48 protein-coding genes and 2 tRNA genes are annotated in these 57,565 nt (G+C 60.9%); 30 read left to right on the top strand and 20 right to left on the bottom strand.

Translation table 11 applies throughout. The annotated features are described in order from the left end of the window. Positions 1 to 497: HAD family hydrolase (locus PLJ71_05085; protein ID HQM48038.1), on the bottom strand; the 497-nt coding region annotated here is incomplete at its 3' end. A gap of 188 nt (positions 498 to 685) precedes the next feature. On the opposite strand from PLJ71_05085, the gene PLJ71_05080 reads away from it, so the two are divergent. Continuing rightward, positions 686 to 1,768 (top strand): uroporphyrinogen decarboxylase family protein, encoded by a 1,083-nt coding sequence (locus PLJ71_05080; GenBank protein ID HQM48037.1) that lies wholly within the window; start codon positions 686 to 688, stop codon positions 1,766 to 1,768. Positions 1,769 to 1,919: 151 nt separating this feature from the next. Here the strand turns inward: PLJ71_05080 and PLJ71_05075 are convergent, their stop codons facing one another. The 3 genes from PLJ71_05075 to PLJ71_05065 all read right to left on the bottom strand — a co-directional run bounded on the left by PLJ71_05075 (position 1,920) and on the right by PLJ71_05065 (position 8,615). Then, positions 1,920 to 4,355, bottom strand: a complete 2,436-nt coding sequence (locus PLJ71_05075; protein ID HQM48036.1) for a mechanosensitive ion channel — start codon at positions 4,353 to 4,355, stop codon at positions 1,920 to 1,922. Between the two features lie 71 nt (positions 4,356 to 4,426). Beyond that, the gene (gene dgoD, locus PLJ71_05070) at positions 4,427 to 5,536 is read right to left on the bottom strand and encodes a galactonate dehydratase (protein ID HQM48035.1); all 1,110 of its coding nucleotides are present in this window, start codon (positions 5,534 to 5,536) and stop codon (positions 4,427 to 4,429) included. 196 nt (positions 5,537 to 5,732) lie between these two features. Beyond that, positions 5,733 to 8,615, bottom strand: a complete 2,883-nt coding sequence (locus PLJ71_05065) for a pyruvate formate lyase family protein (GenBank protein ID HQM48034.1) — start codon at positions 8,613 to 8,615, stop codon at positions 5,733 to 5,735. A 186-nt stretch (positions 8,616 to 8,801) separates the two neighbouring features. Between PLJ71_05065 and PLJ71_05060 the strand changes: the two genes are divergently transcribed. Beyond that, positions 8,802 to 9,161 (top strand): DUF2089 domain-containing protein, encoded by a 360-nt coding sequence (locus PLJ71_05060; GenBank protein ID HQM48033.1) that lies wholly within the window; start codon positions 8,802 to 8,804, stop codon positions 9,159 to 9,161. Further along, positions 9,158 to 10,369 (top strand): hypothetical protein, encoded by a 1,212-nt coding sequence (locus tag PLJ71_05055; GenBank protein ID HQM48032.1) that lies wholly within the window; start codon positions 9,158 to 9,160, stop codon positions 10,367 to 10,369. The genes PLJ71_05060 and PLJ71_05055 overlap by 4 nt, the downstream gene beginning before the upstream one ends. A 45-nt stretch (positions 10,370 to 10,414) precedes the next feature. Here the strand turns inward: PLJ71_05055 and PLJ71_05050 are convergent, their stop codons facing one another. From PLJ71_05050 to PLJ71_05030, 5 genes are all read right to left on the bottom strand, one after another. After that, positions 10,415 to 11,296, bottom strand: a complete 882-nt coding sequence (locus PLJ71_05050) for a hypothetical protein (protein HQM48031.1) — start codon at positions 11,294 to 11,296, stop codon at positions 10,415 to 10,417. A gap of 89 nt (positions 11,297 to 11,385) precedes the next feature. Then, positions 11,386 to 13,443, bottom strand: coding sequence for an alpha-L-arabinofuranosidase C-terminal domain-containing protein (locus PLJ71_05045; GenBank protein HQM48030.1), 2,058 nt, complete (start codon positions 13,441 to 13,443; stop codon positions 11,386 to 11,388). Positions 13,444 to 13,633: 190 nt separating this feature from the next. Beyond that, positions 13,634 to 14,437 (bottom strand): DUF1080 domain-containing protein, encoded by an 804-nt coding sequence (locus PLJ71_05040; GenBank protein HQM48029.1) that lies wholly within the window; start codon positions 14,435 to 14,437, stop codon positions 13,634 to 13,636. Between the two features lie 206 nt (positions 14,438 to 14,643). Next, positions 14,644 to 15,447, bottom strand: a complete 804-nt coding sequence (thiD, locus tag PLJ71_05035) for a bifunctional hydroxymethylpyrimidine kinase/phosphomethylpyrimidine kinase (GenBank protein HQM48028.1) — start codon at positions 15,445 to 15,447, stop codon at positions 14,644 to 14,646. Further along, entirely contained in the window at positions 15,440 to 16,639 is a 1,200-nt protein-coding gene (locus PLJ71_05030; GenBank protein ID HQM48027.1) for a nucleoside transporter C-terminal domain-containing protein, read from the bottom strand. Before PLJ71_05030 ends, thiD begins: the two co-directional genes overlap by 8 nt. 257 nt (positions 16,640 to 16,896) lie before the next feature. Between PLJ71_05030 and PLJ71_05025 the strand changes: the two genes are divergently transcribed. Then, positions 16,897 to 18,171 (top strand): DegT/DnrJ/EryC1/StrS family aminotransferase, encoded by a 1,275-nt coding sequence (locus PLJ71_05025; GenBank protein HQM48026.1) that lies wholly within the window; start codon positions 16,897 to 16,899, stop codon positions 18,169 to 18,171. Positions 18,172 to 18,359: 188 nt separating this feature from the next. Here the strand turns inward: PLJ71_05025 and PLJ71_05020 are convergent, their stop codons facing one another. The 3 genes from PLJ71_05020 to PLJ71_05010 form a co-directional block, all read right to left on the bottom strand. Further along, the gene (locus PLJ71_05020; GenBank protein ID HQM48025.1) at positions 18,360 to 19,331 is read right to left on the bottom strand and encodes a GDP-mannose 4,6-dehydratase; all 972 of its coding nucleotides are present in this window, start codon (positions 19,329 to 19,331) and stop codon (positions 18,360 to 18,362) included. A 117-nt stretch (positions 19,332 to 19,448) separates the two neighbouring features. Next, a complete protein-coding gene (locus PLJ71_05015; GenBank protein HQM48024.1) occupies positions 19,449 to 21,461 on the bottom strand; it encodes a beta-galactosidase in 2,013 nt (670 codons plus the stop codon). Positions 21,462 to 21,651: 190 nt separating this feature from the next. After that, positions 21,652 to 22,572: a DUF1559 domain-containing protein gene (locus tag PLJ71_05010; protein ID HQM48023.1), complete on the bottom strand. Its 921-nt coding sequence runs from the start codon at positions 22,570 to 22,572 to the stop codon at positions 21,652 to 21,654. A 622-nt stretch (positions 22,573 to 23,194) separates the two neighbouring features. On the opposite strand from PLJ71_05010, the gene PLJ71_05005 reads away from it, so the two are divergent. The 9 genes from PLJ71_05005 (at position 23,195) to PLJ71_04965 (ending at position 30,389) form a co-directional block, all read left to right on the top strand. Further along, positions 23,195 to 23,269 (top strand) — tRNA-Gln (locus PLJ71_05005). Between the two features lie 156 nt (positions 23,270 to 23,425). Continuing rightward, positions 23,426 to 24,376: a ribose-phosphate pyrophosphokinase gene (locus PLJ71_05000; GenBank protein ID HQM48022.1), complete on the top strand. Its 951-nt coding sequence runs from the start codon at positions 23,426 to 23,428 to the stop codon at positions 24,374 to 24,376. Positions 24,377 to 24,400: 24 nt separating this feature from the next. Next, positions 24,401 to 25,108, top strand: coding sequence for a 50S ribosomal protein L25 (locus PLJ71_04995; protein HQM48021.1), 708 nt, complete (start codon positions 24,401 to 24,403; stop codon positions 25,106 to 25,108). A 96-nt stretch (positions 25,109 to 25,204) separates the two neighbouring features. Continuing rightward, the gene (pth, locus tag PLJ71_04990; GenBank protein HQM48020.1) at positions 25,205 to 25,762 is read left to right on the top strand and encodes an aminoacyl-tRNA hydrolase; all 558 of its coding nucleotides are present in this window, start codon (positions 25,205 to 25,207) and stop codon (positions 25,760 to 25,762) included. A 34-nt stretch (positions 25,763 to 25,796) separates the two neighbouring features. Next, positions 25,797 to 26,294 carry an acetolactate synthase small subunit gene (gene ilvN / locus PLJ71_04985; GenBank protein ID HQM48019.1) on the top strand — a complete coding sequence of 166 codons (498 nt, stop codon included), beginning with the start codon at positions 25,797 to 25,799 and terminating at the stop codon, positions 26,292 to 26,294. A gap of 3 nt (positions 26,295 to 26,297) precedes the next feature. After that, positions 26,298 to 27,293: a ketol-acid reductoisomerase gene (ilvC, locus tag PLJ71_04980; protein HQM48018.1), complete on the top strand. Its 996-nt coding sequence runs from the start codon at positions 26,298 to 26,300 to the stop codon at positions 27,291 to 27,293. Between the two features lie 117 nt (positions 27,294 to 27,410). Next, on the top strand, positions 27,411 to 28,142 hold the full coding sequence (locus PLJ71_04975) for a C4-type zinc ribbon domain-containing protein (GenBank protein ID HQM48017.1): 732 nt from the start codon (positions 27,411 to 27,413) through the stop codon (positions 28,140 to 28,142). 130 nt (positions 28,143 to 28,272) lie between these two features. Continuing rightward, the gene (gene accD / locus PLJ71_04970) at positions 28,273 to 29,124 is read left to right on the top strand and encodes an acetyl-CoA carboxylase, carboxyltransferase subunit beta (protein ID HQM48016.1); all 852 of its coding nucleotides are present in this window, start codon (positions 28,273 to 28,275) and stop codon (positions 29,122 to 29,124) included. Then, positions 29,121 to 30,389 (top strand): folylpolyglutamate synthase/dihydrofolate synthase family protein, encoded by a 1,269-nt coding sequence (locus tag PLJ71_04965; protein ID HQM48015.1) that lies wholly within the window; start codon positions 29,121 to 29,123, stop codon positions 30,387 to 30,389. The genes accD and PLJ71_04965 overlap by 4 nt, the downstream gene beginning before the upstream one ends. Before the next feature lie 166 nt (positions 30,390 to 30,555). On the opposite strand, the gene PLJ71_04960 is transcribed toward PLJ71_04965, so the two are convergent. Next, positions 30,556 to 31,662 (bottom strand): anaerobic sulfatase maturase, encoded by a 1,107-nt coding sequence (locus PLJ71_04960; protein ID HQM48014.1) that lies wholly within the window; start codon positions 31,660 to 31,662, stop codon positions 30,556 to 30,558. A gap of 130 nt (positions 31,663 to 31,792) precedes the next feature. After that, entirely contained in the window at positions 31,793 to 32,644 is an 852-nt protein-coding gene (locus PLJ71_04955) for a glycoside hydrolase family 25 protein (GenBank protein ID HQM48013.1), read from the bottom strand. A 303-nt stretch (positions 32,645 to 32,947) separates the two neighbouring features. Between PLJ71_04955 and PLJ71_04950 the strand changes: the two genes are divergently transcribed. The 4 genes from PLJ71_04950 to PLJ71_04935 all read left to right on the top strand — a co-directional run bounded on the left by PLJ71_04950 (position 32,948) and on the right by PLJ71_04935 (position 37,670). Then, the gene (locus tag PLJ71_04950; protein HQM48012.1) at positions 32,948 to 34,324 is read left to right on the top strand and encodes an FAD-dependent oxidoreductase; all 1,377 of its coding nucleotides are present in this window, start codon (positions 32,948 to 32,950) and stop codon (positions 34,322 to 34,324) included. A 134-nt stretch (positions 34,325 to 34,458) separates the two neighbouring features. Further along, complete coding sequence (locus PLJ71_04945) at positions 34,459 to 35,784, top strand: hypothetical protein (protein HQM48011.1); 1,326 nt, start codon at positions 34,459 to 34,461, stop codon at positions 35,782 to 35,784. A 67-nt stretch (positions 35,785 to 35,851) separates the two neighbouring features. Beyond that, positions 35,852 to 36,574: a hypothetical protein gene (locus tag PLJ71_04940; GenBank protein ID HQM48010.1), complete on the top strand. Its 723-nt coding sequence runs from the start codon at positions 35,852 to 35,854 to the stop codon at positions 36,572 to 36,574. Positions 36,575 to 36,614: 40 nt separating this feature from the next. After that, positions 36,615 to 37,670, top strand: a complete 1,056-nt coding sequence (locus PLJ71_04935; protein HQM48009.1) for a uroporphyrinogen decarboxylase family protein — start codon at positions 36,615 to 36,617, stop codon at positions 37,668 to 37,670. A gap of 151 nt (positions 37,671 to 37,821) precedes the next feature. Here the strand turns inward: PLJ71_04935 and PLJ71_04930 are convergent, their stop codons facing one another. Both PLJ71_04930 and thyX read right to left on the bottom strand, forming a co-directional pair. Further along, positions 37,822 to 39,888 (bottom strand): fused protease/ribonucleoside-triphosphate reductase, encoded by a 2,067-nt coding sequence (locus PLJ71_04930; protein HQM48008.1) that lies wholly within the window; start codon positions 39,886 to 39,888, stop codon positions 37,822 to 37,824. A gap of 22 nt (positions 39,889 to 39,910) precedes the next feature. Further along, positions 39,911 to 40,693 carry an FAD-dependent thymidylate synthase gene (gene thyX, locus PLJ71_04925; protein ID HQM48007.1) on the bottom strand — a complete coding sequence of 261 codons (783 nt, stop codon included), beginning with the start codon at positions 40,691 to 40,693 and terminating at the stop codon, positions 39,911 to 39,913. A gap of 574 nt (positions 40,694 to 41,267) precedes the next feature. Between thyX and PLJ71_04920 the strand changes: the two genes are divergently transcribed. The 11 genes from PLJ71_04920 to PLJ71_04870 all read left to right on the top strand — a co-directional run bounded on the left by PLJ71_04920 (position 41,268) and on the right by PLJ71_04870 (position 52,236). Beyond that, entirely contained in the window at positions 41,268 to 43,037 is a 1,770-nt protein-coding gene (locus tag PLJ71_04920; GenBank protein ID HQM48006.1) for a hypothetical protein, read from the top strand. Between the two features lie 212 nt (positions 43,038 to 43,249). Next, a complete protein-coding gene (locus PLJ71_04915; GenBank protein HQM48005.1) occupies positions 43,250 to 43,600 on the top strand; it encodes a V-type ATPase subunit subunit G family protein in 351 nt (116 codons plus the stop codon). After that, positions 43,597 to 45,525 carry a hypothetical protein gene (locus PLJ71_04910; protein HQM48004.1) on the top strand — a complete coding sequence of 643 codons (1,929 nt, stop codon included), beginning with the start codon at positions 43,597 to 43,599 and terminating at the stop codon, positions 45,523 to 45,525. Before PLJ71_04915 ends, PLJ71_04910 begins: the two co-directional genes overlap by 4 nt. Continuing rightward, entirely contained in the window at positions 45,519 to 45,875 is a 357-nt protein-coding gene (locus tag PLJ71_04905; GenBank protein ID HQM48003.1) for a F0F1 ATP synthase subunit C, read from the top strand. The genes PLJ71_04910 and PLJ71_04905 overlap by 7 nt, the downstream gene beginning before the upstream one ends. Beyond that, a complete protein-coding gene (locus PLJ71_04900) occupies positions 45,875 to 46,489 on the top strand; it encodes a V-type ATP synthase subunit E (GenBank protein HQM48002.1) in 615 nt (204 codons plus the stop codon). The genes PLJ71_04905 and PLJ71_04900 overlap by 1 nt, the downstream gene beginning before the upstream one ends. Further along, complete coding sequence (locus tag PLJ71_04895) at positions 46,486 to 47,547, top strand: V-type ATPase subunit (protein ID HQM48001.1); 1,062 nt, start codon at positions 46,486 to 46,488, stop codon at positions 47,545 to 47,547. The genes PLJ71_04900 and PLJ71_04895 overlap by 4 nt, the downstream gene beginning before the upstream one ends. Further along, the gene (locus PLJ71_04890; protein HQM48000.1) at positions 47,540 to 47,860 is read left to right on the top strand and encodes a hypothetical protein; all 321 of its coding nucleotides are present in this window, start codon (positions 47,540 to 47,542) and stop codon (positions 47,858 to 47,860) included. The genes PLJ71_04895 and PLJ71_04890 overlap by 8 nt, the downstream gene beginning before the upstream one ends. A 6-nt stretch (positions 47,861 to 47,866) precedes the next feature. Next, on the top strand, positions 47,867 to 49,645 hold the full coding sequence (locus PLJ71_04885) for a V-type ATP synthase subunit A (GenBank protein HQM47999.1): 1,779 nt from the start codon (positions 47,867 to 47,869) through the stop codon (positions 49,643 to 49,645). Positions 49,646 to 49,650: 5 nt separating this feature from the next. Beyond that, a complete protein-coding gene (locus PLJ71_04880) occupies positions 49,651 to 51,096 on the top strand; it encodes a V-type ATP synthase subunit B (protein ID HQM47998.1) in 1,446 nt (481 codons plus the stop codon). Positions 51,097 to 51,099: 3 nt separating this feature from the next. After that, positions 51,100 to 51,756, top strand: coding sequence for a V-type ATP synthase subunit D (locus PLJ71_04875; protein HQM47997.1), 657 nt, complete (start codon positions 51,100 to 51,102; stop codon positions 51,754 to 51,756). Between the two features lie 3 nt (positions 51,757 to 51,759). Further along, positions 51,760 to 52,236: a PTS sugar transporter subunit IIA gene (locus tag PLJ71_04870; GenBank protein ID HQM47996.1), complete on the top strand. Its 477-nt coding sequence runs from the start codon at positions 51,760 to 51,762 to the stop codon at positions 52,234 to 52,236. Positions 52,237 to 52,255: 19 nt separating this feature from the next. Here the strand turns inward: PLJ71_04870 and PLJ71_04865 are convergent, their stop codons facing one another. Further along, entirely contained in the window at positions 52,256 to 52,480 is a 225-nt protein-coding gene (locus PLJ71_04865; protein ID HQM47995.1) for a GxxExxY protein, read from the bottom strand. Positions 52,481 to 52,698: 218 nt separating this feature from the next. Between PLJ71_04865 and PLJ71_04860 the strand changes: the two genes are divergently transcribed. Both PLJ71_04860 and PLJ71_04855 read left to right on the top strand, forming a co-directional pair. Then, the gene (locus PLJ71_04860; protein HQM47994.1) at positions 52,699 to 54,141 is read left to right on the top strand and encodes an MBOAT family O-acyltransferase; all 1,443 of its coding nucleotides are present in this window, start codon (positions 52,699 to 52,701) and stop codon (positions 54,139 to 54,141) included. Positions 54,142 to 54,149: 8 nt separating this feature from the next. Next, positions 54,150 to 55,121 carry a hypothetical protein gene (locus PLJ71_04855; GenBank protein HQM47993.1) on the top strand — a complete coding sequence of 324 codons (972 nt, stop codon included), beginning with the start codon at positions 54,150 to 54,152 and terminating at the stop codon, positions 55,119 to 55,121. 66 nt (positions 55,122 to 55,187) lie between these two features. On the opposite strand, the gene PLJ71_04850 is transcribed toward PLJ71_04855, so the two are convergent. The 3 genes from PLJ71_04850 to menC form a co-directional block, all read right to left on the bottom strand. Further along, positions 55,188 to 55,264 (bottom strand) — tRNA-His (locus PLJ71_04850). Positions 55,265 to 55,359: 95 nt separating this feature from the next. Continuing rightward, positions 55,360 to 56,817, bottom strand: a complete 1,458-nt coding sequence (menE, locus tag PLJ71_04845) for an o-succinylbenzoate--CoA ligase (GenBank protein HQM47992.1) — start codon at positions 56,815 to 56,817, stop codon at positions 55,360 to 55,362. Then, the coding region (menC, locus tag PLJ71_04840) for an o-succinylbenzoate synthase (protein ID HQM47991.1) at positions 56,814 to 57,565 on the bottom strand (752 nt) is incomplete at its 5' end. The genes menC and menE, both read right to left, overlap by 4 nt.

The following is a 57,565-nucleotide window of genomic DNA, read 5'->3' as shown; positions in this document are numbered from 1 at the left end:
CGCCGGTCTCCCACGACAACCGCCGGACGCACCATGATGGTCTTCATGATGTGATGGACCATGGCCGACTTGTGAGCAAATCCATGGCCTATGCACGCGTTGACCTGGAAAAACTTGCGGAGACCGTGTCCATCCAGGACCCGGGCCAGGTACGGAACGGAAGCATTGGTGCATGTCGCAAGAGCGTGACCGGCTCGTTTGAGAATTTCGAGCGCATCAAGAACGCCCGGGTACAAAGCATCCGTTGTTGAAATGAGTTCCTGTTCTCTCTCATTGATGGCGTCGACAATTTGCGCGGCGCGTTTGGGCGGACACAACCGTGCGAGCCAAGCCTCGTACTCCTTGACAGGGGCGCCGAACGTCGCCCGAATCGCGTCCTCACTGGGCGGAGTCAGACCGTAAGCAGTCAGTACTTCACGGATGGCCGGCACGGTCACAAGCTGCGATTGAAGTAGCGTGCCGTCTATATCAAAAATGATTAGCGCTGGATGTGGCAAAACACCCTCCCACTAAGCGATTGCCAATCTGAAAACCACTGGGTTGACCCGTCTGAAAACACCCAATTCTATCATTCCGGGTCTGGGAATCGGAAATCCGCTGCCCGGGCGGGAGTGGGGCCGTTGAACCGGACGCGGGCGGCAAGGCATGATGAATGCAGAGGCAGTGGCTTCGTGGGAGATTCGCCATGGCGCCGCGAAAAGAACGCGTAATGAAAGCATTGGCTCGAAGGGGGCCGGATCGCGTGCCTGTTTTCATGTGGTTTCATCCATCAACCGCGAGGCGCCTTGGCAAGCTGCTCGAAATCCCGGCGGGGGCCGTGGCGGAGGCCTTTGGAGACGACGTCAGACAAACGTGGGTCAACAACAACTACGCGATGGAAGGCGTGGTGCACGAGCATCAGAACGAGTCGCACACCGACGACTGGGGCATCACGTGGACGCGTCAGGGCGAGTTCAACCAGATCACCCGTTTCCCGCTGGCCGCAGAAACGCCGGAAGATGTGCTCAAATATGTGTTTCCGGAAGAATCCATCGAGTCGCTGCTCGCATTCATGCGGCCGGTAGCTGCGCAGGCGGACGATTTTTTCATCGGCTGCGACGTCTCGCCCTGTGTATTCGAGATGTACTGGAGGCTTCGCGGCATGGAACAGACCATGGTGGACCTCGTGGCCAACACCGATGTTGCCGAGACGATGCTGGGGCGCTGCGCGGATTTTGCCGTAAGACTCTCCGAGGAAGCGTGTGCGCGATTTCCGCTGGACTGGCTGTGGACGGGCGACGACGTGGCCGGCCAGCACGGCATGCTGATGAGCCCGGAACTCTGGCGCGCCATGATAAAACCGCACCTCGGGCGCGTGGTCCGCGTAGGCATACGGCACGGCCTTCCCGTCGCCTACCACTCGTGCGGCGCCGTGCGCGACATTATCCCCGACCTCATCGAGATCGGCATTGACGTCCTGAATCCCGTTCAGTGTAACTGCCCGGGAATGACGCCGTCGGACCTGAAACGCGAGTTTGGCGAAGACCTTGCTTTCATGGGCGGAGTCGACACGCAACGGCTGCTCCCCGCGGCTCAAGCCGATGAAGTCTATGCCGCGACCGCGAGCCTTATTGAAACCATGTCCGACGGCGACGGGGGATACATTCTTGCCGCATCGCACACAGTCCCGCCGGAAACCCCGGACGACAATATCTTCGCCATGTACAGGGCGGCGGGAATCTCGCGCGAGGAGATCTTCGATCGCGCCGCGGCGATTCGGGCATCGTGAATTCCTGATGTGTTACGCCTGTGCCGCGCGTTGAATGAGACCTGCACGTCTCCCGGGTCCTGCATAGCGTGCATCACACGTTATCGGCCGGCATTTTCCCGGGCCGCGGCAAAAGATGCATGGTCCCCGCACCGGGTGAAGCAGGCCGCCGTCACTCTCTCCGGGGTTTGCCGTCGGGCAAATGGGGCCTGTCAGGCCTTTCGTGTCCCTCCGATTCCGGCTCGACCAAAGAGACTCGGAGCGGACTCAGCGTGTCAAGGTGTACATCACGCTGGGGGTAAGCGATCGCGATGCCGGCTTCGCGGAACAACCGGTCAATCCGGAAACGAATATCGCTGCAGACAGTCCGATAATCCATCGGCCCGCCTACCTCGAGCCAGAAATACACCGTAAACAGCAACGTGCTTTCACCGAAATCTTCAAACAAGACAACTGGTTCGGGATTCTTGAGAATTCTGCCGTGTTCTTCCACCGCCTTTTCGAGCAGTTGCGCCACCTCGCGGGTGGGCGAGCCGTAGGCAACGCCCACTCTGACGGAGAACCGCAGCGTGGTATCGGAAAGGGTCCAGTTCACAACTTTCTGTTCGAGGAACAGGCTGTTAGGCACGAGGATATCAATCCCGTCGAACAGCTTCACTTGGCAGCACCGGCTGCCGATGTTGACAACACGGCCGCGAACGCCCTCGACATCGACGATGTCCCCCTCTTTGATGGGGCGTTCGATGAGCAGAATGATGCCGCTGATGAAATTGTTGATAAGGGTCTGAGCGCCAAAACCGACGCCAATGGCCAAGGCCCCGCCGAAAAACGCGAAGACCGTAAGAGGAATCTCCACCGTACTGAGAACGAGAAGCAGAACGATCACAACGAGGCAGTAATAGATGCCCTTTCCAAGCGATGCGGCGAATCCTTCGTCGGCACGAAAACGGGTGAGCACGACGGACCGGCTCCGCCGCGCTATCTTCTTGCTGAGGTACAGGCCAAGCAGCAATATCACCATGGCCATCATGATCTTGTTGATCGTGATGGACGATTCCTGAACCGTGAAGAGCGGATAGGTCCATACGCTCCGCAAGCGTTTGAGGAAAACCCTGGCCATACTGACGGCCGCGTCCCACCTCGATGTTTCCTGCTGGTGCACCTCGATCTCGCTCTGCCAGTGCCGCAGCAACCGGACCATGTCGTTGATTTGCGCCACGCCTCGCCGAAACATCTCTTCGCGCCGCTCGAGGGAGGCCAGCTCTTCGCGCGCCAGGGCTTCGTCGCCAAATTCCGGCCGCCACGCCGCCAGCCGGCTCTCGAGATTACCCACGAGCGCTTCGGTCTTGCGCAGGTTCGAATCGAAGAATTTCTTCCAGCTTTCGATGCCCTGAATTCGCTCCGTGATCACGCGGCGCACGCCATCAAGCTCGGCATAATCCTCGGTGTGCGCGAATTCGTAGCGCTGCCGCCACAGCGAGGACTCCGTGCTTCGTATGCTCGTCATCATTTGGAGGGCATCGACCTCGGCCGTGGCAGTCTCGGCCTGCGCCTGACGCACCTCGAGAAGGCGTTCGAGCCGGGCCAGGTCCGCCTGGCGTTTCTGCTCCTCCTGCTCGTTTGCGGCAGGAACCGCGTCGCGGGCTGCCCGAAGCTCCTCACGCGCCTTGGCCAGCACATCGTCGGCGGCCGTCTTTCTCTCCTTGGCCTTTTCCAGCTCCTGATCGGTCTTTCCCTGGGCCAGTTCGAAATCCTCGAGCTTTTTGTCGAGTTCCTCCCGCAGGAATGGGGCGTTCTGGATCGCGACGCCAAGTTTCTTTTGCGCGAACGCCCGGACCGCCTGATGGTGCTCGATGGATTCCCGCAACCCGCGGGCCTCGTCGTCGAACGCATCCAGGCCTGCCTGTGCGACAAGCTTGGCGATGCGGGTCTTGTCGGCCTGCCACTGGATTCCTCGGAGATCGCCAGAGCCGGAGGCGTTTTCAAGGGCTTCCGTTGCTTGCCTGTACTCCCGGTCCGCTGTCTCCAACCGGTCACGCAGTTTGCCAAGATACTCCTCGATCATGATCCCCTGATCGCGCGCAGCTTGAATCACCACGTCCTCTTGAAACACCTGGTCGCGCAGCTCGTCTACGAAATCGACTTTGTAGGGGGGCGGATTCTTGAACCCCTGCCACGCCGCAACCTGTGCGTCAAGGTCGGCGCGGGACTCGCGTGTCTCGACCAGCTTCTCGAGCACGGAGATGTTGCGCTGATAGGCCTGACAGAGGGCACGGAGCAGCGTCGTGCGTTCCTCGATCTCCTTCGCGTCCACCCCGAATTGCTGTGTAGCCTGTGCCTCCGTGACGGCCTCGGCGCTTTCATAATGGCTGCGGGCAATATCGAGCTTCTTACGCAACGCGTCGATTTGCTCGCTCAGGGGCGGCTCAGGCTGCTCCTGGGGCGTTTCAGATCGGGTACCGTTCGCGTTGGACAGCAACTCTTGAAGTTCTTGCGTCATCTGACCAGACGCAGGAAGCGCCCCTCCCCCAACCAGGAATGCTGCGAGGACGCCGCCAAGAAACACCACGGACGACGGTGAAAGGTACCAGCGCGTCCGCGTCTTCATGCCAATCATGCTTGAGTTCACCTGCTGTTGCTCCGCCAGAACGATACCAGGAATGCGCGGGCTCCCGCCAATTACCAGTCAGCCACCGAGCCGTCTTCGTGAAACAGCCGGGGGGTATCCCAATCCTTCCAGGGCATGGCCCGGACGGCTCTCTCGTCGACCTCAATGCTCAGACCCGGCGCGTCAGGCAGGAACACATGGCCGTTCTTTACCGTCAACGGCGCCTTCAAATACCCCTCGCCAAGCGAACCGTGTTCCTGAATAAGGAAATTCGGCGTACTGAGTGCGAAATGAACGCAGGCCGCCAGGGCGACGGGCCCCAAAGGACAATGCGGCGCAATGGCCATATAGTGCGCATCCGCCATGGCGGCGATCTTCTTCACTTCGGTGAGGCCGCCCGCATGAGCCAGGTCGGGCTGAAGAATGGCCGCGGCCCGCTTTTCAATCACCTCGCGAAAGCCATGCCGCCCATAGAGCCGCTCGCCGGTTGCTATCGGGATTGAGGTCGAGCGCTTCACATCGAGAAGCGCGTCGACGTTTTCGCATTGTACCGGCTCCTCGATGAAGAACGGTCTCAGAGGCGTAAGCACATCGGCGAGAGCAATGGCCACAGGCGGCGCGATCCGGCCGTGGAAATCAAGACCAATATCGGCGTCGCCCGCTCCTTCGCGCGCCGCCGCCACGCGCGCCTCGGCCTTTTTCAACACATCCAGCCCGTCCACGGTCTCGGTGGCATCCACGGGACAGAACTTCATGGCAGTGAAACCGCGCTCGACGCAGGCACGGGCGGATTCGCGGATTTCGGCGGGATCATTTCCGCCGCAGCCCCCGTAAACGCGGACTTTGGTCCGGCAAGCGCCGCCGAGGAGCTTGTATGCTGGCAGCCCCTGCATCTTGCCGAAGATGTCCCACAAGGCCATATCGACGCCGCTGAGGGCGCTCATGAGAACGGGGCCGCCCCGGTAGAATCCGGCCCGGTACATGCTTTGCCACAGAAACTCGATGCGTGCCGGGTCTTCGCCGACCAGGATACGGGCTAGTTCGCTTACGGCAGCCACCTGGGTAGCGGCATGACCCTCCAGCGTGCACTCGCCCCATCCCGCAATGCCTTCGTCGGTGTCGACCTTGCAGAACACCCATCGAGGCGGCACGGGAAACGCTTCCACCTTCGTAATCTTCATGCTTCGGCTCCTGGCCCTCGTTCGCTGCCGCCGAAGATTGTGAGCAAGTCGCACGGGAAGTTCAACACAATCACTCCCCCTTCATGGAAATTGCCCAGAACAGGAACCGCGTTGAACGCTACTGTAACGAGCTTTGGAACGTTTCCTGGGGTAGCCCCGAGCAAGCTCGGCACACAGCCCGCGGAAGAATGCCGCTCTAAACAATCTGCTGGGTGCGGTTAATGACCATGTCCTGCCAGTCTTTGGTCAGGGTGGCGAAACGGGCGGACCAGCCGGCGATGCGCACGGACAGGTTGGGGTATTTCTCCGGATGGCGCTGGGCGTCGAGGAGCATGGCCGAGTCCACCACGTCGGTGTGCATGAACCAGCCGCCCAGGCTCACAAACGTCCGCATGAGGGCAACCATGGCGTCGACGCCTTTCTCGCCCTTCACGCTTTCGGGATGGATCTTGAGTTCCACCGTGGCGCCGTTGGGACTGCGCGTGAAATCCAGTTTGCAGTAGGACCTGAGTACGGCCGTGGGGCCTTGCTTGTCCGTACCGGGTGACGGCGAGCAGTTCGTGGCCAGCAGTTCGCCGCAGCGGTGCCCGTCGGGCGAAGAGCCTGTATTGCGCCACTCGATCTCGCGGCCGAACGTGCTGATCCCCGCCGGGCGCAGCACGCCGTTGCGCTCCCGGACGCGCGCCACAAGGTCCGTGTAGTCGTTGAACACGCGGACCGCCATCGCGTCGGCTTCGTCATCGTCATTGCCGTAGAAGGTGGAGCGGTTCAGCACCAGCTGGCGAAGGTTCTCCTGACCCTCCCAATCGTTGCGCACGACATCCAGAAACTCCGGCAACGTGAGATAGTTGTCTTCATAAACCAGCTTCTTGATTACAAGCAGGCTGTTGGCGACGTTGGCCAGGCGGCCGATGTGCGCCGCAAACACGGTGTACGTGGCGCCGCGGTCGTGGTACGAGCGGCCTTTCTCGACGCACCCGTCGACGAACATCGACACGAGCGGCGTGGGCATGCCGTTCAGGGCCCAGCCGTCGGCCGCGCGGTGGTGTTCGTCGATGGCCCGCGCCAACCGCTCGAGGCAGGCGGCATACAGGGCCTCGAAATCCGGATAATCCACGGGCTCGCGGCCGCGCAGGGCGAGCGCATCCTGCAGGATGGACAGCCCGTCAAAAGGACGGTAGATGAAGCACGTCTTCCCGGGGATGATGGTCTCCCAGCAGCCGTCGTTGGCGAATGCGCGGGCCTCTTCGAGCGGGTAGCCGAATTTGACCAGCCCTTCGATGGCGACCTCTTCGTTGTAGGCCGCCACGATGCCGCCCCCGTGCCGCTGGACCTCCGCCATGCGGCGCAACAACTGCTCGGGCGAGGTGCTGTTGAGCCGGACGGCGATCGGGAAATCGCTGATATGCAGTTCCTCGACCACGTCGAGCACAAGGTAGGTGACGGCGTTAGTGACGTCCTTTCCGTCGGGACCGATGCCGCTCAACACGATATTCTGGTAATGCTGGGCGTCGCCGGACCCGCGGGTGTCAAACGCGCCAATCCACTCGCAGCCCTTGATCCAGAAATGGGCCAGCAACTCGCGCGCTTCATCGAGCGCGATGCGCCCCTCAGCGAGGTCGCGTTCCAAATAGGGTCCCAGCATGGCGTCAATGCGCCCAATTCCCGACCACGTGCCCATAAGCCGCTGGAACGCGTACATGAACCACAGCGACTGGACGGCTTCGCGGAAGGTCTGGGGCGGGTTCTCAGGGACGCGGCGCAGGGTTTCGCGCACTTCGAGATAGTTTTGCCGCTCTTCGCCCGTCGAGGTCTCGGCAAGACGGGTCAACTCGTCCATGTACCGCTGATGCCATGCCGACGCCGCGTCGAGGCACATCAGCATCGACGTGAGCAGGTCTTCGCTGGTGCGCGGGCCCGGGCTGAAACTGGCGGTGTTGTTAAAGCGCGACGCGTCGGCGAGAGCGGGCTTGCCGTCCGCTTCGCCCACACGCCACAGGCCGGCGGTATGCGGCTCGGCCTCCAAGGGCGCGCCGCCCGGGGCGATGTCGCGAATGGCGTTCGAGATGCGCACTTCCGCGATGGCCCCGTCGCATCCGATGCTATGGGGAGGGTAGGCGCCAAAGTACAACGCGCCCTCACCAGCGTCCGGCGCTTCTTTCGCCTGAACCGCTTCCGACGCGACTTGTTCTCCGTCGACAAACAGCGCGACGCGTACACCGTCGAACGTCATGGCGAGATGATGCCATTGGCCGTCGGCGATGAACCGGCCGGATTTCACCTCGGCGGGGGCATAGCCCGGCAAGTAAGCGCTGAAACAGCCCGTGCCAGCATACGAATAAATCTCCCAGTGCCGGCTGCTGTCCTTGTTGCGATTCAACACGAGCACGTTGAAACCGTCTTTGGAATTGATCCTGGCGCGGCACTCGACCGTGAGGGGCGGTGTGTCGTATTCGGCGCGGGGCGCCGCCGAGGCCCAGTGAGCGGCGTTGCCGCTGGTGCGAAATACCTTGCCGGGAGAATCCTCGGCGAGATACGCGGGCGCCGCATATTGGTTTTCGAAACCGCCCCGGGCCAGACGCTCTTCAATGCGTTTCCGGAGTCCCCCGTAGCCTTCTTGCAACACGCGGTCGAATCCCAGCGTGGTATGGCTGATGCTCGAGATGCCCGCCGCAGGGGTTTGATGAGCGGCTGCCTCGATCAATGTCGCTGAGCCCACTACTTTCTCGCCGGGAAGGATGCGAAGAGGAGCCCGTTCGGCGACCAGTTGACAAGCCTTGGCATAGCGAAGGTCCGGCGACAACGCGGCCACGGCGCTTTCGTCGAGGGCGAAATCCGTCTTGACCATCGAGCGGCCATGTTCACCGCCGAGCGCCCGTGCGGCCAGCTCGTGCGTCAGGTCAGACAGACGCTTGGGCGGCTCGGGCCGCCACGCCGCACTCCATTTTTGAAGCGCAACTTCGGCTTGCGTATGTGCCGCCGCATCGCCCATCAAATACAGGCCCCCGCCGAGCGCAGCCATCCGCGACACGGTACCTACGAAGTCTCTACGACTCATGTCTTTGCGCTGTCCCGGCATACGGGTCCTCCTGGACGGTTGCAAACGCACGATCCAAACCGCCCCGATTATACACGATGTCCGGGCGCGGTTTTCACCAAGAAAGCCCATCGCAGCCATGGCAAGAGCAAACCTATGTTAAAAATTTCAATTGACATATTAAAATCTTTGATCTATAAGTAAATTATTAGGAGCTTGGAGAACATAATGCCTAAAAGAATCGTCTCACAGTGTCCGGTTTGCGATAGTGCGATGGGAATCGCCCGGTTGCGCTGCTCGGAGTGCGGCACGACCATTGACACGCAACTGGGGATCCCCCCCTTCTTCGCGCTGCCGGAAGACCTTCAGCACTTCGTGCAGGTGTTTCTGCGGTGCAGGGGCAACATTCGCGAAGCGGAGAAGGCTTTAGGGATCTCCTATCCGACGGTCTGCAAGCGGTTGGAGCTGGTGAATGAGATACTCGCCAGCGTCCTGGAGCCCCTTGACCGGAATCAGGTGCTGGAGCGGTTGGAGCGCGGGGAGATCACGGCAAAAGAGGCGGTGCGGCTTTTGCGAGGGAGGTCATGATGGAACAGGTGGTCCGTGTGAGCGAGGTATTCTACCTGGGGCTTGCTGCTGTGGTGACGGCGTGGTCCGGCCTGCTGGGCATTCTGAATTTCTTCACGAACTGGCGGCGTTGGAAGCTCCGCCTCCACCATACGGCGTTGCTCACTCTGGCGATTACCCTGGCCGCAGGCGCTACGGCATTCTGGCGGGGTGTAGAGCTGGCCATGCCATTGGACGCCATTGTTCATGGTCTGCCACGCACTCTGACGGACTCTCCTGAAGCGACGATGCAGGCGCTTCGCAGCTTGTTGGCCGTGCCCTGCACCGTGCTCTTCGCCTTCGTGGCCCTGCCCTTTCTCATCCATCTCTATCTTAAATGGACCGGCCGCCTGTTGACCGGCCCGGAACGGGCGGGCGGCGTCGAGGGGATACGCGCGTGGCTCAGTCCGCGCCACGTGTCCTGGGTAATCTTGATGGCCCTGTTTGGGTGGCTGGGCCTCGCGTATTCGTTCTGGCTGCTACTGCTGGGCGGATTCGGCGCGCTGCTGCTCTTTCCAGCTATTACCCTTGGCGGGCCGATGTCCCCCCAGCCGCTCAGGGCGGGTGCGCGGGATGCACAACTGGGTGAAGAGCGCCGGCGCGTGCTGACCATGCTGCAGGAAGGCAAAATAAGTGTCGAGGAAAGCGCGGAACTGCTCTATGCCCTTGGCGAACCGGCGCCGTCGCGTTCGGGCCTCTCACCCGGCGCGGCGCGTTCGCGTACCATGCTCGCCGTCGGGGCGTTCATCGTGCTCGTCGGCTTCTTTCTGCCCTGGTTTTCGTTCGAGTTGAACGCCATCTTGCCGGACACGTTGCCCGTGCCCCTGCGCCAGACCTGGGAACAGTTCCAGGGAAACATGCTGGAAAACACGAACCATACGTTCACTTACTCTGGCCCGGACATCCGGAACGGGCTCGGCTGGACAATTCTCCTCCTGGCGGCGGGAGCGGCTGCGCTGCCATTTCTATCCATTCCCGCGGACGCCAAAGCGCGCCGCGGGACCATGTTGGCGCTGCTGGCCGCGGGTGTCGCACTCATGGCGTTCCTGGTGTACGACAGCATCCGCTACGCGAGTTATGGGCTCCTTATCGTCGTGCTCGGCTATGTTTTCACGTATATCGGCACGGTCTGGGAGTTCCGGCAGAACGGAAAGCGGGAGGCCGATGTCTTGGCCTCTTCGACATCGTGATGTTCTCTTGCGCAGTTAGAGCGAGACTTTCGGGCCGCGAGAGCGCTACGGCTTCCGCTTCTCCAGACACGACCTCACCCATGCGCGCAGGGCGTCACGGGCGGGGCTGGGCCGGAGAATCCAGGCGTCGTTGTGATTGCGGAAGCCGGTCGGAGTGAAGGTGAAGGGGGCTTCCACTCCAAAAGAGTCTATCATCTCCTGAATTGCCCCGAGACTGATGGACGCCCTGTTGTCCGGAAGGATTTCCTGACAGATGAACTGAGGCCGCCCGTTGAGGCGTTTGAGGCGCTCCCGGGCGGAGGCGCGGCCGCAATCGGGATACGGCCATGAGGTGTACAGGCCGTCGTAGTTGGCGTAAGGAATGAAGGCACGCCACAACCGCGCAATTTCGTCGTCGTGCAATCCGATGTAGTTGCAGGCGATCGAGCCGCGCGAGAAACCTGCCAGGATAACCGCGTCCGCGTCTCCCCCGTACTCTTGGCAGATGAAACGGACGGCCGTCTTGCAGTAGTCAATCGTCGGCCGGACCTGGTACTCCCCTTCGTCCCCCCACCACGTGGAAACGTTCGCGGTCCCGCTGCCGTTCAGGTAAGGCATGCAGACCCAGATGAACCCCTTGCCGCCCGAGATGCCGTACCCGAGTTTGCTGTCCTCGACCCGGCCCGTACAAATGTCGCCGTGCCCGTCGGGCCCGTACTTGTTTCCGGCGTACTCGACAATTACCGGATACCGCGCATCGGGTTTCCAATCGATTGGCAGGAACAGCGCGTGATACACCTGCGTGTTTTCGTAGCCCGGCGCCGTCTGTTTGACCCGGGACCCCGGTGCCGCAGCTCCTTCGGTCATCTCGGGAACCGTCAAATCGGGTTCCACGCTTCGGATATCGGGTATGGGCTCCGCGCAGGCCGCCTGACTGAGAACAAGCATAGCGAACAGGGCCCTCCATAAGACTTTCCAGAAAATGCGCCTCGGGGCCGCCGAATGCGGCGCCCGATCCCCTGTCTGGGCGGCGTCCCTCATCCTATCACCGCCATCACTACGCTGTTTGGAGGCAGAGTGAAGGACATGGTGTGTCCTGCAAGCTTGGCCTTCTTCTCGCTCTTTTCAACGGCGTCGGGGTTCTCGAGGGTATTGAACGATGCGGCGGAAGGCGCGGAAAGCACCGTGACGGTCGCCCCGGCAGCGTCGATGGGCAGTTGAGACAGGTCCCAGCGAATCTCGGTTTTTTCGCGCCGGTAGTTGAGCGCGATGAGGATTAACCGCTCGCGCGGGGCGTCCCACGCGGCCTGCGTCACGACGCCGGAATCCGCGACGCCGCTTTCGAGCCGGAGAGGCCACGCGGCGGGACACGCCGAGAACAATTCGAATACCCTTCCCGTCGCGGACAGGTAACAGCCTTCTTTCGGGCATTCGATCACGTTCTGCCCCCAGGTATTCGCAAGATTGTTGAAGTTGGCGAAGACGAACTCCCCGCCCAGGCGTTGAAACACGAGAAGCTGCTTCGCGGCGTTCATGGCGTACCGCCAGCGGATTTGCCGGTTCTGGAGCGTGGCTTTCAAGCCGCCGGAAGCCTGTTCAGCGGTGTCCAGGACAACCGGCACGTCTTCGCTCGGGGCCAGCCATTCGGTGTTGCACAACCGGATGTTGCGTCCGGATTTGGCGTTGTAGGCGCGCAGGGTTTCGAGAACGCCGCGCAGATAGCCCTCGTCGAGTTCGCGGTCGGTTACGAAGTCGATATGGGGCCCGGCGATCTCGAGCATTTCGGGCAGAAACGCATGAAACCGCCAATATCCGACCATGACGAGTTTGATGCCGGGGCCGGCGGCCTTCATGGCCTGGGCGAATTCGGCGCAGCGCTGGGCATACTCGAGCGCGCCGTATTCTCGATAGGTCTCGTTGTCGAGTTCCCAATAGGTGACGCCGAACGGTTCGGGGTAGCCCTGTTGTGCGCGCAGCGCGCCCATGGGATGTTCGGCGGAAGCGTTGCAATAGGCGACCCATTCCGCGGCTTCGGCAGGACTGCCTGTCATGACGTTGGCGCAGATGAACGGCTCGGCGCCGATCTCGCGGCAGAGGGATACGAATTCGGCGGTGCCGACATCGTTGTTTTCCAGTCCGCCCCAGTAGGTGCTTTCGCGGGGACGGCGCTCGTGCGCGGGGCCAATACCGTCACGCCAGTGGTAGAACGAGGCAAAACAGCCGCCGGGCCAGCGCAGGATGCGCGGGCGCACCTGCTTGAGCGCCCCGGCCACGTCCCGGCGCCAGCCGTGCACGTGGTCCAGCGGCATCAACGAGAGTCCATCCAGAGAGACGTTCGCGCCGGGCGGGACCGTAATCCCCAACGTGGCCCTGCCCTCGAAACCGCCGTTGGCCAACTCGCATTCATAACGCTGCCACGGGCCTGCGACGCCGCGAAGGGTCCCGCTGACAAGCGAGTCGCCGGTCTGCGCCTCTTTGTACAAGCCCACGGTGACGTCTATGGGCGGCACGTCCCGGTCCGCAATCTCGCCATGCCGCAGGTAGCCGCTGAAACGGTAGGTAATGCCCGGGCGCAGGCAGAGGCCGTCCTGCGCGAGCGTCGCCTTGGAGGTATTGTTGCGGTTGTTGAGACTGGCGGCGCGCAAACCGTGATGGAAGTCCCAGTACTCCGAGTAGTTCAAATGGGCCTCGGGATTGCCGGGAGCGACGTACCATTGGGGCTCCTCGTAACCCGAGTGCCACCAGTCCTCGGCGGCGAGGTCGTCTTCGGGCTTGCGGTTCAGCCATCCCCAAACAGACTCCTTGAGAGGCGTAACCTCCTCGAAGCTGCGATTGAACAACATCTCCGACCACATGCCGTCCACCTGGCGGCCGAATCCGCTCTCGATGAAATTGCCGTAGATCATCGGGTTGATGGGCTCGGAAACGAGTTCCTCGGGCGTCACGGTGACGCGCACCGGCTGTTCCGCTGCCTCGAGGCCGTCGGAATTGCCGAGCGGCGCGTTGCCGGGGGAAGCTCCGAGAACCGGGCTGGCTGTTGCCCAGGTGAACAGCAGCATGAAGACTGCCTTTGGCAGGTAACGGTTAGTACGCATTTCGCTCCATTCCCGACAGTTCTTGAGGAACGCAACCGCATCGTTCAGCACGACGCTTCGAAAGCCTGTTGCAGACGCTCATCGTGCCGTTTCGGCGCGCGCCCGTTCCCTATCTCCAAGCCTTAGGACGCAGTCACGCCGGGGAATGCCGGTGGTTCGCGGTCGTCCGGAAGCCGTTCCGCCAAGAGCCTCATTTGTCGAGTTTAAGGATTTCCACCTTGCGGAATTCGATGGGATGGCTTTCGGACTGCAATGAGATCGTGCCGCCCGTGAGCATCTTGTTCTGTCCCGCATCGAGGAGCTTCCTGGCGTCCGCATCGCCGTCATCCAATTGCGGGTCGGTGTACGTGAGGACCGTTTCGCCGTTGATGATGTGCTTTATGGTGTTGCCGCGCACCTCGACCTCGGCGGTCACCCACTGATCGCCGTCGTAGGTCTTGGACGTTGAGTTGATGCAGTGTTTCTTCTCGAGCTTGCCGTCAATCACGACGTGCGTGCCGGGCGTGCACAGATTGCCGGTGGTCCGCTCGCCCGAGCCCCTGCCACCGAGCAGCTGCACTTCGATCGAGACCGGGAAACTCTGGTCCTTGGCCATGCTTTGGGGCGTTTGGCCGTGGATCATGATGCCGCTGTTGCGCCAAGCCCAGTCGGCCCCACCCGGAGCCTGTTCGCCCACAAACCGGTACTCTACCCGCAACCGGTAGCTCGAGAATGGGTCTTTATAGAACAAATGGCCGAACTGCCCGTCGAACTGCCCGTATCCGTCGTAGCCTACCTTGAGGACGCCGTCTTCCACCCGGAACGTGTTGGCAAAGTTGTCGCCGCACTCGTGCTTGGCGATTTTCGGAGTCCATCCGTCAAGGTTCTTGCCGTTGAAAAGGCTGACCCATTTTTCTTCGGCCTTTTCTTCTTCCGCGGCAACAGCCGCCGTAGCGGCGGCCACCAGACAAATCCCCCACACGACGGCATGGAGAAACAGCCCGTGAATCTTCATGACAAGTCCCTCTTTCTCGTTGCCCATTTTCGCCTGCCCGGCAAGTGTAGCGCGCCGTTCGAACCGGAGCAACTCCCCGCACGGGCGCACCCGAGATGCCGGGAGCTTCTGCTGTCTGAGGAAACGGCCGGAACAGACCAGGCGGCCTTGCCTCGCGAGACGTTCGCTCTGTCCCGAGCCCTGTCTCCGGGTCGCGAGCGGAAACTCTATCCGTTCGCCTGCCAGAAATGATTGAGCGGGCCATGGCCCGACCCGAGCGGAAAGCTGTGTTTTATCGCCCCGGAAAGGTAGTCTTTTGCCAGCCGCACCGCCTCGGTGACCGGGCGTCCTTTGGCGAGATACGCCGCGATGGCTGCCGAGTAGGTGCATCCCGTACCGTGGGTGTTCTTCGTGGGGATACGCCGCGCCGAGAAGGTCGTGACGGTCTCTCCATCGAAAAGATAGTCAACGGCTTCGCTGCCCGCCATGTGGCCGCCTTTGACCAGCACGAACCGGGCGCCCAGACCGTGAATCCTCCTTGCCGCTTCTTCGACGGCCTCCGGGCTGGCTATCGGCGCCCCGGCCAGCACTTCCGCTTCGGGCACATTGGGCGTTACAACGTAGGCCAGCGGCAGGATCCGTTCGCGCACGGCCTGCTGTGCCGATTCCCGCAACAGAGGGTCCCCGCTCTTGGCTACCATCACGGGATCGACCACCAGTTTGGCGATCTTGTTCCGGGCCACGCTGTCCGCCACGGCTTCGGCAATCGCGGCGCTGGACAACATGCCCGTCTTGGCCGCATCGACGCCGATGTCCTGGGCGACGTCGTCAATTTGCTCCGCGACAAACTCGGGCGGCAGATCGTGCACCCCGGTCACGCCGAGGGTGTTCTGGGCCGTGACCGACGTAATGGCCGCCATCCCGAATACCCGCAGGGCGGTAAACGTCTTGAGATCGGCTTCGATCCCCGCGCCCCCCCCGCTGTCGCTCCCGGCAATGGTCAGTACTCGTGGAATCACGCTCTCAGTCATAGAGGAGCACTCCGGCCACGCATGCGGTGATGAAACAGGCCAACGTGCCGCCGGCAAACGCCCGAAATCCCAGTTCAACGATGTCTTTCCGGCGTTCCGGGGCGAGACTGGTCATTCCCGCTATCAAAATACCTAAACTGCCCGGATTCGCGAAACCGCAGAGGGCGTAGGTGGCAATCATTCGCCCCCGTTCGCTCAAACCCTCCGCGCTCTCGAGTTGCATATATGCGATAAACTCGTTGAGAACCGTCTTTGTTCCCAGCAATTGACCGAGCGTTTTCGCATCGGACAGCGGCGCCCCCATCACCACCGCGAAAGGCTGAAATAGCCAGCCCACGACCTCCTTGAAGCTGACGCCCGCGACCGCGCCAAGCAGCAGATCCGCCAGATAGACCAATCCCAGGAACGCAATCAGCATCGCCCCCACATTCAATGCGAGGGACAGGCCCAGCGACGTCCCCTGGGCCGCCGCGTCCACGAAATTGTGGGTTTCGACGGGCATTTGCACGCGCACATAGCCTGCGGTCGCCGGCTGTTCGGTCTCGGGAACCATGAGCTTCGAGACCACGATGGCGGCTGGCGCGCTCATCAGGGAAGCCGTCAACAGGTGGCCCGGCTCCGCGCCGAATCCGGCATACACCACCATGACGCTCCCCGCAATGGTCGCCATAAACGCGGTCATGACGGTGCACAGCTCGGACCGCGTCATATCCTTTATGTACTGGCGGATGGTTGCCATGGCCTCGATGCCCATCAGGACCAGCAAGGCCGTGCCAAGGGTTTCCGCGCCGGACGTCTTCAGTGTGCGGCGCATAAGCCATGTCGCGATCCGCACCGCCCCCTGGATGATGTGGAAGTGGTACAGAACGCCCGAGAGCGCCGACACGAAAATGATGACGGGCAACGCCTGAAACGCGAGCAGCGCGTTGTAAGAGGGGTCCTTGGCCAGCTCGCCGAACACGAATCCCGCCCCTTCGAGCGACGCCGCGGCCAGCACGTCGGTCACCTTCCCGGCCCAGGCGAACGCAACGCCCTTCGCCCCCGCAGGCAGCATCACCGCCCCGATGACGAACTGCAGCCCGGTGCCCCACAACACAAGACGCCAGGGCGCCTCCCGCCGCCGTTCGGACAACGCCCACGCCAGCAACAGCATCACGAAAAGGCCCAAAAGGCTCACAAACCTGAGAATCATGTCTTTCTTCCGCTACCCGTCTGGTCCGGCGCCGCGCCTCAAACGCGAAACGCGGACAGCACGCTGGCTTCCTTCCGCGTCTATTCTAAGACTCTCGCCGGCAAGTATCGAGTCCGCCTTCACTGCGAGCACGGATGTATCGCGGAACCTGTGGCAAGAAGCTTCATGCTTACGTCCGCGCTCGGTGTCTCCTTGCCCGCCACATCTGGTATGATGTTGCATTCTGCCGCTGTGAGCAATGAGCAAGGAGCTGTCCCATGCCCGACGCATCATCGAACTACGATCCGTTCAAGGCGCGCGCGTTTGTCCAGACGGCAGGGGCAGCCCTGCCCAAACTCGATACGTGGACCCAGATCGGCGGCGACGAGGTACGGATGGTTGCCGAGATGACCCGGCGAAACGAATTGTCGGGAGGCACGCCCGTCGTGCGCGAGTTCGAAGAAGCGTGGCGGAAACACATCGGCAGCCGCTTCTGCGTATCGGTCATGAACGGCACTTCCGCGCTGTACTCGGCGTATTTCGGCGTGGGGGTGGGTCCCGGCGACGAAGTCATCTGTCCCGTCAACACGTGGATCTGCACCATTGCGCCGGCCCTGCTGCTGGGCGCAAAACCCGTCTTCTGCGATATCGATCCGGAAACGCTCATGCTCGATCCCGAAGACGTCAAACGGAAGATCACGGACAAGACCCGCTGCATCTGCGCCGTGCATCTATGGGGAAACGTGTGCGACATGGACGCCCTCCTCGCCATTGGCAAACAACACGGGATCCCCGTCCTCGAGGACTGCTCGCATGCTCATGGCGCCGTTTATAGGGGGAAAATGTGCGGGGCTGTCGGCGTCGCGGGATGCTGGAGCCTCCAGGGCTCGAAAGCCGTGAGCGCGGGCGAAGGCGGCGTCATCACCACCGACGACGTGGACCTGTTCGAGCGCGCCTGTCTTGTCGGGCAGGTAAACCGCATCCAGGGCATCGACCTGGTCACCGAGAGGTATACCGAACACCAGCCGCTGGGCCTGGGCATGAAATTCCGCGCCCATCCGCTCGGCATCGGGATCGCCCTGGTGCAGATGAAAAAGCTGGACGCCCTGAATGCCCGCCGCAAGGCGTATATCGAGGCCGTCGAGCAGGGATTGAAGGACATACCGTGTTTGCGGCCAATAACCGTGTACGAGGGGGTCCAGCGCGGCGGCTATTACGGATTTCCCATTATCTACGATGCGGAAAAACTGGGTGGCAGGCCAGCGGGCGCGCTTCTGCAAGCCGTCAACGCTCAGGGCCTCACCGCGACCATGACGCCCTACCCCAATCTGCACGAACTGCCGCTTTTCGCGAAGGGCTTCGACATCTTCACGCGCAACCGCGGCCCGCTTTGCGCGAGCGAAGGCTACAAAGGCTACAAGCCCGGCGACTTTCCCAACGCGGAACTGGCCGCCCAACGCACCTTGTTTCTGCCGCGGCTGAGTCAACCCGTCGACAACGCGGCGGAGATTGTCCTCGACGCTCTCAAACGCGCCATCGCGCAGTGTCAGTGACAAGAGCTCACAGGAGCGGGGTTGCGGATTCTCCGCGCAAAGCCGCAAAAAGCGGCGAGGAAAGCTGAAGGGAACTCTCCCACCACAGCAGGCGCTTGTCCTGGCGACTGACGTCGGACCAGTTCCGTGTTCCCTGCGCCGTTCCGGACCTTTGCTCCCCTTTCGTGCCTCTTGTCACGGGGCGTCCCTCACACGCCCTGGCGTGTAGGCATCTTCCGCTCGCGATACCACGCGACAAACCGGCGGATGCCTTCGTCCATGCCGGTTTGCGGGTTGTAGCCGAGCATGCGGCGGGCTTTATCGATGTTGGCGCAGGTGATGGTCACGTCGCCGGGCTGCATGGGCTGCGCATCGATGACCGGCGCCTTGCCTACGTGTTTCGCGATCAGCTCGATCAGCTCCTGCAAACGCGTAGTGCGGTTTTCGCCCAGATTGAAAATCTCGTAGCGGAAGGGCGTATCGATCGCCTTGATCACGCCGTCGATACAATCATCGATATAGGTGTAATCACGCCGAGTGGACCCGTCACCAAAGCGGGGGACCGGCTTGCCTTCGTCGATAAGCCGGGTGAACTTGTGGATGGCCATGTCCGGCCGCTGGCGCGGACCATAGACCGTGAAGAACCGCAACATAGTGACGTTCAGTCCGTAGGTGTGGCTGTACACGTGGCCCATGAGCTCGTTCATGCGTTTGGTGGCGGCATAGGGGCTGATCGGCCGCGAAACAGGGTTCTCTTCGTCGAACGGCACTTCCGTGCACCCCCCATAGACCGACGAACTCGACGCAAATACCAGATGCGACGGCTTGAACTCGCGGCACGCATCCAGGACATGCTGCGATCCGATGACGTTCACGCGGTGATAGAGGTTGGGGTTCTGCAACGACGGGCGCACCCCCGCCCGCGCCGCCAGGTGTACGATGACGTCCGGGCGCTCACCATCCACCAGCGCCATGAAAGGCGTCTCGTCGCAAACGTCGAGCTCGTGCAGGAAGAACTCCTTGCGTTTCAGCGCCTTCTCGAGGTTTGACCGTTTGATGGCGGGGTCGTAATAGTCGTTGAAATTGTCCAGCCCCACGACCGTATCCCCCCGCGCCAACAGGCGGTCAACCAGCGTGGAACCAATGAACCCCGCAGCCCCCGTGATCAGCAATTTCGCCATGTGATGCGTCCTTGTTGTAATTTCGGGGACACAATACTCAATTCCGGCTCTGAATGCACAAGACACCTATGGCAAGTAGCGCGCGCGGCGTGTGAATTGAGTATTGTGTCCCCGAAATTACCGAGATTTGCGCAACGCGTATGCATCTGCGAAGACGTCTCGGGCCGCTTCGACCATCTCGGGGTAGGGATAGTCGGTTTCCTGGACGAATCCCACGTTGAAGGATTCGAGGTCGCCCGCCCGGCCCGTGAGGGGCTGGTCCACGTACTGGAACCAGTGGCACCCGACGAACGCCGGGCACTGGACAACGCCGCGGACATATTCCTTGAAGCCCTCCGCGCGAGCCTGCTGGTCCGGGGCCGGCACAAGCCCGGGATGCAGCATGTTGCGGTCGGCTGCCCCGAAATGGAACTCCCCGATCAGCACCGGCTTGCCGAGCCCGTTTTCACCGGTCCACTCTTCGCACATGATCCCGCGAAGATAGAGGTTGGCGCTCACAACGTCGGCTTCTTTCGCGCAGGCCTCGTAGAGGGAGCGCGGCGCTGGCTCCATGCTGAACCGGCAACCGAGGTACAGCTGGTTGGGCGCGTGTTTCCGCAACGCGGCCTTGACCGCGGCGAAATACTTGAGCGCATACCGGTGCACGAATGAGTCCAGGTCGGCCCGGCCGGTCTCGCTCGGCGGGTTCGGCGCGCGCAAGGTATCCCAGTCAACCGCCTTGCAGCCCCATGCGGCATTCAGCGCTTCGATGGAGGCATATTTGGTCTTCAACTCTTCGAGCAAAGCTTTGCGGGCCGGTTGTTCGGGCGGACTCGCCAGGATCCCTTCGTACAGGCCTCCCCACGACATTTCATTGTCTACGAAGTAGCCGATGCAGAGGGGATTGTCCTTGTAGGGTTCGACGGCTTTGGCGACAATCCCGTCAACCTGTTCCTCGAACCCCTCGACCATGAACTCGGCCCCCTTGGACCAGAACCCCGTGCTGCCCTCTACCCTCGGGAACGCGCCCTGCACGCCAAAATTCACGGTAAATGGCATGGGGCTGTTCTTGAGCACCTCGCCGTCGCTCCAATTCCCGATCGTGTTGAACCCCCAGGAACGCAGCCGCGCGTACGAGACCTCCCGCCACGCGGCACGGTGGTCTTCTCCGTATTTTCGGATAAGGTTGGTCAGATAGAAGCGGCCGTCCCGCGGCAGTTCCTCGTACCATCCGTCCCGCCCGTCCAAAGAAGTGGCGTTGCCCTCATCGACGCAGTTCATGCCGAAACTCAAGAACAGCCGCCCCCCCGGCGTCACCAGCCACCATTTGCCGTCGATGTTCTCGCTGCGAAACCATCCCGTCGCTTCGAGCTGCGGACCAGCGGCCCACCCACCCAGGGAGTCGCGCCCCGGCAACGCGGGCGCTGCGCGAAGCGCCGCCGCTTCCTCTTCGCGCTGTTGGGTGAAGTCCTTCTCGGATGCGACCTTTCCTCGCCAATCCCGGTGGATGTATTGCCCAAACCGGTCCACAAACGGGAACGGCACAATCCGTTCCTCGGGAGCCCCCGGCTCGAACAGGCGGATGTTGTCAATCAAGAGCTTCCGGGGACCTTCCGGGCGCAGCAGATAGATTTGGAAACTGCGGACGTTTCCCTGCTCGATGGTAAATGAGGGAATCTGTGTTCCGTGCGCCGACGTCACGCCGTAAATGGGTATTGCCCGCAACCCCTGGAAAATTCCCGTGCCTCCGTGAGTGAAGAAGATGTGCAGCGTGCCGCGTTCGCCCGGCTCGAACGTGCGATGGTTGCGCCCGTACTGTCTTCGCCCGTCTTGGCCAAGGCTTTCCACGCTGGCAAAGATGTCCACCGGCTCGCCGCTCAGGTTGTGGACTTCGGCCGCGATGCCCGCGTACCCGCTCCAGTCCCAGCCGGTTTCAGGCGCTTCGAGGGCAATACCCGGACGGCCTTCGGCCTGGCACCGGATTTCCAGGGCCTGATTGTCTCCCGAGCGCTTCAATGATGCTTTCGCCGATTGCTGCACAAGATTCGCGGGGAGGGTCTTCGACTCGAAATCCTCAAGCACCGCCGCATCCGCGGACAACAGCGAGCCAGCCGGAAAACAAGCCAAGACCACCAGAAAAAGATGCTTCATTGGAGGTACTCCGTTCGGGTCCGGGAAGGTGCGGCGGCCCCTTCCGTCACTATGCCGGGTCGACGGCCCATGCCGCCTTCAATATAGACGGAAAAGCCGGCCGTTTCGAGAAGGCGCCCTTCTGCTCAAACGGCAGGCACGTTTATCCTGATGAGACACGCCCTTGAGCGGCGCGTGCCGCCATGAACGTTTACATACCTAAGTTGGCCATTTCGGCCATGGACCTCGTGACCGGAAACTCGCCGGGATACCGTATGAACTCCACATGGCCATCCATATAGAGCACATTGCTTCCGCCGGGGATATGGTTCATAACCATGTAGTTCTCTTTTCCCGCGGTAAGCCCGTCAAAGCATACTGCCAGTTCGCTCTGGGCCATGGCGCCCCCGGCCGGGTTGTTGATATCGGTGACCATGAACCGCTCGATACCCTCGCGCAAGCGGTAAATCGTGTCGCCGCCGCCGTTCCCATCGGGTTTGACACCAGAGATGTCTTCCTCCAATACCGTGTTGTTTTCGAAGGTCCCGATCGTGAAAAGCGGCGCCAGCGCTGTGAAACCCGCCACCAATTGCGAAGGGACTGCCGGAATCGACAGGAAAGGCACCAGGTTGTTCTCCGGGATATCGTTGCACCGGTCAAAGGCGAAGCCGAAATAGAAGTAGCAGTCGCCGGGCTGCGAAATGAATCCCACATACTGGCAGGTTCCCGACCCGTCGTCCTCGATAACGCCAACACCCACGGCCGGCAGCTGGTTATAGAGCGGCCACGAGGGGCAAATCAACACGTTCGGGTCGGTCAGATACTCGGGATACAGGGCCCCCGTGTCCACGCCCATGCTCAAATCCGTCCCGTAATTCAGGCAGCCCGGGGGCGCCTGGTTCGGCCCCGTCAACGCATACGGGTTAGCCCCGTATGCCCGGGGCCATCTTTCCCCCCTCGACTCGTTTGAGTACATCTTGCACATCAGCCCAATTTGTTTAAGGTTGTTGGCACAGCTGGCCCTCCGTGCCGCTTCCCGCGCACGCGCCAGCGCGGGCAGCAAGATTGCCGCAAGAATTCCGATGATAGCAATAACGACCAGAAGCTCGATCAAGGTGAATCCTCGTTTCATCGCCGTCCCCTCCTTATGTATTGGAAGTAAGCGCCTCAAGAATCCCTCTCTTACGGGCATTATTTCAGATTCTTGAGAAAAACACAATGCTCTCTTTTAGCACTATTGCGCGTGTGCGTTCATGGCCTTCCTCTCGATATTTCTGTCCGCCAATTCAGACGGGCATTTCGAGGAGTTCAGCGCGAAGTCAGAGAAGCCGCATACGCATAAATGACCAATGGGACTCATATGCGGACTGAGAGTGAGCTCTTTAGAAAGGGCTATGCTTATATGCGGCAGCGTGCACAGGCGACGAGACGACTGCCACCTATGAGAAGTGGATACGGCAAGTGTTCGACAGGCTCTTTCGTTCGATGCAGGAACCCCCAAAGCGGGCGCGCCCCGGCAGTCGCGCCGTGGATGTGGTTGCGGTCCAAGTGCCGCGCCAAGTCCCATCAGTCAGCCTACGCTGGGAACCATCCATGAGCGGCGCGGCGGGCAAAAATTGACTTGCCTGCAAACGCGTTGTTATACTCTCCCAATTGCCTTGGCATGCCAACGCGGTCCAGGCAGCCAACTTACAGCGTATGAGCCTCGCGCGCTACGCTCGGCGCCGGGGAGGCATCACGTATCGGTATTCCGCTGGGGCGTAGCCAAGTGGTACGGCATCGGCCTTTGGAGCCGACATTCGTAGGTTCGAATCCTACCGCCCCAGCCAGGTCTGTTATTGGCTCGCGGGGGCGAACATGGGTGTGAGTACACGGCCAGGTCAAACCGGGCTTGAACGAAGCTGCGGCGCCGCCTGGCAAAGAGAGGCCGCCGAGACCCGGGAAGGGCTCACGGACGAAGCAACGGTTCGAAGGGTTGGTGTGGTTTGGCCTACAGCGACGAAATGAAAGTATTCTCCGGCACAGCATCGGGCATTCTCACGGAGCGGCTCTGCGCCCATCTGGGTATCGAGTGCGGCAACGCACACGTGCAGCGCTTCAGCGACGGCGAGATACGTGTCCAATTTCAAGAGAATATCCGAGGCAAGGACGTGTTCCTGGTCAACAGCACGTCGCCCCCCGTGAACGAGCATCTGGTCGAGCTGCTGATTCTAATCGACGCGGCCCGCCGCGCATCCGCCGCCCGAATTACGGCTGTCCTGCCTTACTTCGGCTATGCGCGTCAGGACCGTAAAGACCGGCCGCGTGTCCCCATCACGGCCAAATTGGTGTCGAATCTCATAGTTGCCGCGGGCGCCAACCGCGTGTTGGCGGTTGACCTGCACTGCGACCAAATCCAGGGTTTCTTTGATATCCCCGTTGACCACCTCAGCGGCGAGGTCGCGTTTACAAAACACTTCCGCCAACTGCGGCCGTCGAACGACTTTGTCGTGGTGTCGCCGGACACCGGCAGCGTGCACCGCATCCGCCGGTTTGCGAAGCGGCTCGAGGTCCCGCTCGCAATCGTTGACAAGCGCCGGCCCAAGGCGAACGTCTCGGAAGTCATGAACCTCATCGGAGAGGTCAAAGATCGCCATGCAATCATCTTCGACGATTTGATTGATACGGGGGGCACCCTCGTTAAAGCCGCTGAGGCGATCAAGGCCCGGGGCGCTATTGATGTCATCGCGTGCGCCACGCATGCGGTGTTCAGCGGCCAGGCCGTGAGCCGCATCGCGAATTCCGTGCTCGAGGAAGTCTGGGTAAGCGATTCCATACCCTTGTCCGAGGAGGCCGCGGCCTGCCCGAAGATAAAGGTACTGTCGATCGCATCCCTGATCGCCGAGGGCATTCGCCGTATCCACGCGGAAGAATCAGTAAGCATCTTGTTCGAATGACTTCGATTTGGAGGCCAATACACCATGGAACTGAAGAAACTAGCGATTACCCTTCGAGAGGAAGGGACCGGCAAAGGGGCTGTGCACAGACTTCGTAAGACGGGCCAGATCCCCGTGGTGCTGTATGGCGGGGACAAAGGCGCGGTATCCGTGCAGGTGAACGAGAAGGAGTTCTTGCATCTCATTCACGGCCGGGGCGGCGAACACGCCATCGTACAGCTGGAATGCGAAAACCAACCCGACCTGAACAGCCCGGCCATGCTCAAGGCGGTGCAGCATCACCCGTTTCGCGCGGAGGTGCTGCATGCTGACTTCATGCGGATCCGCCTCGATGAGCGCATTCGCACCCTTGTGCCGCTGGTGCTTACCGGCCAGGCCAGGGGAATCGTGGAAGGCGGCGTGCTCGACCATCAGTCGCGCGAACTCGAAGTCGAGTGCTTTGCGCTCGAAGTCCCTGAAAAGATCACCGCGGACATATCCGGCTTGGGCATCGGCGAGGTCATCCACGTGAGAGACCTGCAGATTCCGCCGAACGTGACCGTTCTCACGGAGCCCGACCGCGCTGTCGCGGCGGTGCTTGCGCCTCGCGTCGTTGAAGAAGCGCCTGTGGAAGGCGAAGTGCCGGCTGAAGGCGAAGTGCCGGCCGAAGGCGCAGCCGCGGAAGCCGAAGGCACGGAAGGCGGCGAAGCCCCCAAGAAAGGCGAAACCTCCGAGAAAAAGAAGAAGGAATAGCGTTCTTATCCTTGGCCTGCCGCTCATCAGGTGTTGGAATTGAGATAACGGGGCCGTTTGCGGCAGGGGATAGCCGGCGTTATCAGGAAAAAGCGCGTGAAACTCATTGTGGGGTTAGGCAATCCGGGTCCCAAATATCGCAATACGCGGCATAACGCCGGGTTCAGGGTCCTGGATCGCGTGGCGGAACGCCTGCGCGCGTCCTTTTCCAAGGAGAAATACCACGCCCTGGTGGCCGAGACGTCGCACGAGGGCCAGCGGCTCGTGCTCATGAAACCGCTCACCTTCATGAACAAGAGCGGGTTGGCCGCGGCACGAGCCCTGCGCTATACCGGCATCGGGCTCGCCGACATGCTCGTCGTGGTAGATGATGTGAATTTGCCCTTGGGCCGGCTGCGGTTGCGCGGCGACGGAAGCGCGGGAGGCCATAACGGGCTGCGCTCCATCATCGAACATGTTGCGAGCGACGCCTTTCCCAGGCTTCGCCTGGGAGTAGGCGCCGTCGAAGACCCGGCGGGCATGGTGAACCATGTGCTGAGTGACTTTGCCGCCGCGGAACGGCAGGACGTGGAGGAAATGATCGGCCGCGCGGCCGATGCCGTGCTCAGCTTCGTGACCAGCGGGCTGGAACGGACAATGAATACGGTTAACTAGGCCGGAACCAGTTGCCGGCGAGTCGGGAGTTATCATGAGACACACCATGAGCATTCTCGTCGAGAATCAATTCGGCGTGTTGGCCCGTGTTTCCGGCCTGTTCAGCGCCCGAGGCTACAATATTGACAGCCTTTGCGTGGCGGAAACCGAGAATCCCGCCGTATCCCGCATGACCGTCGTCGTGCGCGGCGACGACAAGGTGCTTCAGCAGATCGAGAAACAACTGAAGAAACTGGTGGAAACCATCGAGGTGACGGACCTCACAGGCACCTCCCACGTGGAACGCGAACTCGTCATGATCCGCGTGAAGGCGGCAGGAAAGAAGCGCAGCGAGGTCATCGAAATCGCAAACATCTTTCGCGCGAAGGTCGTGGATCTGAGCCCCGATTTCATCGTCGTCGAAGGCACGGGGTCCGCGGGAAAAATCAAGGCGTTTATTGATATGATGCACCCCTTCGGCATCGAAGAATTGGTGCGCACCGGAAAGATCGCCATCGGGCGGTCACTCAACAACGACACGAGAGGGAGATAGATCATGGCCAAGATTTACTACGAGAAAGATGCCGACAGATCCGTCCTGAACGGCAAGACCGTCAGCATAATCGGATTTGGCAGCCAGGGCCACGCCCATGCGCAGAACCTGCGGGACGGCGGCGTGAACGTGGTGGTCGGAGAACTGATCGACGACAAAAACCCCAACTACAAGGCCGCAAAAGAAGCCGGGTTCGAGGTAATGACCGCCGCCGAGGCCGCCAAGCGCGGCGACATTGTGGTCGTACTTGTACCTGACACCGTCCAGAAAACGGTCTACGAAAACGACCTCAAGCCCAACCTGAAACCGGGCAACTCGCTGATGTTTGCCCACGGGTTCAACATTCACTACAAGTTCATCGAGCCCGGACCCGACATCGATGTGTGGATGATCGCTCCGAAAGGCCCCGGCCATCTGGTCCGCGACGAATTCGTGAAGGGCGCCGGGGTGCCCTGCCTTGTGGCCATTCATCAGGATGCCACCGGCAACGCCCTCAAGACGGCCCTTGCGTACGGGTGCGGTCTCGGCGGCGGACGGGGCGGCATCATCGAGACCACGTTCAAAGAGGAGACGGAAACCGACCTTTTTGGCGAACAGACCGTCCTGTGCGGGGGGTCGGCGGCCCTGCTGAAAGCCGGCTTCGAAATCCTTACCGAGGCGGGTTACCAGCCGGAAATCGCCTATTTCGAGGTCCTTCATGAGTTGAAACTAATCGTCGATTTGTACTATCGTGGCGGCTTGAGTTTCATGAACTATTCGGTGAGCGACACGGCGGAATACGGCGGGTACACCGTGGGACCGCGCGTGATTACCGAGGAGTCGAAGAAGGCTATGCGCACCGCCCTCAAACGCATCCAGAACGGCGAATTCGCCAAGGAATGGATGAACGAATACGCGACTGGCGGGCAACATTTCAAGAAGCTCCGGGAAGCGGATGCTTCGCATCCCGTCGAACGGGTCGGAGCGGAACTCCGAAAAATGATGACCTGGATCAAGTGACGACCAGGGCCGCGGCAGACGCCGCGGCCCTTTTTTTAACACCAATTGAATCGGTTCAGTGCGCCGCGGGGCGCGGGAAACCTCATCTCGCCGCGGTTTCCCCAAAGGAGGCAACGGGTGAAGACGTTATTGCGCCTGCAGGATCTCGATTTGCGCATCGAAGCATGCAATGCCCGCGAGGGAGAGATTCCGAAACAGAAAGAGAAGTTTAACGTGCAAAAGGAGCGGCTCGAAGCGGAACTCCAGGAAAGGCGCGAAGCCCTCAAGAGACTGCAGATCGGACAGCGCGAGTGCGAAGTCGAAATCGACCAGAAACAAGCACACGTCACCAGATACAACGAACAGCTTTTTGCCATCAAGAAGAACGAAGAGTATCAAGCCCTCCTTCACGAAATCGACCTCCTCAAGAAACAAATCTCCGTTCAAGAGGAGCGCATGATCTCATTAATGGTGGAACTGGACGACGCGAAGGCCCGTTTCGAGGAAGACCAGAAGCGCATCAAGACGGAGATCGAGACCCTCGATACACAATGCCGCGAAGTGGATGCCGAGCTCGCTGAAGCCATCGAGGCGCGCCTGAGACTCGAGGAAGAACGGAGACCTCTGCTCGAGCAGGTCGAGCCGCAGCTCCTGTCGAAATACCGCCGTATCCGCAAGAACAAGACGACCGGGCCCGCGGTCGTACCGTTGCGCGGCGACATCTGTTCGGGATGCAACATGAATGTGCGTCCCCAAATTGTCAACGAGGTTCTCGCGGGGGAGGTTCGCGCGTGTTCTCAGTGCGGCCGCCTCTTGTACAACAAGGAGACCCTGACTGAGCAGGAACGTAACGCTGAAACCGCCGTCTGACGCTTAAACTGCCCTCTTGCAGTGTATCCGATTCCGCAAACATGGTATGATACGGGGCAGACAATAGTAAGGACGATTGGAACCCCGGCTGGCAGGACGGCAACCGGCAGCGCTAGGGACGGGGGGAGTTATGGCTTTTCCACATCGAAGACGTTTTGTATCGGTGGTGGGACGTAAGAGCGGCGTCCCCGAAGGATTATGGATAAAGTGCCCGGCCTGCAAACAAGCGGTGTACGGGACGGACGTGAAAGACAACCAGGAAGTCTGTCCCCAATGCAATTACCATCACCGGGTAACTGTCTGGCAACGCATCGAGTGGCTGCTGGATCCCGACTCGTTCACGGAGACCCACGCCAATCTCATCTCCGCGGATCCGCTCGGGTTCAGCATTAAGGAAGTCTCGTATTCCTACGCTCAGAAGGTCAGCGATTATCAGAAAAAAACCGGGTTGAAAGAAGCCATCATCACGGGCTTTGGCTGCATCGAGCAGGAGCGCGCGGCCTTCAGTTTCATGGACTTCTCCTTTGCCGGCGCCAGTATGGGTTCCGTGGTCGGCGAGAAGTTCTGCCGGGCGGCCGACGATGCTATTCGCGAACGCGTGGTTCTCCTTTCCTTCGCGGCTTCTGGCGGGGCGCGCATGCAGGAAGGCACCCTGGGCCTCATGCAAATGGCCAAGACCGCCGACGCCGTACGCGCGCTCAATGAAGCCGCCATCCCCTATATCTCAATCCTGACGAATCCCACAACCGGCGGCGTCTATGCCAGCTTCGCCAGCTTGGGCGACATTGTTCTCGCGGAACCCGGCGCCGAGATCGGCTTCGCGGGAAAGCGCCTTATCGAGGGCGCCCTGAAAGTCACCATCCCCGAAGGGTTTCAGACGAGCGAGTACCAGTTCGCGAACGGCTTTGTCGACGCCATTGTCTCGCGCACCGAGATGCGGCCGCTGCTCGGTAAGCTCCTTCGGTACATGAAACCCCTGTGAACGCGCGCGAATACCTTGCCAGTCTCGAGTTTCACGGGGTCAAGCTCGGGCTCGACAACATCCGCCGCCTCCTTGCCGGAGCGGGCAACCCCCACGCCTCGTACCCGAGCGTGCACGTCGGCGGCACCAACGGGAAAGGCAGCGTCGTAGCCATGCTCGACGCCATATGCCGCGCTGCCGGCCTGCGCACCGGCCGCTATACGAGCCCACACATTATCGACGTGAACGAGCGCTTCCTCATCAATGGACACCCCGTGAGCGACGCTGAACTCGATGAGACCCTCGCGTATTTCCGGCGAATCGCCGAGACCATGGCGCCTCCCCCCACCTATTTCGAGGTTGTGACTGCGGTCGCGTTCCGCATTTTTCAGCAAGAGAAGGTCGACATCGCCCTTGTAGAAGTGGGCCTGGGCGGGCGTTTCGACGCCACGAACGTTATCACGCCTGTTGCAGCCGCCATAACAAACGTCGATCTCGAACATACCCAATACCTTGGCGACACGCTCGAAAAGATCGCCTTCGAGAAGGCCGGCATTCTGAAGGAGGGCGTGCCGGTGGTCACCTCGGAAACACGTTCCGAACCGGTGACCGTAATCCTCGAACGCGCCCGGGCGCTGAACTGTCCCGTACATCTCATGCATCGCGATTTTGATTTCGAGATACAGGGAGCCCCTTGGAATCAAGTATTTGCTTACCGGAGCGATGCCTTACGCCTGGGCCCGCTGACCCTCGGGCTGGCCGCGGATTACCAGGGTCCGAACGCTGCCGTTGCCGCAGCGCTGGCGGAATGCCTCATGCAGACGTTTCCGCGGCTCGGCGAAGAGGCAATTATAAGAGGACTGGAAACCGCGAAATGGCCGTGCCGGCTCGAGCGGGTTCTCGAGGACCCGCCGGTGATCATCGACGTGGCGCACAATCCAGCGGGCATACGCCAACTGGTGCGCCAGGTGTCTCGGTGCGCCGCCGTTATGGCCGTGTCCTCCGATAAGAACGCCGCGGAGATGGTACGCCACCTGGCGACAGTCGCCGACCCGCTGATCTTGACGCAATTCACCGGGCACCGGGCGCTTCCTGTCGGACGGCTGTGTGCCGCGGCGGGCCAGATCGCGCATCAGCGCGTCGAGCGCCTCGAAGATGCAATCATGGCGGGGATGCGCGCGGCAGACGCGACAAAACCCCTCCTCATCACCGGCTCCGTATACACGGCGGGGCAAGCGCGCGCGATGCTCATGGCCAAGTATAACGCCCGCCCTCTCCAGTTCTGAGGGCATCTGTCCCAAGGAAAGGGTAACAGGCATTTCGTAAGACGTACATGACCTTCCATGAGCCCTATGAGACCCGTTCCGGAAGCGCTCGCGGCGTGGCTTATCTTCCCGGCCACCTCGCCCTGGCCACCGCAAAGGTCTTCTGTTCGCCGCGGACCGCAGACCATCAAACGTTCTGTCTGGCCATCTTCTTCGCCAAAGCGTTCAATCGCGGCGCCGCATGGGCGAAAAACCGCTTGTACGCTTCGCACAGCACCGTTGGCTGCCGGAAATCGTCTCCGAGAAACAGCCGGTCCTTCTGGCAGCCGCCATGGCATAGCTGCCGCCAGGGACATCCCCCGCAGGCCGGCACTTTGCTCTTCTGGTAGGCGAACTGCTTGTACTTTTCCGACTCCAGAAACGTGTGGAGGGGCGCGTCCATCAGATTACCGAGTTTCCAATGGCCGTACACGAAAAAGTCGCAGGGGTACACGTCGCCGTTGTGCTCGACCACCACGTAGTAGTTGCAGACCCGGCCAAAGGTGCACATCGGCTGGCCTTGGCCCATACGTTGCGCCAGCATGGCGTCGAAATCGCGTATCGAAACCCGCCCGAACCCGTCCTTCGCCCAGAAATCAAAGATCTCGCATAAGAAATCGCCAAACTTCTCCGGAGAAACGCTGTGTTCGTATCCTGCTTCGACGCAGGGTATGAATTGCAGGTAGAAAAAGCCGTGCTCGACGTACCAGCGAAGGAGTTCGGCCCCCATATCCACATTCTGAGCATTAACCACGCACAAAATGTTGAATTCGACCCGGTGGCGGTTCATGAGCTCCGCCGCCCGCATCACGCTGTCCCAGGAACCCTGCCCGGTCACGTTCACCCGGAAACGGTCATGCACGTCTTGAGGGCCGTCCAGGCTCAGTCCAATGAGGAACTTGTACTGATGAAACAGGCGGCACCAGTCCTCATCGATGAGGATGCCGTTGGTCTGGAGCGCGTTTCCCACACTTTGCCCCGGCGCGCCGTACTTCTGCTGAAGTTCCACGGCGCGTTGAAAGAAATCGAGGCCGCAAAGTGTCGGCTCACCGCCCTGCCACGCGAACACGGTCTGCGGGAACCGGTATTCGAGCAAATTGCGGATCATCTGTTCCTGCACGTCCTCCGGCATGACATGGCGTCTCTGCTCGGGATACAGCTCTTGGGCGCGCAGGTAGAAACAATACTCACAACGCAGGTTGCAGTCAGCACTCGCGGGCTTGATCAGCAGTTGAAATTGTTGCGGCGCGCCCATACCTCAAGTGTAGCAAAGCCGCCTCCACCCCTGCACCCCGCCGCTCAAGGGGCGACTGTGCCAGGTCAGTCACGCCGGGGGACGAGACGCGACTGTCCCCGCTCCCGTACGCACGCGCCTCGCACAGCCCTCACGAAAACGGCCACGCCCGCCGTAGTTCTTCGCCGGTACCGTGGTAGACGTTAACATCGATGTCCTTTCGCGTTCCGGCGACCCGGACCTGCACCTTATACTCGCTCGAAAACTGCCATAGCGTGTAGAAAGACCATATCCCTTCAGGGAAATCCGGAATGCTCTCGCGAAACCGCGCATACCAGAGCGGCGTGTTTCGGAATATGCTCTCTCTGGCCTCCGACGAAATCTGCTCGATGGTGCTGTGATTGCCATACACAAGCGGGTAACGGCCCGTCTTCTCGTGTATGCGGCGAATGAACCGCGCGGCTTCCGGGATGGTCATGCCGTGTTCGAGATCCTCCAAGTCCAAGGCCATGACCTCGTCAGGTCCGGGCTGTGCCGACTTGACATAGAACTCCGCCTGTTTCTCCGGATTCCCCCGCACCCCAAGGTGGTACGACCCCCACAGATACCCGCGTCGAAGCGCCTCGGCCCTCCGTTCGCTGTACTTGGCGTCCGCGCGAAAGCCCTCGCTCGCCTTATGGATGATAGCGGCCACGCGCGTTTCGGTCGCGAGTTTGTCCCAGTCGAGCGGGTTGTCCCAATAGGCGTCAATGATGAGCGGGCGGTCGGGATGGCGCCAGGGCGCGTCAAATATCGTTTCAAAATCGGGGCGCACGGCCACGGCAGGCTCTTCCGGAACGGCCGCCCCGGCTGCCTCAGCAGGAGGAGCCCCGTCCTCAGGCGTCTGCCATACAATCATGAGCGGCCGGAGAGACTCGCCGCGATTGGCCGTCTGGCAGCCCGCAAATACCACGAGCGTCACCACCAGCACGAGTCCCCCAGCGCATGACCTCATCGCCTGCATCAAAAACTCCCCCTCGGGCGGCCCATATCGCCGCCGTCCCCGCAACAAAGCATGATGTCCCCTTTTTCTACGAGCTTACCCCTCAACCACACATCTGCGCAACCCCTCTCTTCCCATCCTTCACACCCTTCTCACTATTCTCGCCTTTCTCGTTCTTCCCGCCCTTCCTGGCCCCATCATCTGAGCACATTGAGAAGCACCGGTGACTGCTGAGAACGCCTCCGTTGTCGTTCCGGCCAGAGCACTTGTTATACTGGGCGAGTCTTGCTATACACGCCCGTTCGAGGCGATGGGGAGACGTTCATGAAGAGATCGCGCCGGGACTTTTTCAAAACGACAGGCATGTGCGCCGCGGCCATTGCGGCCCCGGCTGTGGCGGCTCACGAAAAGCCGCCGACACCCGGCACACCCGCTCCCGAAGTGCGTTGGAGCCGCAAGGTGCCCGTGCGCTACGAGGCCGACGTGGCCGTGGTCGGCGGGGGCATTGCCGGCGTATGCGCGGCGCTCGCGGCGGCCAAGTCCGGAGCGCGCGTGATTCTTGTCGAGCGCTTTGCGGTATGCGGCGGCAACGCGACGGTAGGCGGCGTAGGCGCGTTTTGCGGGGAAACCGCCGGCCAGGGCGAAGCCTTCGACACCATCATTGCCGGTCTCGAAACATGGAAGGCCATCGCCCCCTACGAACCCTATGAACAGCGCGGAGCGCGCGTCTTCAACCATGAAATCCTGGCCATTGTTCTGCAGGAGATTCTCCTGAGCCGCAACGTGAAGCTGCTTTTGCATACTGGCTTCGTCGACGCGCTCGAACAGGGCGGGCGCGTGTCGGAATGCATCGTATGCGGGCCGTCAGGACCCGAGGCGCTGCGGGCAAGACAGTTCATCGATTGTTCGGGCGAAGCCATGCTCGTGCGCATGGCGGGCTTCGAGGTCATGAAGGGACGCCCGGAAGACGGCTACCAGCTGCCAATGTCGTTGATGTACTTCGTGCGGCACGTCGCCGAAGAAGACGCGCAGCCCCAACTGCCCGACGGGTGGTTCGACCCCGTCCGCACGAAAGAAGACCTTCCAATGACGAGCATATGGCCCAACGGCCCCCGCGCGAACGCGCTCAAGCTCAAGGTCCCCATGTTTGACGCCAGCGACACCGAATCGCTTACGGCGGCCGAGATTCGCGCGCGCCGCCGCATGATGGAGGTCCTGGACTACTTCCAGCGCATCGAGAAGAAGCCCTGGTTGCTGGATCACTGCTCCCCGCGCATCGGCATCCGCGAAGGCTGCCGGATTGTTGGCGACTATGTGCTCAAGCTCGAAGACCTCCGCGCCGGGCGAACCTTCGACGACGCCATTGCGCGCGGGGTGTTCTACCTCGACGGTCACAAGCCCGACGATGAGAAGCGCACGTATATCATCCCTGAAGACCAGCGCCGGGTGCCGCCGTATCAGATTCCCTTCCGCTCGCTGCTGACCCGCGGCGCCAAGAACATCCTGGCCGCCGGCCGGTGCTTCTCAGCCGACCAGCTCGCGCTGTCGTCGGCGCGTGTGATGACCACCTGCGCGATGATGGGCCAGGCGGCTGGGGTCGCAGCCGCAATGGCCGCCGAAGCCGGCTGCGACCCGCGCGAGCTGGATTACGGAAACATCCGTACAACCGTTACCGGGCGCGGCGCAAAACTCGATGTATGAGGCGCGAAACCCCAGGCATTGTAATGCGCGGCGTCATATCCTACGATGTGTCTGTGGACATGCCGCTGGTGTGCTTGAGCCGCGGAGCTTTGCAGTATTCGCGGTCCGGCGCGGGCAATCCCTGGAGGTAATCGATGGTTGCTTTGTTCATTGCGGCACACGCCGTGCTTTTGACGGGTGTCACACCACCGATCGTCTTTTTCGAACCTACTGACATCGACCAGGCACAGGGCCTTGAGATATCGCTCAGGATGCCCGAGTCCAAAGTGGAGCTTATCGCCGCGGACCCGGACCGTCCCTCTCTCTGGTACGCCCCGGCCGCCTCGCACACCGTGAACAATGCGGTATACATCTGGTACCAGCGCGTCGAAAAAGAACAGCCCGAGTACGCGGACCAGCGCACCCTCTGCCTCGGCATGGTCGCCGGCGGGCAGTGGACCATTCCCAGCGTGCATGAAGATGCCCCGCCTTGGGGCGGCCCCAACAACATCGTCATGCGCCGCTCACCCTATCCCCCGACGTGGGGCGGATTCAACGTGTTTCAGATTCTTCCTCACGAGGGGGCGTATCACATGGTGTACTGGGATCAGCCCGCCGAAGGCAACGCGGGCGCCATGCACGCCGTATCACCCGACGGCATCAACTGGACCAAGGAGCCGCCGGGCACGCTGTTCACGGAGTACAACGACGCATTCACCATCATCAAAGCCGGAGACGAATTCCTGATGTATCAGACCCTGCTGCAGGACTGGCCCGACAAGCCCTTCGCGGACAACTTGCCCGGACGCCGCCGGGTGCAGGCGTTGCGAACCTCGAAAGACCTGCTCCACTGGACTGACCAGGAAGTCATTCTCGCGCCGGATGAAAACGACACGGCCCGCGCCGAGTTCTATTACATGCGGCCGTTCCATTATTGCGGCCGCTACGCGGCACTGTTGATGAAATACTATGCCGACCCCGCAAAACCCGATAAACACAGCGCCCTGACCGAAACCGAGCTGATCGTGAGCAACGACGGACGGCAATGGCGGAGGCCGTTCCGCCAGACCAATCTCGGCTTCTGGACCATGGCAGAACCATTCGAGGATCACAACCGGAACCTGTGTTTTCCCGCACACGAAGGCGGCGGCATGGTCCTCTATAAGTACCTTCACATGAGATTGAGCGGCGTTACCGCGAAAGAAGAGGGCTCGCTCGTCACGCCCGTCATCGAGTTGACGGAGGGTGATCTTGTCATGGACGCCGACGCGCGCAACGGTTCGATCGAAGTCGAACTTCTTAACGAGGACGGCAGCGCCGCATCCGGCTTCTATCCCACGACCTACGAAAACGTGTTCGAGGAAAGCATCGTGCTGTCGTGGGAGAACTTCGAGGCCGCCGACGTGCCGATGACCAACTGCCGGTTGAGAATTACGCTCAATAACGCTACCCTATACTCGATTCGGTACTTCGGACAGTGACCGTGACAAACCCTGACGGCATCCGAAGGGGGATTACGCAGACAAGACGTCCAAAGGGTGTAGTGTTTTGGCAAAACGACTCGATTTTGAAGCCGCGTTACTGAGAGACCTCCAACGAAAACGGCGGAAACGTCCTGCCGTCAGGCTGCCGTGGGTATTCGCGTTGCTGCTTGTGAGCGCGGCGCTTGCCGCCAGCGCTTCCGCGCTGCTGACCCTGTTCAGCGGCAACAGCCATGCGCCCATTGCCGAAACCGCCGCGAATTTCGCGTCGCGCCTCGCGGGGAACCAGATGCAGGCCGCGGCGGAACTCTGTCCCGAGGGGGCGTTGGGCGCCCAGTTGGTGGCCGCCGAACGTGCGCGGGCGTTCCTGCCGGAGGCGGTGGCCCTCCCGCAATCCGCCCCCGGTGCGCTCGAGAACCGCATTGCCCAGCTCAGCCGCGTGCGCGAAGATCTGGAGCGCGCGGGGCTGGACTGGAATAACGCCCGGATGCTCGCATTTGGCGGCGTGTCGGCACGAGTATTCGACCCCGTCCGCATGCAGCAGCCATCTGCGGCGGTGATCGGCAACATCTACATTGGCGACGGCAAAGGTGTGTACACCATCGAAGTCTCGCTCATGAACTGTCTTGGGTCATACGTGATTACCGACTTGTGGCAGTGGGGCGCTCTCGATATCGTTCCGGAAGCCGTGAAGAGCCATTCGCGCGCGCACTTCGAGCAGTTCAAGAACGAGAAAACAGAAGACGGCGTCGAAATCAAGAGTCCCGAGCACGTTTTCCTTAAACCGTAATCTCCCCTGCGGGCGCTTGCCTTGAAGTGAGGAACTACCCGTGCCGAAAGAAAGCATGACGCCTCGCGAGCGTTGGCTGGCCGTGCTCACCCGCCAAAAGCCCGACCGCGTGCCCATGGACATCTGGATCACCCCCGAAGCGCGCGACAGACTCTGCGCGCATTTGGGCTGCGGATTTGAAACGGTTCTCGAGCGGCTGCACATCGACACGCCGCTCACGGTGTCGGGCCGCTATGTCGGACCCACCCCGCCCGGGGACCAGGATATCTGGGGTCTTGTCCGGCGCCGTGCGGACTACGGGACAGGTGCGTACGACGAAGTCGTCAACGCCCCGCTCGCCCGATACTCATCCGTCGACGAAATCGAGGCCCATTACTCGTGGCCAAACCCGGATTGGTGGGACTACTCGCACCTGTCCGAGCTTGTGCGGGCAAACGGCCACCGCCCTATCCGCGGCGGCGGCTCGGAACCCTTTCTGCTCTACAAACAGCTCCGCGGCGAGGAACAGGCGTTCATGGACCTGCTTATGCACCCCGATATCGTGCATTACTGCCTCGACAAATTGTTCGAACTCGCCTACCAGGACACCCTGCGCATCTTCGAGACCATCCCGGGGAAAGTCATGATTACCTACGTCGCCGAAGACCTCGGCGGACAAACCGGCCTGCTCATGGCGCGCGAGCTGATCCAGGAATTCCTGTTTCCCCGCATGAAACGCGTGATGGCTCTCACCAGGCAGCATGGCTCTTTCGTATTCACCCACAGCGACGGCGCGGTGCGCGGCGTCATTCCTGATTTCATCGCGATCGGCGCCCACGTGCTCAACCCGGTCCAGTGGGTCTGCCCGGGGATGGAACGCGAAGGGCTCAAACGGGATTTCGGCGCTGAACTCGTCTTCCACGGCGGCGTCGACAATCAGCGGATTCTCCCATTCGGCACCATAGACCAAGTGCGCAATGAGGTCCGCGAGAACTACCGCACGCTGGGTGCCGGCGGCGGCTATATTCTCTGCCCATGCCACAATATCCAGGCCGTCTCGCCTCCCGAGAACATCGCCGCCATGTACGAAACCGGCTATGCGGAAGGCTGGCAGTAGCCGGGCGTCTCGAACCGGGGGGCGGAGCAACGGTACGCGGCCACGCCAAGCCGACTCCCCGCACCGCGGACTTCAAAGCGCGGGTTGGGCGCCGGGCGGACGCCGTGGCGCACACGGGGCGCTGCCAACACACACCGCGCCGGGATTACTGCTATTTCGGAACGGCGGCTTCCTGGCTTTCCGAGCCCGCGGAGGCTTCGCTGTCTTCAAACTCGAGTTCGGCGGTCTGCGGCACCTTCTCGGGAACGATGAGTTCGCACTTGTCGCCGTCGCAATAGAGGTCCTGGGCCTCATCGGTGTACATCTGAGAGAAGTCGAGCGGCGCCAATCGCGACATCGCATGCTCGTACATCTCCTTCGAGATTTCCTGGTATGGCGCCTGCGCATATTGATGGTCCACCATCGGCAGAAAACTGATTGACTTCAGCCGCGTTTCGTACAACTCGAGGATCCGGGGAATGTCGCGCGCCTCCTCCGTTTTGAACGTAATCGTGGCGCTCACCTGGTTGTCCGCCCAGTAATACTGCATCTGCGCGACGTTTTCGACCTGCTCCCAGACGGAAACATCGTTCTTCGAACGCTCGAAATTCTCCGTCTTAACGGGGAAATACACCACCCATGTGTTATCGCCGTAAACCGATTCCTCGATATGGTAGCCGGACTTGCGCAGGGGTTCGACCAGCCTGCTGGTCTTGTCGATACGCATGGCGCGCAGGTAGTACTTGGCATGGGCGTAGTGAATGCCGGGCGTGACCCCCGGGAGCAGCGAAACGGTGCCGCTCGGTTTGATGCTCGTCTTCTTGACACTCTCGGGCACGCACAGCCATTGCGCATAAATGCGGTCGAGATTGCACACGTACTTGTATCCCTCGTCGCACCAGTTGAAATGGGTGCGCCGCCCGTGCCTTTCGAACGATTCGACTATCCCGGACTGGGAAAGCCCGATGCGCCGGTTGCGCAACATAATCGCGTTGGTGCGTTCGTTGTGCGTGGGCACCAGCGTCACCGTCTTGGCATAGAGATAGGCGAATTTCAACGTGCGCTTGAATTCCTCGAGCGTCTCATGCCGCGAGGGAAACGTCTCCACCAGGTTGCAGATTTCGTACGATTCCAGACTCTGCTCGGCGCACGGATTGGTGCCGGCGACTTTGGCGTCGATCCAGTTCTCGCCATCCTTGAGCCGGCCATACGCGCGCGCGTTCTCAAGCCAGAAATAGCCGGGTTCCCCGTTCTTGGCGGTCTGCGTCCCGACGCCGTTGTAGTCCATCCCCAGCACGGCAGCCACGCTGTTGTTTGAAGCCCAACGCCATTCCTTGAGCTGGTCCGCGAACAATTCCGGGTCTTTCAGTTTCAGATATTCGTCGTCACACGGATCTCCCAAGGCCAACTCGGCTGTCCGGCGCACCCCTCCTGAAACCACGCACTTGCCAATCACGTTCATGAGATCAGTGATATCAGACGAGGTGATCCGCTGCCCAATGCGCGCCGTGAGGACTCGGTCGACGTTCGTTATGCCCTGGATAAGCGGTCCCGGCCCCGGCGCTATGCCTCCAAACGTGCGAATCGGCGACCCTTGCGGACGAATCTTGGAGTAGTCGATGCGGCCGGGCCGGGAGCACTTCCCCGCGTAGGAATTCAGAACCACGCGGACCAACTCCACCCAGCCCTCCTTAGAATCCTCGACCACGTGGGTGCTGTCTTTGTCAATGACCGGTTCCTGGATGATCAGTTTGCCGGCGCCCTTAGTGTCGAAGGCAACGCCCGTGCCCAGCATCGACATGTCCATTAGGAAACAAAACGGTTCCGAGAACTCAAAATCAATCTCTTCCGTCGAGACGAACGCACAGTTATTCAGCGCCGCCGAACCGCGTTGGTAAATATAGTCGGTCCCCATCATCCAAAGCCCCCGTCCAGGAGGCACAAACTTGAAGTCCCACATGAGACGAAACATTTCCTGAGCAGAGCGCTGGGCCTTTTGTTTGTCCCAGGGCAGCTTCAAGTTGCGGCAATGGGTGAGCTGGATGGTGTAACAGCCTTCCACGACCCGCCTGCACGTCTCCCAATACTCCTCGGTGCGGTCCGGCTCGTGCGGCACGGGGCGGGCGTACGTCCGCTTATAGGTCACGTATCCCAGGGGGCCCCAATCGGGCTGGCGTCCCGCAAACTGCCCCACAAACGCCGGATCCAGTTCGAACCTTTCTTTGACATCGAATAACATGTGACCTGATTCCCCTCCTGAGCTATACCTTCCGATGGACCGTCTTGATCCAGGGAAGGCCCTCCACCATTTCCACTGTATAATCGCTGAACAGATTCGGATAACGGCTCTTCACCGTTTCATACACTTTGCCGAAAACCAGACGAAGCTCTTCTTCCGCGTCCGGGGCCGTGCGCACCTCAATGACGTGCCGCAGGCTTCGGAAATTGCACGACCAACCCACCGTCGTCGCAAGACCCAGCGGCGCAACGCGCCGGAAGGCCGAGGTCAACTGCTTCTTTATCGTAAACGCCGTCTCTTCATCAATCGCAAAGGTTTCTGCCAGCTCTCGCTGCACCTGCTCGAGTTGTTCGAGGGTCTTGCAGAAAATCTCCATGCCCTGTTCGTGTTCGCGAATATGTGTCGGAACATAGGCCGACAAGGCGCCAAGCCGGACATAGCGCAGCGATTCCTGCGAAATGGCCGTGCCAGCGCGATGGCGCACCAGCTCATGCGTGAATACCCGGCTCACGTCCGCGAAAATAAAATTCACCACCGCGTGCTCGAGCACGCTGCCATGGCCCACCTCGAGAATATGCCCGAGGTATTTGTCGTTGCCCTTCCGAACCCTCGTGACGTTCGGATTCAGGCCTGGCTCGAATGACCGATAGCACAAACGGCCGTAGACTTCGCAAAGCTTCTCCGCGTCACTGGGCGCCTCGGTTAACCAGGATGGCGCACCAACATGCTCCAGGTATGCTTGCAGTCCCTCTTCAACTAAACAGGTTTCCCCGACCAAGAAAACCTTGGGTTCTACGACTTCCATAAGACTCACGCCTTTCCCGGCCGCCACGCCCACAGGCCTAAACCATTGCCAATAAAAAACTTATGACATCAGCCCCCCCAAGAAACTCGGTTTGGCGCGCCCCCGCAGGCCAATCCGCATTATAGGACCGGTCCCGGGCATTGTCCACAGTGCCGCTTCGCATGCAGAATGCATCTCTTCGAAACCATGCGCGCAGGATTCTCGGCCCAGAGCGGCACCAAATATCACGGTTTTCCGCGACAATTTGTGGAGACATCTCGCCCCCCTACGTATCCAGCATTGCTTCGACTGCGGAAATCCCCTGCGTTCCCCGTGCATCCTCACGTCGGCGTCACGACGCACCCCCCCCGCGAATACTCGGGCTCTTTCTTGCATCGGGTTGCCTATATGTGGTGCAGATTCGGAAACAACTACGCTATATAAAGTATTCCCACACCATTCCTGCAGTGTCCCAAGGAATTTCCATTTTGTCAAGATGCCTTTGGACGATTATTGTTTAGAATCAAGCTTGACAATGCCTTACGCACAAAGGATTATTAGGGTGTAGGCTGGCAAAATGGAGCAAGGGAGTGTCATGATGGAACGAAAACCCACAGCGGCACTGGAAGATACCCCTGTGTTTCATCCCCTGTTGCTCGCCATGTGCCCTATTCTGGGTTTGTACGCGTATAACGTGGACAACGTCCCGTGGACCATCCTGATTCGGCCGTTGGTGGCCGCGGTCGTCGTCGCTGAAATTGTCCTGCTGGTCCTTCGCTTGTGCCTTCGTGATAAACACAAAGCAGGAATCGTAACTTCGGCGCTCTTGCTTGCTTTGATTTGGGGCTGGGGCCTCTTGGAAACCAGCATCAGTACCGCCCTTCCTTATCTGCAGGCGCTGGGCCCCTTGATCGTCTACGGGGCCGTGCCGGTCGTCGCGCTTATACTCGCCGTGTTGATTTTCGCACTCTATCGCGAGAACCGGCGGCGGGCGTTAATGAATGCCGGTATGTTCCTTGTAATCGCCCTGGCCTCCGCCCTCGCGGTGGTGCTGTTCCTCGACCGGGTTTTTGGAACGGTCGCATCGACATTCATCCTCGTGTACCTCTTATTGGTTGGGGCGATAATCGCATATCTTGTCCGGTGGAAACGGGACTTCAAGCCGTGGACCCGCACCGGCAACTGGTTCGGCGTGATTCTTATCGTCCTGTATCTCGCGCTGATCCTGTTTAATGCGGAACGAAAAGAAGTCGCCTCGCCACCGCCCCTTGAAGTCCCGGTTCAGCATGCGTCAGCCGCGAAAGACCTTCCGGACATCTACCTGTTCGTCCTCGACGGATACGCCCGGTGCGATGTCTTGCTCAAACTATACAGCTACAACGACCTTCCGGCCTTGGAATCGCTGCAGCAGTTGGGAATGACCTTCTCAAGCAACGCGTTTTCAAATTACGCGTGGGATTTGCAGTCGGCGGCATCGTTTCTCAATATGGACTACCTTGACCGGCTCTTGCCGCCGGGCGCGGCCGATGAACAGAACGTGACGCCACTCATCAGTCTTTGCAAGCGGAACCGTTTCTTTCAAATACTGCGCGAGCATGGATACGAAATCGTGGCGTATTCCCCCGGGGTGCAGGTTCTCGAGCCGGGTCCCCAGGTTGATCGATGCCTGTCGCCTCCTCACACCTTGTCGGAATTCGAGGTGGTCTTGCTTCAAAACGCGGCAAGCAGACGTGCGATCGAAATGACTTGCTTCGCCAAAGATGTGGATCCACGGAGTTGGCCTCTTAGTTTTCGGCGGGCGCGCATCCAGTATGCATTCGATAATATCGGCGAGATTGCCGCCCAAGACCACGCATCGCCGAGGCTCGTCTTCGCCCATTTGACCGTTCCGAATGTCCCGTTCATCTTCGAGCGCAAAGGCGGGGTGGCCGATTCGCGAGCCGGCAAGCCCATCGAAGAGCTCTACCTCGACCAAGTGCACTATACCAGCAAGATGTTAACAAGCGCCGTCGCCCAGATAACCGGCCGCGCAAAGCGCCCATCGGTCATTCTTATCGTTTCTTCCCACGGGCCCGGCCTGCTTCGCGCGGAAGACGCCAGGGACCCAGCCGTGTTGGCCGATCGGTTTGGAGTTCTGCTCGGCGTGCGCTATCCCGAGACAAAGACCGGCGAGCCGGCCGCAACCGAAACGGCATTGAGTCTCGTCAATACCCTGCGGATGGTCTTGAACCGCATCTTAGGCGCCGAGCTGCCAATGCTGGAAGACACGGCTTACCTGACGTCCCAACAGCAGCTCCTCGAAGGAGAGCCCGTGACGATACCAACATTGGAAACGGCCATAACGCCCGTGTTGGAAGACCAGTGAACGTGATGGCAAGATGCATTCCAAACGACACGTGCCGGCAATGTTGCGCGGTTTTCGGTTGTTAGCCTATGCAGAGGCGCGCCGATTGGCTGAGAGCAAAGTCTGCAAAGGCCTGCGGCCCTTCGGGCGGGACCGCGGGGGCCGCGGAATGTCTGCCCGCGTTCTTCTGAGCAGCCGGTAGTCAAAGTATGTGGCGCCGCAAAGGAAGCATTGTGAGTGCATCGCTCAAGACCGACGCCCCGTCACTCGAGTTGGTGGCGCGCGAGGAGCGCGCGCTTCTCGCCGAGATCGACCGTACTCGCGAGGAAGCCCGGCGTATCGCCGATGCGGCCAGAGCTCAGGCGCGAATCATCATCGAAGAAAATGACGCGGCGATTGTCCGCGAGATAGAAGAGGCGCACCGCGCCAGCAAACGAGAGAGCGCCGAAGAGTGCAGCCGCATTCATGACGAGGCTGAAGCCCGGTTGCATCAGGCCCAGATGAAAGCGCAGGCGTGCGTACAGCAAGTCGTTGACGACGTCCTCCTTCTCGTTATTCCAGCCGCGGGGAAAGACACGCCATGATAGCCAAGATGGCGCGCCTTGAGTTCGTGTTCATGCGGTACCGCTTGGCGGAAATGGTGGCCTTCCTGCAGGAAAAGGGCCTGGTTCATCTCGAAGAGGTGCCGCTGGCCGCCGAGAATGCGCCGGGGTTCTTGCACCGCGTTCACTTGGACGACGCTCAGAAGGCCGAATTGGCGCGCCTCGAAGAACTCCACCGGCTACTCAAAGAGGTCTTACCGCTTCTGGCCCGCCGCATCAGCGACGCGGAGGTCGAAAACGCAACACGGCACTTGAGCCAGGCGGATCTGGCCACGTGGGCCCAGCTCGCGCGCACATGGAGCCGGGAATTGCGGTTACTGACCCGGCGCCGCGCCAACATCGAGGACGATGCCGCCGTCTATAAGAACCTCCGTGATTCACTGCAGCTAATCGCTACCATGCTCGGCGGCAACGAAGTGACCCTTGGCAGAAACGGCCGCGCCTTCATACTCAAAGGCGATACCAGCCTCATGCGGCGGCGGCTCCGCCGCCGTTTCCTGCGGGAGCTGGGCCTCCAAAGCCAGTTCATGGACAAGCCGGTGGACCGGAGCGTGGTTCTCGGGCTGGTCACGTATCCTGAAGAGCGGAACGAAATCGTGGAACGCATTCTCCGTGATGAAGGCATCGAAACAATCGAAATGCCGGACAAACACTTCCGAGGCAAGACGCTTCAAGAGGCGCTCAAGAGAACCGATGCCTCCATCGCGGAACAGACGGCGCAGTTGAAGGAAATCCAAAAGACGGTAAATGCGTTTTCGCTGGAAATCGGACCGGAATTGATTGCGCTTCGCCTGCTCGTGACGAACAAGATGCAGCAATTGCGTGTCGTCAGCGATTTTGCCCAGAGCGAATTCGTCGCCGTGATCCATGGCTGGGTGCCGGCCGACGAGGCCGCCAGCCTCGAAAATGCCTTGATGAAGCGTTTTCCTGGCGAGGTCTTCACCGGCCGGCTTCCAGTCGAACGCGTCGAACGCAAACACATCCCGGTTCTGCTAAGAAATCATCCCCTTCTCCAACCCTTCGAAGTTCTAATGAGCCTTATGAAGCCGCCGTCGTATGGAACACTGGACCCGAGCGCGCTGGTGGGCGTGTTTTTCGTGCTCTTCTATGGATACATCGTGGGCGATGTCGTGTATGGCGCGCTGATTCTGCTGCTCGCGCTGGTCCTGCGGCGATTGTTCGGCCGCAATGAGGTCATCCGCAAGATCACCACGGTCTACATGTACGCGGCCATTTCAACGATGGTCTTTGGGGTGCTTTTCGGCGAGTATTGCGGCGACTTCGGCGTGCGGTTGTTCACCTGGTTGCAGCCGGTATGGTTCCCGCGCCATCACGATACGCTTCGGTTGCTCGTAGTGGCGGTGACCTTTGGAGTGGTCCACGTGGTTCTCAGCCTCGTCCTGGCCATTTACAGCCATTGGTACGTCGGCGACCGAAAACAGGCCTTCGAGAAGCTTGGCATGCTTCTGGGACTATTTGCCGTGGGCGTGGCCGTAGCCGGCATGTCGGGCAAGTTCCCCATCAGCGCAGGAGCCACTCTCGGGGTCGCGGGCATACTGCTGGGCCTGGCCGTGTTTCTCTTCTTCAGAGTGGCGGGCGCGCTGGCACCCGTCCATATGCTCGAGATCGTGTCGCTCGCCAGCAACGTAATCTCGTACAGCCGTCTCATGGCACTCGGCATCGCGTCCGTAGCCATCGCCAACGCCGCCAACAGCGTGTCGCGCGACGCCGAAGCCTTGTGGGTGGCGATTCCGCTATTCCTTCTCATTCACCTGTTCAATATCGCGTTCAGCCTGTTCAGTCCAACGCTGCATTCGTTGCGCCTGAACTACGTGGAGTTCCTGCCCAAGTTTTACGCGCCCGAGGGCAGGAGTTACGAACCGTTTAGGAAGGAGACACTATGGTAACAGGACGGCTATGGAAGGCTATCGAGGCCGCGGGAGTAATCACGATCATCCTTGCTGTGTCGGCGCCCCTGGCCCTTGCCGCCGAAGAGACCGAACAAGGGGCGGAGGTGGAAATCACTATGCCGGCGGCTATTCGCACAGTGGGCCTTGCGCTGGGCGCGGCGTTAGCGGTCGGCCTCGCGGCGCTGGCCACGGCGCGCGTCCAGGCGGCAGTAGGGTCGGGCGGCACGGGCGCCTTGGTCGAAAAACCCGACCTGTTCGTGCCCATACTTGTGTTGATCGCCATCCCCGAGACGCTGGTGGTATTCGGTTTCGCGATCGCCATCCTCCTGTGGCAATTGATCGGGTAGTGAGTAGCACGGGCAAATATATCGAGCCGGTCCCGAGCTTCTTTGACGCCATGAAGCGCGAGGCGCAGGCACGCTGCGAGAAAATCCTCGAGAATGCCCATCAAGAGGCCGCGAGGATCGTGGCGGAAGCGCGTCAAACAGCCGCGGAAAACCGCTCGAGAACCGTCGAGCAAGAGCGCCAGCGCGCCCAGGCGCAGCGCGAGGATGCCCGGCAGCGGGCCCAAGCCGAAGCTGAAAGGGCCAACATGACCATGCGCGAGCGCGTGGCCGACCGGATCCTGGATGCCGTGCACGAGGAATTGCGGCGTGTCGCTCAAAGCCCCGAGTTTCGAGGGATCTTGTGCCTGCTCCTGGCGGAAACCATCGAGGAAGCCCCCCCGGACCCAGTCGTTCTGGCCCCGCCGGAACACGCCGCCGCGTGCCGGGAGTGGCTCGATGCGCATGGGAAAGGCCATATCCCAGTCGAGGCCGAGGACCGCCTTTGGGACGGCGTCGCCGTCACCGACGCCAAGCGAACAGTGCGCCTGACAAACACCCTCTCGAGACGGTTCGAGAAATGCCGTGCGTCTGCCCGGAAAGCGGCCTTACGCCGGCTCTTCGGAGACGCGCCATGAGTCCGTACCGTGAACATGTGCGCGAGCACATCGTATACGTCGTGACGCGCGTCCGCGGCATGAAAAGCCTTTTGTTGTCACGCGATGATTTGGAGGACCTGTTGGATCAGAAAGACATCGACGCGCTCACCGAAGTACTTTTGACCTCCGACTATAAAGAAGAAATGGCTCGCGCTCTCGCCACGCACACCGCCGCCGATGCAATCGAAGAAGCGGTCTTGCGGCACCTGCTGTTGTGCTTCCGACAATTGCTGACACTCTCAGGGGAACAATACCGGCCATATACGGCCTTGTTTCTGGCACGCTGGGACCTCATGACTGTAAAACAGCTCCTGCGCCAGCGGTTTGCAGAGAATCAAGGCATCAAGGCGGCGGGTTTTCCGGCGCCCGGACCAACACTGGGCCTGCCTCTCATCAAACACCTGACCCAACGCGATAGCCTCGAAGCCCTCATCCAGGGGTTGATAGCATGGAACCGCGATCTCTGTGCTTGTCTGTGGAAAGTCCACGGCGCCGGTCAAACCCTGGCAACGCTGCGTGTGCTCGAAGACGCCCTCGACCGGTCCTATCTAGTCGAACACGCGCAGCGCCTTGCCACGGACCCCCAGCCCAGCGCCCGGCTTGTGCGCAAAGTGCTCAGCATGAGCATCGACGGCGTCAATCTGCGCATTCTGCTCCACGACAAGGCACACCGGGACGCACACCAGGACTGGCTGCTGCCTGAAGGCACTATGCCCAAGCGTCTCATCGCGAAGATGATGGCGGCCGAGAACATCGAGGACGCCATGGTCTTTCTCGAATCGACGGCCTATCGCGAACTCGTCGAGGGCCTGTACATGTTCGTGCAAACCGGCCGTTTCGCCCCCATCGAGCGAATGTTCGAGCAGCTTCTCGCAAAGGAACTGCGGCGCATGGCGCGAACACACGTCATGACCCTTGCCCCGCTGATGTATTACGCCTGGCTGAAGTACAACGAAGTCATCAACCTCCGCCTGATAGCGCGCGGCGAGGGCCGCCTCCCGCGGGGCCGGATCCGCGAGGAAATGTTGTATGCGTGAGGTCGTCGGCATAGCCGGGGGACATGTCGCCATCATGCTGGCGTTGACGGGCATGCACGTCGAGGAGGTCCACACCGCCGACGAAGCCGAGGAAGCGCTGGAAAGTTGTCTTCAAAGCGGGCCGCAGTTCGTGATAGTGCAGGAGAAGTTCCGTCACTTGTTTTCCCTGCGCTTCCAGGAGCGGCTGATGGCGCACCGGGGCCGTCCGCTCGTGGTGTATTGTCCCGCCTTCGACCAGGAGGATTCGGAAGTGGATGAATACCTCGCGTCCGTCATACGGCCGGCCGTGGGGTATGAGATTCGGTTGGAGTAGTTCTTCATGGCCGCGACGCAACGCGAAATAGTCGGAACCCTGACGCTCATATCCGGTCCCATGGCGGCCGCAAGCGGGATGCTCGGCGTGACCATGGGCGAAATCGTGCGTGTCGGCAGGGCGGGGCTCATGGGCGAGGTCATTCGTATCGACGGCGAGACGGCCTATGCGCAGGTTTTCGAGGACACCGCCGGCATCTACCTCGGCGAACCCATGGAAGCCTTGGGCGATGCATTATCGGTCGAGCTGGGCCCCGGCCTCCTCGGCGGAACGTTCGACGGCATTCAGCGCCCCCTCGAGTCCCTGCGTCAGGTATCGGGCGATTTCATCGGGCGCGGATTGACCGCCCAGGCCCTGGCCCGCACCAAGAAATGGCATGTCACGCCGCGGGTGGCGGCCGGGGACGTGCTGCTGGGCGGGATGGTCCTCGGGACAACACAGGAATCCAAAAGCATCGAGCACCGCATCCTGGCGCCGCCGCGCACCCGGGGAACCGTCAGCTCAGTGGTTCCCGAAGGCGACTACACGGTCACCGATACCCTGGTGCAACTCGATGACGGCGCCGCGCTCACCATGATGCACCGGTGGCCGGTCAAACAGGCGCGCCCGGTGTCGCGCAAGCTCCCTTCGGACCGGCCCTTCCTTACGGGACAGCGGGTTCTCGACTGTCTGTTCCCGATTGCCTTGGGCGGAGCCGCGATTGTGCCCGGCGGCTTCGGCACGGGAAAGACCGTGGTCGAACAAACCCTGGCCAAATTCTGCAACGCCGATGTTATGGTTTACGTCGGATGCGGCGAGCGCGGAAACGAAATGGCCGACGTGTTGTCCGAGTTTCCAGAACTCAGGGACCCGCGCACCGGCGATTCGCTCATGAGCCGCACCGTGCTCGTCGTCAATACCTCGAACATGCCCGTGGCAGCCCGCGACGCCTCGGTCTACACCGGCATTACAATCGCCGAGTACTACCGGGACCAGGGGTACGATGTCGCGGTCATGGCCGACAGCACCTCGCGCTGGGCCGAGGCCCTGCGCGAAATCTCGTCCCGGCTCGAGGAAATGCCCGGAGAGGAGGGCTATCCCACCTACCTGTCAGCGCGCGTCGCTGAATTCTACGAGCGAAGCGGGCGGGTCGTGTGCGCCGGCGGCGGCGACATGGAACGGGCCGGTTCCCTGACGCTCGTCGGCGCGGTATCCCCTCCAGGTGGCGACTTCTCCGAGCCGGTCACGCAAACGTCGTTGCGGGTTACGGGCGGACTCTGGGCGCTGGACTCGACGCTGGCCTACCGGCGCCACTATCCGGCGATCAACTGGAACCGCAGCTATTCGCTCTATTTTCCCGAACTCAACCCCTGGTTCGAGAAGAACGCCCCGGCCGGATGGAACGAACAGCGCCAGGCCGCCATGCAGCTCATGCAACGCGACGCCGAACTGCAGGAGGTCGTACAGCTGGTCGGCCCGGACGCTCTCCAGGACAGCGAGCGCCTCGTCCTGGAAACCGCCAAGATGCTCCGCGAAGTCTTCCTTCAGCAAAACGCCTTCTCGGACAACGACGCCTATTGCACTCTCGAGAAGAACGCCGGTCTCCTCGAGGCGCTGCTCGCGTTCAACCACGCGTGCCGCGAACAGCTGGAACGCGGCGTCACTCTGTCCCGGATTCTTGATTTGCCCGTTCGCGAGGACCTCGCCCGTCTGCGCGACGTGCCCAATGCGGAGTTCAGCGAACGCAAACGCGAGGTCATCAAGGCCATGAAGGACGCCCTCGCGGGATTGAACCCGAAAGGATAACGCGTATGGACATACAGAACGCGGGAGCGGCCCCTTTGCCCGGGGCGCTGGTTCATCGCGAGTATTGGGACCTCACCTATGTTACGGGCCCTCTCGTGTTCTTGGGCAACGGCGAACGGTTCCCGACAGGCGCAATCCTCGACCTCGTGCTCGAAAACGGCGAACACCGCCAAGGCCAGGTGCTCGAGGTCAGCAGAGACCGCGCTGTCGTGCAGGTGCTCCAAGGCACGCAAGGCGTAGATGTGAAGCGCACGGCGGTCTCTCTGCGGCAGGACGCCGCCCGTATCGCCGCGTCCAAAGATGTCGTCGGCCGCAGGTTCAACGGTGTCGGCGACCCCATTGACGGCCTGTCCCCCATAATCGCCGATGTCGAACTGGACATTTCGGGCGCCGCCATCAATCCCGTATCCCGCGACAAACCCCGCGACTTCATCGAGACCGGCATCTCCGCCATAGATGGATTCAATACCCTGGTGCGAGGACAGAAACTGCCCATATTCTCCGGAGCCGGCCTTCCCGCGAACGAGTTGGCAAGCCTTATCGTGCGCCAGGCCGCCACGAGGAGCGGCGCCGAAGAGTTCGTAGTGGTTTTCGGCGCGATGGGCATCACCGAACGCGAAGCGGCGTTCTTCCTGCGGTCATTCGAACAAGGCGGCCGAGGTTCGCGCGTCGTAGCGTTCCTTAACAAGGCCAGCGACCCGGCCATCGAGCGTCTGTTTACCCCCCGCTGCGCACTCACGCTCGCCGAATACCTGGCTTTCGAGCACGACTGCCAGGTGCTCGTCGTGCTGTCGGACATGACGAATTACTGCGAGGCCCTCCGGCAAATCGCGAGCGCGCGCGAGGAAATCCCCGGCCGCCGCGGCTACCCCGGCTATATGTACACCGATCTCGCATCGATATACGAGCGCGCCGGCCGCATACGCGGCAAGAAGGGCTCGGTTACCCAGATTCCCATGCTGTCCATGCCCGACGACGACATCACCCACCCCATTCCCGACCTGACCGGGTATATCACCGAGGGGCAGATTGTGATGAGCCGCGCGTTGCACCGCCGCGGCGTGTTCCCCCCCGTAGACGTGCTGCCAAGCCTCTCCCGCCTCATGAACAACGGTATCGGCGAAGGACTCACGCGCAAAGACCACCGCGAGCTTGCGAACCAGTTGTACGCTTGTTATGCTCACGGCCGGGATATTCGAAAACTTATGTCGATCGTCGGTGAGGATGCGCTCACCGCGCTCGACCGGAAATATTTGCGGTTCGCCGAAGCGTTCGAGACGGATATGGCCGGGCAAGGCCACACGCGCCGGACCATCGATGAGACGCTCGACTTGGGATGGCAACTCCTGAGCATTCTGCCGAAGGAAGAGTTGACACGCATCAACAAGGATCTTATCGACCGGTACTATTCGGAGATCATGGAGGACGGCGTTCCCTCGCCTTTCGTGTAACCCATGAGTGCGGAACCGACAGCCCCGACACGCATGAACCTTCTGGCCCGGCGCGCACAGATAAAGCTGGCGGCCGACGGGGTCACGCTCCTGAAGGCGAAGCGCGAGGCGCTCCTCAAGGAGTTGCTCGAACGAGCGCGCGAATTGCGCCGTCTGCGCAATGAATTGCATGGACGGGGGCGCGCTGCCGCGGTATCGCTGGCCGTTGCCCGCGCCGCAAGCGGCACGCCCGAAATCCGGTCTGCCGCCGTTGCCGGGCGCCGCCAGGTCCCCCTGACCGTTACGTCCGAGAAGGTCTGGGGCCTGCAGCTCAGCGCCACCGAGCATGAGACTATCGTGCGCAGCCCTCGCGAACGCGGCATCGGCATACTGGCGACGTCCTCACAGGTCTTGGACGCGGCGGAAACGGCCGAGTCCATGCTCGAAAAACTCATCGAGTGCGCGCCTTTCGAGCAGAACATCCTGGTGTTAGGCCGCGAGGTGCGGAAAGTCAGCCGGCGCATCAATGCTCTGAACGACTACCTCTTGCCCAAGCTGCGCGAGGATGTGCGCCATATCGGCCACACCCTCGAGGAGCGAGAGCGGGAAGATGTGTTCCGGTTGAAACGAATCAAACAGAAAAAGGCCGCGGCCAAACGAAAAGCCGTTGGAGATGCATGACCCATGTTGCTAGGCGACATACTTCATCCGGAAGTCGTAAAGACAAGCCTCGAAGCAGAAAACAAATACGAAGCCATCGACGAACTGGTTGATCTCCTCGTCGAGAGTCACGAGATCCCTGTCGCGTTGCGGGACCACATCCTCGAGGTCGTGACCGAACGTGAAAAATCCATGAGCACCGGCATGGAGCACGGCATCGCCCTGCCCCACGGAGCCACCGACCGCGTCGATGATATCATCGGGGCCCTTGGCGTATCCCGCCGCGGCGTCCCGTTTGAGAGTCTCGATGGACAACCCGCGCACGTCATCATTCTCCTCGTGCTGCCCAAGAACAAGTTTCAGGCTCACGTGCGCACGCTCGGAGGCATCGCCCACCTCATGAGCAACGCGGGACTCCGGGAGGCTCTCAAGAACGCGGGCGACAGCGCATCGGTGCTGAAGCTGATCGAAGAAGAGGAAGACCGCGCGGCTTTGCGGTGAAGCCGTTCCGTCGAGGTTTTCAGCCTTTTAACATTATCCCCCAAATCCGGTTAACACGGCGATTGGGGAAACTCACGCAAAGGACACGGAGGAAATGGAGCCTGCGAAGCTCCATGGGGATGGGAATTAGCCGTGCCGCGCGCAGACCCCAGGCCTCCAAAGGGCGTCCAAGCACCGCTTCGTACACTGTTTCCAACAGCCCGGGACCCGTCTCCCGATGAAGCGCCACCGCCCAATCCACAATGATGCTTCCTGTCTCATTCGGTTTCGGAGGACTCCATCTTCGTGTTCCCTGTGTCTCCGTGTGAGGTCATTCTTGTCTTTATGGAGACAATACGGTCCCTTCCGCGAGGGCTTTCTTATCCGGCGATCAGGCTTATCCCCAATTCTTTGACACGGACGTATCCGCTCGCCTATAGTTTCGCGGCATGTCATGAGGGACTTGTGCAGGCGTGATCCCCGATGCTCTTTAATTCGCTCGACTTCATTATATTCTTCCCCATTGTCGTGATGGGGTATTTTGCCTTGCCCTTCCGCTTCAGGTGGATACTTCTGCTCGCTGCGAGCTACTACTTCTACGGATGCTGGAAGGCCAACTACCTGATACTCCTGTTCGCTTCCACGGTGCTCGATTACACGGCCGCCCTCGGCATCGGCAGCAGCAAGACCCCCCGCGGCCGAACACTCTTTCTGCTGATGAGCCTGATCGGCAATTTCGGCATGCTTTTCACTTTCAAATATTTCAACTTCTTCACGTCGAATTTCGAGTTCCTCTTTGACTTCTACAGGATTCCCCTGCCGGCGCTCAAAGTGCTGTTGCCGGTGGGCATCTCCTTCTACACCTTCCAGACACTGAGCTATACCATCGACGTCTACCGCGGCGAACAAAAGCCGGAACGGCACTTCGGGTATTTCGCCCTGTACGTGACCTTTTTCCCGCAGTTGGTGGCAGGCCCCATCGAGCGTTCCACCCGCCTCCTGCCCCAGTTCTTCGTCAAGCACAACTTTGATTACGAACGGATGCGAAGCGGCCTGCTCATCATGATGGTGGGATTCTTCAAGAAACTCGTCATCGCCGACCGGTTGTCGGTGTATGTCAACGACGTCTACAACAATCCCGGAAAATACCACGGAATGCCAATCATTGTGGCGACGTACTTTTTCACGTTCCAGGTCTTTTGCGACTTTTCAGGATACTCGGATATCGCCATCGGCTCCGCCCGCGTCATGGGTTACGAACTCATGGAGAATTTCCACCGGCCCTTCTTCAGCACGTCCATCTCCGAATTCTGGCACCGGTGGCACATTTCGCTGTCTAGCTGGCTCCGCGACTACCTGTACATCTCCTTGGGCGGAAGCCGCGTGTCCAAACTCAAGTGGTACCGCAATCTCCTCGTGACATTCTTCCTGAGCGGGCTCTGGCACGGGGCCGGCTGGACCTATGTCATTTGGGGGACACTGCACGGCGTCTACTGCGTCACCAGCATCATCACCCAACCGTTGCGCACAAGACTCCACAGACTCGCGGGCCTGACACGGGTCCCCCGGCTGCATCACGTGCTGAAAGTCCTGATAACGTTCCACCTCGTCTGGATATCGTGGTACCTGTTCCGGGCAAGTGACCTCACGGCCACATGCACGCTCTTCATGAACACGTTCAAGGATTTCAGACTTTTTGATCCTGCTATTTTCGAACCCCTGAACTCTGTCGAAGTAGTAGCCGGCGTGCTGGCGATCCTGGTCATGGAGACCGTGCACTTATTCCAAGAACGCCGTTTCGCCGTCCAGGCATGGGTGCTGCGCCAGCCCTTGCCGCTGCGGTGGGGTATTTATTACGCCATGTTCTTCGCAATCATAGCCTTTGGCAAGTTTACCGAACAGGAATTCATTTACTTCCAATTCTAATGAACAAGATGCGCACCATAATAAAGACTGCCGCGTTTCTGACGGTACTCGTGGCGATCCACGCGGGTCTCCGGCAGGCCTACTATGCTTTTATTACCCCAAGGGACACCTATTTGCAGGAGCAAGAGAGTTTCACGGCGCACGAGGGCGCTTATGACGTCGCCCTCTTCGGTGACTCGCACGCCCTGCTCAGTGTCCAAGCCAGGTTGCTGGGCAACGCCGCCAACCTCTCCCAGCTCGGCGAAGGCTACATCGAACGGTACTACAAACTCGACTATAACCTGCGCAAGAACCCCGGCAAACTCAAGACCATTATCCTCCCGCTCGACATGCACTCCTTTTCGCCCGTATGGGGCGAGAATTTCAATATTGTCAGCTCTTCCCGGTACGTCAATTTCGCCGATTACGTCTGGCAAACCGGTTTCACGACCAAAGCCCTGAGAGATTTCGTTCACTACTACGTCTTTCCGTACGCCGATTGCACCCCGGAGATCTACGCGGCCTTGCCCTCGAACGTCCGGGAAAAGACAAGGGCGGGCGCCGCGCGCTTCGACCGCAACCTCGCCAAGACCCCCCCCAATGCCGAGCAGATCAAGAAGCTCATGATTACGCACTACGGCGAGCAACGGGAATGGCGCTCCGAGAAAGCCCTCCGCTATTTCAACCGCATCAAAACCCTGTGCCAGAAAGAGAACATCAACGTTGTCTTTGTGCGGTTTCCCGTCAGCAAGCTCTACTTCGACGCTGCCTCCGAAATCGTCCCCATCGACGAATTCGACCGGTTCACCCAGGAATTGGTTGACGACTGGCCGGGCGCCATGCTCCTTAACTACCGCGGCCTCTATTTCGACAGAGACGATTTATTCGCCGACCTCAATCACTTGAACTTCGAAGGCTCGATCATCTTTTCCCAGCGCTTCGCCAGAGACCTGACCGACCTGGGCGCATTGCACCCCGCCATTGAAACTGCAGAACCGTAAAGTTCCCGAGGACTTCCCCCAAACAAAAAAGGACCTACGCGAACCCACGTAAGTCCTTTATTTTCATGGTACCGGGGGACAGGATCGAACTGTCGACCTCTGGATCCACAATCCAGCGCTCTGACCAGCTGAGCTACCCCGGCGCTCTCGCCGTTGCGGTGTGCGCGCCCCTGAAAATCGAGAAGCCGCAGCACCATTCAAGGCAAAGGCGGAGTATAGTAAACAACGCCGCCGCGAGTCAAATATCGGACCCGCGGGAGGGGGCATCGCTTGTCGCTCGGACGGTGTCCTGAGCCAGTTCCTGCAAGAATCGGCGGCTGGGTTTGATGCCCACTTCCAATGCTTCGCCAGGCAAGAGGCGGTACGCCACGGGCAGCTTGTACCGCGGCAGCGTCGCTCCCAAACATCTCGAGAGGAGTTCCGGGTCCACATCGCAGCCGCTGGCGGGCTCGATGAACGCCAGAGGGCGGTACCCGAATTCGGCATCGGCTACAGGCACCACGAACGCCCGCGCCACTTCGTCAAGGGCACACAACACCGCTTCTATCTCTTCGGGCTGGATGTTTTCGCCGCCCGAGATGAACATGTTGTCTTTGCGGCCGGTCACTACCAGGTTGCCGGCATCGTCAAAGCGCCCAAGGTCCCCCGTCGGAAACCACCCGTCGGGCGTCACAGGGCGGCTGAGCGTGCCGTCCTCTCTAACATACCCCAGGAATAACGTCCGGCCGCGTACCTGGATTTCACCGTCCTGCGCGATACGAACTGTATTTGGCTTCAACGGCAAGCCTGACGTCTTCAGCGCCGCCATGCCGGCGCCGGGCGGCGTTGTGGCCGCCTGTGAGGCCGTTTCCGTGAGTCCATAGGTCGTATGGAGCGGAACGCCGCACGCTACCGCACGCTCGACGAGTCCTCCGGGTATTCCGCTGCCGCCAAGAAGGGCCGCTTTCAACATGACGAGCGCAGCCCGCCCGCGGCCGGTCTCGAGGAGGCGCCGCAGTTGAGCCGCCACCAGCGAAACGTGCGTTACCTTCAGCCGTGCGATGGATTCTTCTAACGGCTCGCCCGGTTCCGGCACCGCTATCGCGGCGCCTCCCAGCACGCAGCGAAACACTGTGCCAACGCCGGAGACATGGTACAGAGGCAGCGACAACAGCCACCGGTCGCCCGGTGCGACGGCGATGTTCTGGTTTGACGCTGCCGCGTTCACCACGTGATTCTCGAGCGAGTGCACGGCCATCTTGGGCTCGGCCGAGCTGCCCGATGTGGCGATGATGGTCGCTGGCGCGTCCAGGCACACCTCGGCGGCGGCTTGTTGGCATGCATGGGCGGCCAGTTCCTCGGGGGCCAGCCGGGGCGGCAGTTCGCCGGCGGTCTCGCCGCCCGCCACGTAGCGGCATCCCATGCGGGCGATATTCTCTCGAAGGACGCCTTCCGGCAAGCGCGCATTCGGGATGTATACGGCGATGCCTTCGCGAAATGCACCAAACAGGACCGGCACGGCATTCTCAGCGAAGGGACCAAGAAGCGCGATTCGGTCGCTGCCGTTCAAACCCTTCGACCGAAGCGCCGACGCAACCGCCGCTGCCTGGGCGTCGCATTCCGCGAATGTCAGCGCCTCCCCTGACGGGGCGACAACGGCCTGCGCGTCCGGATACCGCAAGGCCGTAGCGTGCAATGGGCAACACGCCCGCCTCATGGCCCGAGCCTCTGCAGGCCGCTCGTGTCGACCCGTCTGGCCAGGGCGTTGGCGCGCTCGAGTTGCAGCCGCCCTCCCTTGATCGGTAACGGGGCGTCCAGGACGTCCCGCGAAAACCAATTCCACGTGTCGAGACCGGCGGCGACGTCGCCGGCGTTCACGAATGCCGCGAGATTTCCCAGCGCAATCAATCCCACCGAAGACTCGAATGACGAGCTTACCACGGGCGTCATCCCCAGGTTCGTGGCTTTCCGCGCGAGATACATCGCGATCTCGAAACCGCCCAGCAGCGTGGGTTTCAAGACCGCGGCCGCGGCGCCGCGCCATTTCTCGAGGTCCCATTCGCCGTGCTCGACGATGGTCTCGTCGAGAGCGACGGGCAGTCCGGTCCTTCCGGCGAACTCGACGAGGGCCGCGGGGTCCTGAAGCGGTTCCTCGACATATTCGATGGCGCACCCTTCGATGGCCTGCGCAAACGCCATGGCGCCCGGCAGATCCCAGGCCCTGTTGGCATCGAGGCGAAGCGCGCACCTGCCGCCGCACAGGGCAGCCAACGCGCGGACCGTCTGCGCGTCTTCTTGCGGGGTTTCACGGCCCACCTTGAGTTTCAGCGTCGAGTATCCGGCCCGGAGCAATTCTCCGGCGCGTTCGAGCACCGTTTCCTGCGTTCCCCACAGGAGCCCGTTGACCGGGATCGTTGACCGGTGCGGGTGCGGCGCGAGAGCAAAGGCGGGAATGTCGTGCTCGC

The organism is Candidatus Hydrogenedentota bacterium (assembly GCA_035416745.1).
Classification (GTDB): domain Bacteria; phylum Hydrogenedentota; class Hydrogenedentia; order Hydrogenedentales; family SLHB01; genus UBA2224.
This window is presented reverse-complemented; position numbering and strand designations above follow the sequence as displayed.

What these genes read in the sequence shown, in the direction of transcription:
- PLJ71_05080 (HQM48037.1), top strand. Translation starts at nt 686, where the DNA reads ATGGCGCCGCGAAAAGAACGCGTAATGAAAGCATTGGCTCGAAGGGGG.
- PLJ71_05075 (HQM48036.1), bottom strand. Translation starts at nt 4,355, where the DNA reads ATGAAGACGCGGACGCGCTGGTACCTTTCACCGTCGTCCGTGGTGTTT.
- dgoD (HQM48035.1), bottom strand. Translation starts at nt 5,536, where the DNA reads ATGAAGATTACGAAGGTGGAAGCGTTTCCCGTGCCGCCTCGATGGGTG.
- PLJ71_05065 (HQM48034.1), bottom strand. Translation starts at nt 8,615, where the DNA reads ATGCCGGGACAGCGCAAAGACATGAGTCGTAGAGACTTCGTAGGTACC.
- PLJ71_05060 (HQM48033.1), top strand. Translation starts at nt 8,802, where the DNA reads ATGCCTAAAAGAATCGTCTCACAGTGTCCGGTTTGCGATAGTGCGATG.
- PLJ71_05055 (HQM48032.1), top strand. Translation starts at nt 9,158, where the DNA reads ATGATGGAACAGGTGGTCCGTGTGAGCGAGGTATTCTACCTGGGGCTT.
- PLJ71_05050 (HQM48031.1), bottom strand. Translation starts at nt 11,296, where the DNA reads ATGCTTGTTCTCAGTCAGGCGGCCTGCGCGGAGCCCATACCCGATATC.
- PLJ71_05045 (HQM48030.1), bottom strand. Translation starts at nt 13,443, where the DNA reads ATGCGTACTAACCGTTACCTGCCAAAGGCAGTCTTCATGCTGCTGTTC.
- PLJ71_05040 (HQM48029.1), bottom strand. Translation starts at nt 14,437, where the DNA reads ATGAAGATTCACGGGCTGTTTCTCCATGCCGTCGTGTGGGGGATTTGT.
- thiD (HQM48028.1), bottom strand. Translation starts at nt 15,447, where the DNA reads ATGACTGAGAGCGTGATTCCACGAGTACTGACCATTGCCGGGAGCGAC.
- PLJ71_05030 (HQM48027.1), bottom strand. Translation starts at nt 16,639, where the DNA reads ATGATTCTCAGGTTTGTGAGCCTTTTGGGCCTTTTCGTGATGCTGTTG.
- PLJ71_05025 (HQM48026.1), top strand. Translation starts at nt 16,897, where the DNA reads ATGCCCGACGCATCATCGAACTACGATCCGTTCAAGGCGCGCGCGTTT.
- PLJ71_05020 (HQM48025.1), bottom strand. Translation starts at nt 19,331, where the DNA reads ATGGCGAAATTGCTGATCACGGGGGCTGCGGGGTTCATTGGTTCCACG.
- PLJ71_05015 (HQM48024.1), bottom strand. Translation starts at nt 21,461, where the DNA reads ATGAAGCATCTTTTTCTGGTGGTCTTGGCTTGTTTTCCGGCTGGCTCG.
- PLJ71_05010 (HQM48023.1), bottom strand. Translation starts at nt 22,572, where the DNA reads ATGAAACGAGGATTCACCTTGATCGAGCTTCTGGTCGTTATTGCTATC.
- PLJ71_04995 (HQM48021.1), top strand. Translation starts at nt 24,401, where the DNA reads ATGGAACTGAAGAAACTAGCGATTACCCTTCGAGAGGAAGGGACCGGC.
- ilvN (HQM48019.1), top strand. Translation starts at nt 25,797, where the DNA reads ATGAGACACACCATGAGCATTCTCGTCGAGAATCAATTCGGCGTGTTG.
- ilvC (HQM48018.1), top strand. Translation starts at nt 26,298, where the DNA reads ATGGCCAAGATTTACTACGAGAAAGATGCCGACAGATCCGTCCTGAAC.
- accD (HQM48016.1), top strand. Translation starts at nt 28,273, where the DNA reads ATGGCTTTTCCACATCGAAGACGTTTTGTATCGGTGGTGGGACGTAAG.
- PLJ71_04960 (HQM48014.1), bottom strand. Translation starts at nt 31,662, where the DNA reads ATGGGCGCGCCGCAACAATTTCAACTGCTGATCAAGCCCGCGAGTGCT.
- PLJ71_04955 (HQM48013.1), bottom strand. Translation starts at nt 32,644, where the DNA reads ATGCAGGCGATGAGGTCATGCGCTGGGGGACTCGTGCTGGTGGTGACG.
- PLJ71_04950 (HQM48012.1), top strand. Translation starts at nt 32,948, where the DNA reads ATGAAGAGATCGCGCCGGGACTTTTTCAAAACGACAGGCATGTGCGCC.
- PLJ71_04945 (HQM48011.1), top strand. Translation starts at nt 34,459, where the DNA reads ATGGTTGCTTTGTTCATTGCGGCACACGCCGTGCTTTTGACGGGTGTC.
- PLJ71_04930 (HQM48008.1), bottom strand. Translation starts at nt 39,888, where the DNA reads ATGTTATTCGATGTCAAAGAAAGGTTCGAACTGGATCCGGCGTTTGTG.
- thyX (HQM48007.1), bottom strand. Translation starts at nt 40,693, where the DNA reads ATGGAAGTCGTAGAACCCAAGGTTTTCTTGGTCGGGGAAACCTGTTTA.
- PLJ71_04920 (HQM48006.1), top strand. Translation starts at nt 41,268, where the DNA reads ATGATGGAACGAAAACCCACAGCGGCACTGGAAGATACCCCTGTGTTT.
- PLJ71_04910 (HQM48004.1), top strand. Translation starts at nt 43,597, where the DNA reads ATGATAGCCAAGATGGCGCGCCTTGAGTTCGTGTTCATGCGGTACCGC.
- PLJ71_04905 (HQM48003.1), top strand. Translation starts at nt 45,519, where the DNA reads ATGGTAACAGGACGGCTATGGAAGGCTATCGAGGCCGCGGGAGTAATC.
- PLJ71_04895 (HQM48001.1), top strand. Translation starts at nt 46,486, where the DNA reads ATGAGTCCGTACCGTGAACATGTGCGCGAGCACATCGTATACGTCGTG.
- PLJ71_04890 (HQM48000.1), top strand. Translation starts at nt 47,540, where the DNA reads ATGCGTGAGGTCGTCGGCATAGCCGGGGGACATGTCGCCATCATGCTG.
- PLJ71_04885 (HQM47999.1), top strand. Translation starts at nt 47,867, where the DNA reads ATGGCCGCGACGCAACGCGAAATAGTCGGAACCCTGACGCTCATATCC.
- PLJ71_04880 (HQM47998.1), top strand. Translation starts at nt 49,651, where the DNA reads ATGGACATACAGAACGCGGGAGCGGCCCCTTTGCCCGGGGCGCTGGTT.
- PLJ71_04875 (HQM47997.1), top strand. Translation starts at nt 51,100, where the DNA reads ATGAGTGCGGAACCGACAGCCCCGACACGCATGAACCTTCTGGCCCGG.
- PLJ71_04870 (HQM47996.1), top strand. Translation starts at nt 51,760, where the DNA reads ATGTTGCTAGGCGACATACTTCATCCGGAAGTCGTAAAGACAAGCCTC.
- PLJ71_04860 (HQM47994.1), top strand. Translation starts at nt 52,699, where the DNA reads ATGCTCTTTAATTCGCTCGACTTCATTATATTCTTCCCCATTGTCGTG.
- PLJ71_04855 (HQM47993.1), top strand. Translation starts at nt 54,150, where the DNA reads ATGCGCACCATAATAAAGACTGCCGCGTTTCTGACGGTACTCGTGGCG.
- menE (HQM47992.1), bottom strand. Translation starts at nt 56,817, where the DNA reads ATGAGGCGGGCGTGTTGCCCATTGCACGCTACGGCCTTGCGGTATCCG.